Source organism: Fibrobacter sp. UWP2 (genome assembly GCF_900141705.1).
In the GTDB taxonomy this organism is placed as follows: domain Bacteria; phylum Fibrobacterota; class Fibrobacteria; order Fibrobacterales; family Fibrobacteraceae; genus Fibrobacter.
This window is the reverse complement of record NZ_FQYM01000002.1, coordinates 1-57,671: the sequence shown is the minus strand read 5'-3', so window position 1 is coordinate 57,671 and position 57,671 is coordinate 1. Positions and strand designations below refer to the sequence as shown.

The following is a 57,671-nucleotide window of genomic DNA, read 5'->3' as shown; positions in this document are numbered from 1 at the left end:
CCCTGGAATTCGGGAGCGAGAGCGCCCCCAGGGAACTGCAGACAAGCGAGTCCCTTTTGGGGCACCTCAAGGAGTCGTGGACCAGCAAAAGGCGGTTCGCCCCACGCGGAAACCTGAAAGACAGGGCGGACTTGACCTCGAACTGCACATACAGGGAATCCGCCAAAAAATCGTCCAGGCGAATCTCGACGAACTCGCCCTCCTCGTCCCCCACGTCAGTGGGATCCGGGAAAAATTCCACAAACATCGGGCACGCAAACGAACACGCCGCGAGGCACAGCACCAAAATGAAAAGCAAATTTCACCCCCTGGGGGTGTTCCCAAAACCACCGCCGGCAAAGCCGGTCGCCGCCCGATGGAGCAGCCCTGGGAATCAGTCGACCGAGTGGTCGCCTGGAAGCATATAGGCAAGGGGGTTCACCGGGTTGTTGCCGACCCAGACCTCGTAGTGGAGGTGCGGGCCCACAGAAAGGCCGGTATTACCCATATAACCGATAATCTGGTAACGGCGGACAAACTGGCCAGGCTGCACAAGCATCATCTGCATGTGGCCGTAGCGGGTCTTGATACCGTTGCCGTGATTCAGAGTGACAAAATTTCCGAAGGAGGAACTGAGCTGGGCCACCTCCACGGCGCCGTCGGCCGAGGCAAAGATGGGGGTCCAGCGGTCGTTCGCAATGTCCACACCCTGGTGCATTTTGCCAACTTCCCCCGTCACAGGGTGGATGCGCGGGCCAAACGACGAGGCGTAGCGGCCGCTCGTCGGCGAAATGGAGGGAATATAGCGCCACATTGCCTGGTTCTGGCCAATGTACTGGGTCAAGGAGTTGAAGGACTGGCTGTTATTGTCGAGCTTGCCGTGCATGCGGCTAGCCGTCTCGCGAAGGACGGCCATCTTTTCAAAGACCGGTGAAGAATTGTGCAAAAGGGCGGAATCGGGGGCCAAGGCGCCACCGGTCGCCAGTTCGCGGGATTCGGTATTCGGAATCGGGAGGCCGAACTTGGAGTGCAGGCGCTGTTCATCCCTCAGGAACTCGGCAGACGTCCCCGACAGGTAGTCGAGGGTGCCCTCAATTTGGGCAAGGTCCTTGGCCAAGCTCTTGCGTTCGTTAAGCACGTGGCCCAAAATGCCGTCGTAAACAGTCGTCGTCGAGAGTTGCACCAAAAGAAGGGCAAGCCCCACCACCACCAGGACCTTCAGAACGGGCCACGCCTTGAAGAGCAGGGCGGGCATGTGCAAAGTCATGGACTTTGACGAGTTCTGGAAGTGGATGGTAGTCTTGTAGAACTTCACGGGGAGGAAAGATAGCAAAAGGTCTCCGAAAAACCCCCGAAAAAATGGTGACCCCGGTCAAATAACAACTGACCGGATAAAAAACTGCCCCTTTCGTTTCAAAAAGGGCTTTTTCCAGTTTTCCCAGTAAGCAAAAAGTATTTTTACTTTCTATAAAAATTGCTCAAAATTGCAGTACATAGGGCACCAGGGATACCCTTCCAACCCAATGTCATAATCACTAAAGAGAGTCTTGTGTAGCATTGTCAAGAACGCCCTCAAAACGGCCTCCCGCAGGAAGTCCGGCAAATATGCATGCTCGTGTTCAACACCGAGCATGTCGGGGAACCTATACAGGGTTGTCGATATCCACGAATTTCGCGGGGATTCCGAGTTCGGCTTCGATTTTTGCCGCCAGGGCGCGTACGCCGAAGATTTCGGTGCGGTGGTGACCCGCCGAAATCAGGTTGAAACCCGCTTCCTCGACCGCGATGGGCACGTATTCCTTGATGTCGCCCGTGACAAAGACGTCGGCGCCCTTCGCGATGGCCTCCTCCATGCCGCTGGCACCGGAGCCGCTGCAAATGGCGACCTTCTTGATGGCGTCGGGGCCGTAAAAGAGTCGATTCTGTATCCCGTGCGGGAATACGTTCTCGGCGACGGCGACAAACTCCGCGAGCGAAAGCGCGCTCTTGAATTCTCCAATCCAGCCTACCGGTCGCTCCCCTTCGACCATGAAGCCCTCGAGGTTCTCGAGGCCAAAGGCCTTTGCAATGAGCGCGTTGTTGCCTATTTCAACGTGGCCGTCCAGCGGCAGGTGGAAACCATAGAGCGAGATTCCATGCTGCATCAGGCGGCGCATGCGCTCGCCGAACTTGCCCACGAGCACGCGGTCGTCATTTTTCCAAAAACCGTTCGGGTGGTGCACTATAATACAGTCCGCACCCTCCTCGATGGCGGCGTCTATCAGCCGGTCGCGGAAACTGACCCCGGTCACGATTTTCGTCACCTGGTCCGAGGCCTCCACGCAAAGTCCGTCCACGCAATAGTCCCGGAAAGCTCCTGGGCACAGGAGCTCGTTCAACCACAATGAGAATTCAGAAAGCTTCATTGAATTTCTGGAATGGACTATTCCTCTTCTTCTTCCTCTTCCTCGTCTTCTTCCTCAACCTCGGCTTTCTTCTTTTTCTTTGAAGATTTCTTTTTGCCAGAAGAAGATGATGACGAGCCCTTTTCGGCGCTCATATTGTAGGCAACAGCGATGCCGCGATAATTGCAGGATGTGCTAAACACGAACGCAGCAAATCCCATTTTCTTCTCGGTCATCACCACATCAACCAAGTTCGTATAGGTTCCATTCGTGTTATCGGCCACAAAGGCTTCCAAATCGCATTGGCCCGGTTTTTCATCTTCCACCTTTTTGAAAGACTTGATATTCTTTGATTCCGGATTGGTCATGGCGTTGGAAAACGTTTCACCAAGCGGAGCATGGGTACTAATCGTGGTGCAAGCCGTAAAGAGGGGCAACAGGAAAAGCGCCATTATTGCCATCGTTAGATTTTTTTTCATAATTAACATCTCCATAAAAAGTTTTTTTCAAATATAAAAAAGAATTGTAAAAAAAAAGACACGGAAATAAAAAAAAGCCTTTCACTTGTTTTATATCACTTGTCATGATTTATGCGTTTTTCTACATTTATGCATAGAATACGTTAAACATCAACACGGTTCTTCAAGTGTTGTGTTCGTGCGGTCCCCGCAAAAAACGGACATTTCGCGCTTGAAGCCTAAAAGGAATGCCACATGGCCCACTATCTCTTTACCTCCGAATCCGTGTCCAAGGGTCACCCGGACAAGGTCGCCGACCAGATTTCCGACTCCATCCTCGACGCCTGCCTCGCGCAGGACCCGAAGAGCCGCGTCGCCTGCGAAACGCTCGTGAACACGGGCCTCGTCGTTATTTCCGGCGAAATCACCACCAAGGCGAACGTCGATTTCCAGGAAGTCGCCCGCAACACCATCAAGAATATCGGCTACGTGAACCCCGACCTGCAGTTCGACTACAAGGGCTGCGCCGTGCTCGTCGCGATGGACAAGCAGTCCCCCGACATCGCGCAGGGCGTGGATGCCAAGGCCGCCGACGGCAAGAAGGACGACAAGCAGGGTGCCGGTGACCAGGGCATGATGTTCGGCTACGCCGTGAACGAGACGCCGGAACTGATGCCGCTCCCGATCAGCCTCGCCCACAAGCTCATGGAAGAAATCCAGAACCTCCGCGAAAAAGGCAAGATCAAGTGGCTCCGCCCCGACGCCAAGTCCCAGGTGACCGTGGAATACGACGAGAACGACAAGCCCGTACGCGTCGACACCGTCGTGATTTCTACCCAGCACGACGAGTTCGTGAACGGCAAGGAACTCAAGCACTCCGTGATCGAAAAGGAAATCATCGAAAAGCTCATCAAGAAGGTCATCCCGGCCAAGCTCTTGGACAAGAAGACCCGCTACCTCGTGAACCCGACCGGCAAGTTCGTTGTCGGCGGCCCGCACGGCGACTGCGGTCTCACCGGACGCAAGATTATCGTCGACACCTACGGCGGCATGGGCCGTCACGGCGGTGGCGCGTTCAGCGGCAAGGACCCCTCCAAGGTCGACCGCAGTGCAGCATACGCCGCCCGCTACGTAGCCAAGAACATCGTGGCTGCAGGCCTCGCCTACCGCTGCGAAGTGCAGCTCGCCTACGCCATCGGTTACAGCAAGCCCGTGTCCGTGCTCGTGAATACCTTCGGTACCGGCAAGATCGACGACCGCAAGATTGAAGAAATCGTCGCGAAGAACTTCGACCTCTCCCCGGCAGGCATCGAGAAGATGCTCGACCTGAGGAAGCCGGGCTACGTAGCGACCGCCGCGCTCGGCCACTTCGGCCGCACGGGCAAGCGCTTCACGTGGGAAAAGACGGACAAGGCCGCAGCATTGAAAAAAGCAGCGAAAGTTTAGCGACCGCTCGTTCGTCGTCTCGGGTGCGAAACCTCCGGTTCCTCACTCGCTCTCGCAACCGCCCCTAGTTAATACTAGGGGCTTTGTTGCTCACAGAAGCGACCGCTCGTTCGTCGCTTCGGCAAAAGATTGCAAAAATCCCCCGAACCTTCGGGGGATTTTTTTACTTGAAAATGCGATGCCGCGGTTACTTCACCGTAACCTTGTGGAGCCTTCCCGCAGCCTTCACTACGTAGGAGCCCGGGCGCATGCCGGCGAGGTCGACTTCGGAGCCAAAGCCCTTGGCCACCATGACCCCGTTTACGTCAAAAACGTTCCATGCCACGGACGCCGCCATGTGCGCACGGCGCTCGACTGCGGACCAGCGTATCGAAGTAGTTCCCGAGCTGGATGTTTCGGTGACGGAGCTGGAAGACGCCGGTGCAATCTCCTTCACGAGAGTCACGTCGAACTGGTCGATGTTCGGGCCGTCACTGCCGTCGAGCGTCGCGAATTTCACGCTGTTCTCGCCCGCCGTAAGCATGAGCGAGACTTCCTGCGTTTTCCAGGTGCTCCAGGCGCCCGTCTTCTCGAATACGCTCGTCGCCGTGTCGATAGCAGAAGAAATCACCAGGCTGCGGTCCTCGCTAGAACCGTTCGCGAAATCGATTTCGAACTTGTATTCGCCCGCCACGTCGACCTTCACGGGCACAATAACGCTTCCGCCCTTGTCAAAGTTCACGTAGGCATCGCCATGGTAACCCGCATTCGTAGTCTCGATAAAGCTGTTCGTCGCCGTACCCTTGTCGGCCTGATACTGCTTGTCCGGAGTCGGGGGCGGAGGTTCCACGTAGTTCGCGTCGCATTCCGTGGGGCTATTGAGGTTCGCACCGGCACCCGCGCGAACAGCAGCCTCCACCTGGTTCGCGGGAAGGGCGAAGGAATAGTCGTAGGGCGGAGTGAAGGACGTCCCCTGCCCCTTGGTATTACCCGAGCAGCGGGTAAAGATATTGTCGATGACTTCGTTGCCGCCGCTGCCGTCAGTATTGTTGCCGTTGTAAATCGGGTCGTTTTCGTCAATAAACACGTTCTTCTCGGTGCGCACGTGGCACTGGACGCCGGCGGAGACGCCGAGGACCGCTGTACCCGCGGTGATGGAGGAGTTGCCGGTGTAGAGGTTGTTGATCACGTGGACGTTGCCGTAGCGGCAGCGGGGCTTGCGCTGGTTGGCGGCCACCCACCAGTTGAACATGAAGGTGATGTTGAGTTTACCGACGCTCGCGGGTTCGTCGTCGGAACTCGCAATCAGGTTCGAAAGATTGTGGCTGCTCTTGCGGGTATAGCCGAACTTGCACCAAGTAAACGTTACATTGTCTGCACCCTTCACCACGTCGGCGTTACCGTCCTGACCGTCCCAGAATTCGCAGTGGTCCACCCAGATGTTCTTCGCGTTCTCGATGTTGAAATTGTCCCACGCCTGATCGGCGTTAGAGCCCGGGCCCTTGATGACGATGTTCCTGAGAATGATGTTGGACGCATTCTTGATGTAGACCACGGCCTTGAGTTCCGTACCCGGCCTTAGGCCAATGATGGTCTTGTTGCTACCGGTGATATCCACGCGGTCGCCGGATTTTCCGTTCCAGCCGCTACCCAGCGTGCCGTCGATGTAGATAACCCGCGGGGAAGAATCCTTGGCGTACTTTTGAAGGTCTGCCAAGGTAGTCACGGTGATAGGGGCCATGTTACCGCCGCCCGTCACCTCGAAAGCGGTCGACGTACGGCCCGAACGGGTCGCCCAGCCGATGGGCTTGCACTGGTCAACCGCGGCAGACGCGCATACCGCGAATCCAACCGCAAGCAAGGATATTTTCGATAGGATTTTCATTCCAAACGTCCCCAAAATGACGCCAGCCAACACGGCCGCAGTCCTGAATAAGAAAATACACTCTTTTTAAGACTTTTTCAACTCCGCTAAAGCACGAAAACGGCCAAAGCAACCGTCAATCCCGCAAAAACGAGGAAAACGGGCAAAAGCAGGAGCATGCACAAAAAGCCGATTTTCAGGTCGTAGAAGAACATTTTCCACCAGCCGCGGCGCGTCTTGCAGGTCTCGGCACGGCACTCGGGGCAAATGTTCCCTACCCTGTTACGGACGCGGATAGCGAGGTTACTCTGCAAGGGGGACATTCCCACCTTGTCGTTGAAGGGCTTATTACATCTGGAGCAGGTTGCTTGCATATTGGGAATATAGTAATTACTTTCCCTTTTTTATGGCGATAAGCACGGTAGAACCGAGAATCAGGACGATGCCCGCGACAAGCCTTCCCGTAAGGATTTCGCCGAACACGAGCACGCCTATCGCCACGGCCGTCACGGGTTCGAGCGCACCGAGAATTGCCGTGGGCGTCGACCCGATAATTTTCACGGCTTTCACCATGAATATGAGCGAAAGCACCGTCGGCACGAGGCCCAGCATAAAGCCCCAGCCCCAAGAACTCGCCTGCGTAAAGAGCGGCGGGAGCCCCGAGCCGAGAGTCACCGAATAGAGCAGCAGGAACACGAGGCAAAAACAGATGGCGTAGAACGTCATTTTCACCGCGCCCATCTGGAGGTTCACGCGGTTTGCCATCACCATGTAAATCGCATATGAAATCGAAGAAGCGAATACGAGCGCAAGGCCTGCCGTGCTGAGCGGCACTCCATTGCCACCGCGGTACAAAAGCGCCACGCCCGCCATCGAGATAGCAATAGAAACAATTGTCCACGCCTTGATTTTCTCCTTGAAGAAAATCGCCATAAGCACCGAGACTTCGAGCGGGTACAGGAACAGGAGCGTTGAAGCAAGCCCCGCATCCATGTACTTAAAGGATGCGTAATACGTAAGCGAGCTCACCGCAAAGAGGAACCCGAACGCGACAAGCGCGCCGAATTCGCGGAGTGAAATTTTAAAGTGCGAGCCCTTCGCAATGACAACAACAAAAAGGAGGAGCGCCGCCGTAAAGAATCGGTAAAAGAGGACGCTCTCGGGAGAATAGCCCTGCGCATACAGGTTCAAGGCACCGAGCGGGTTCGTGCCGTAACAGATGGCGGAAAGGGCCGCAAAGAGGAAACCCTTTAACGTTTTGAAATTACAAAGTAATAAACTAATTCTTTTTTCCATAATGGAATCTAGCGGTATTCCGTGAGCAACAAGCGCCTCATATTGCGATTGCATCGCATAAACTGGCGCCTCAACAATAGAAACAAATACATTTGTTTCTGCTGTATTCGGCTTAGGTTTATTTAATGAGGCGTGGTTGCGAGAGCGAGGACCAGCCCTGAACCTGACAGCCATTCTAGTCCGAGCGGTCTTCCGTGAGCATAAAGCGCCTCGTATCAACGAGGCGTGTATGCGAGAGCGAGGACCAGCCCTGAACCTGACAGCCATATTCTAGTCCGAGCGGTCTTATATCGCAAATTTGGTCGCGTCGGCAAGCTGCACGCTCGCGATGCGGGAAATACCCTTGATTTCCTGCGTCACGCCGTAGAGCATGTCGGCCTCGGCCATGGTACGCTTGTTATGCGTCACCACGATGAACAAGGTCTGCTTGCTGAATTCGCGGAGCAGCGCCATGAAGCGGCCCACGTTGGCGTCATCGAGCGGGCCATCGACTTCGTCCAGCACGCAGTACGGCGAGGGCTTTTCCATGTAGATGGCAAAGAGCAAGGCCGTCGCGGTAAGTGCGTGTTCACCGCCACTGAGCGCCTTGATGCCACGCATCTTCTTGCCGGTCGGGCGCACGTTGATTTCGATATCAGCATCCAAGACATCCACGGGCTTCCCGTTCTCGTCGACTTTTTCCACAAGATTCATCTTGGTTTCGCCGTTCAGGAACAGCTTGCTGAACACAAACTGGAAGTTCTTTTGGATGCGTTCAAAGGTCTCCAAGTAACGGGAACGGGCAATGTCGTCGAGCTTGGTGATGGTGCGGTCGAGCGAGGCACGTGCCAAATCCAGGTCGTCAAACTGCTTTTCGACTTCTTCCAAGCGCTTTTTCTCGCTTTCGTAGTTGTCCATCACATCGAGATTGATGGGACCGAGTTCCTTGATCTTGCCACGGAGATCGCGAAGTTCGCGGTCGGCCTCGGGCTGGCTGTATTCCACACGTTCCACGCCTTCGGGATTGCCGAGGTCCACGGAATACTCGTTGGTAATGCGTTCGTTCAAACGATCGAGATTGCTCTGGAGAGCCTCCTGACGGCGGCCCACCTCGTTCAATTCCTTCATCTTCTCAATCATGTCGTCACGAATACGGTCCAGTTCGTCGCGCCAGGCGTTCAAATCGCCGCTCACGACTTCGTAGCGTTCACGTGCAACATCACGACGCTCCTCCAGTTCACGGAGGGCGCGGTCCTGTTCCTCGACCTTGTTGGCGACCTCCCTGATGTCGCCCTCGGATTTTTCCATCGAGGCGGAATTGTTCTCGATTTCACCCTGACGGGCGCGGACCGTATTGTCCAAAAATTCTATCTGGTCGGCAATGTTGCGCAGGCGCTCGGTGTTCTGGGCGAGTTTCGCCGTTTTGTTCTGGGCACTGCGTTCCAGTTCACGAACATCCTCGTCCTTTTCGCGAAGCATCGTCTCTTGCTCAGAAAGTTCGTCGTTCACGCGGGTGTAACTGTCTTCGGCACGCTCCATGGCGGCCTTCGCCTCCGAGAGTTCGGCATCGCCGTCCATTGTATTCTGGGCTTCGGCAATACGCTGCTGAGCCGCATCGGCATCTGCTTGCAAACGCTGCAGGCGGGCATCGATACCTGCCAAGTTGTTCTTTTGGATTTGGACTCCGGCAGCACCAGCACGCAATGAATCGTTCTTTTCGCGAATATCGTCGGTAACGCTCGTAAGAATCTGGGAGTCTTCGTCGACCAGGTTCTGCAGACGGTCCAGTTCCGATTCCTTTTGACTGATTTCGGCAACGACGCCTTCCAAAAGCTTGGTCGCCTCGGCAATCTCGTTTTTGCGGCTGAGAGTCCCGCTGGCCGAGGCTCCGCTGCTAATGAGCCCGCTGGTGCGCACGACGGCGTTAGGGGCGACAAAGCACAAATCTTCGCTGCGGAACTCCTTGGCAAGCACAATCGCCGTCTCCAGGGAATTTACAACAAAATAACGACTCAAGATGCCGGAGACAAATTCCGCAATCTCGGGTTCGGCGGTCACGAACTGCCCGAGGCAACCGACAATGCCCGGACGGTTGATGGCCCCCGCATAACGGGAACCGGCGTCGTTCACAAGCGCAAGCAGCGCCTTGCCCACGTTCTCGCCATCGAGGGAATTCACAATTTCGGTAACGGCACCCTCGCTCGAAACCACGACAGCGTCGAGCAGGTCACCCAAGGCGGCTTCCACATGGGAAGCGTATTCCGGAGTTGCCTCAATGCGCTCAGAGAGGAGTCCTCCCACCAGATTCGCCTTGTTCTCCTTGAGCCAGCGGCTGGCATCGGTCCCTTCGTTCGCCACGCTCTGCAGCACGTCAATGCGAGACTGCAAACGGGCTTCTTCGTTCTTCAAATCCTGCAGGCTCTTTTGGACGTCGGCGAGGTCGGACTTTTCTTGTTCCAAACGTTCTTCGCGTGTGGCCTTTTGTTCTTCCAAATTCTCGAGTTCGCGGGTGGCCTCGTCCATGCCGCTCTGGATGTCGGCAACAGCCGATTCCGTATCGGCCTTTTGCGCACGCAGGGATTCCATTTCGGAATTCCACTTCTCCAGGTTCGCACGCAGCATATCGGCCTCGGCGTCCATGCGTTCAAAGCGGGAACCCAGGGCGTTCACCTTGTTGGCGGCCTCCAGGCGGGCGTTCGAGAGTTCGCGGGATTGCGTGCGCAGGTCGTCGACCTTGTCGCGCATCACCTGCAACGCCTCGCGTTCCCGTTCCAAAAGCGCGTTCATCTCGTTCACTTCGCTATCGTCGCCCAAGACCCGGTTTTCTTCTTCGAGACGGGCGCGTTCGCCCTCCAGTTCCTGGACCTTGGCCTGGCTGCGTTCAATATCTTCGCGAGCTTTGTCGTTAGCCGACTGCAACGCCGTGATGGAGTCGCGCAAACGCATAATGCCGTTGTTCAAGTCGTTCAAGGCAAGCGTCGCCGTCTGCACCTCCCTTTCGAGGTCGCGGTAGGCATTTTCGTCTTCGCTAATGGCGAGCTTTTTTTCTTCAATCTTGGTCTGGAGCTCCATGCCCTTGGACTTGGCAGTCTCGACCTCGTGGGTCATGCGGCGGTTCGTCGTGTCGAGGGTATCTAGGCTCTCCTTGTAATCTTCGTACTTGTCAAGGCTGACCGAGAGGTCCAGTTCACGCAGGCGACCGCTAAGGCGCTTGAACTCGTCGACCTTGGAAGCCTGGGTCTCGAACATGTGAACCGAGCGACGCACCGAGCGGAGGTTGTCCTCGACACGCAGCATGTCCTGTTGCACACGTTCGAGCTGGCGCACGGCCTCCTTGCGCTGCTGGCGGTACTTGCTCACGCCGGCGGCTTCTTCAAACAATATGCGGCGGTCGTCGGCCTTGTCGCTCAAAACCGCCTTAATCATGTCGGCGTTCATCTGCGAATACGTGCTGGAACCGAGGCCCGAGTCAAAAAGCAGGGCATGCACGTCGCGAAGGCGGCATTCCTGGTTGTTGATTAGGTACTCGCCCGAGCCGTCGCGGTGTACACGGCGGGTCACAATGACCTCGGAGTATTCCGACGCCAAGGCGCCATCGCTGTTGTCGATGACAATGGAAACTTCGGCAAGACTCATAGCGGCACGTTCTTCGGTACCGCTAAAAATCACGTCCTGCATTTTACCCATACGGAGGGCGGCAGCTTTTTGTTCGCCCAGCACCCAACGGATGGCATCGGTAATGTTCGACTTGCCACAACCGTTCGGTCCCACCACGGCGGTAAGGCCCTTCGTGGGGAAGTTGATTTCGGTCCTTTGCGCAAAGGACTTGAATCCAAATATCTTTAGCTTTGTAATCTGCACTTTGGTTTAAAGATAGTTTTAAAAAATCAACGGAACCGGTACGTCAGCAAATCCTTGTCGCCTTCCACCATCAAATAGAGGCTTCCACCTTCAATATCGAAGTCCTCCACGTCGGTATACAAGTCGCCAGAAGCGTCCGTAGACTTGGTATACTGGATGCGGAGTTTAAAGTCGCCCACCCAATCCGCTTCGACCACATGGCTGCGCTCGCCGGGGAGGATGGTTTCGCGTACCCAGGGCACAATCGTAGAACCGTCTTCGCTCACCACGTCAATTGCCGTGATGGAACAGTCCTCGGTGGCGTTTTCGACTTGCAAACGGGAGGTTGATTCCAAAAACCAGTGGCTACAACCCGAGAGCAGGGCCACGACCAGAGACATCAAGAAAATTTTAAAGCACTTCATTACTTGCCTCCTTCGGTCGCGCCAGAGGACTCGCGACGAACGCCCTTCGCCTCGATGGTCTTGGCATCGATGGTCCTCACGTTCTCGCCGTTCTTCGAGCCAAACAAACTATCATCCTTGGAGTTCTTCTTCTCGAGTTTCACAGTCTCCATGGGGGCCGTTTGCGCGGCACCGCGGCCAAACAGGAATCCGTCGATGGTCGCGAGGCTGAACTTGAGTTCGGCAATGACAGTTCCCTTGGCATGGAACAGGTGTTCGTACTCGTACGACGAGTTGTAGGCCAAGCGCAAGAAGAGCAAGTCTACGGCGCCGCCCCAAAGCAAGTCGGCAGAGCCGCTGCGCACGTGACGGCGAAGGCAAGTCGCCTCGAAACCAATCATGCGGGAGGGATCCGGGTAATACTTGAGCGCCGCCGAGTGAAATTCCCTGCTCGGGAAGTCAAACGATACTTCGCCATAAAGCCGCTGGGCAAACAGGTTCTGTTCCCAGCTCACGCGGACGGAGTCATCCCCGTTTTCGCCGCCGTTGTAGAGGCTCACGTCAAAATTCGGCAAGTAGGTCAGCGGTCCGCCTTTGCGGCCGCCATAAATGGCACGGGATTCCAAGTCCAACGAAATACGGAGGCTGCGCCAGTCGCTACGGTGGAAGCTTCCCTGCACGCTGGCATGGCCCCAACGCAAGTGCGCCCAGCTGTAGAGCAAAGAATCGTTCTCGTCGGGGTAAATGTCGCCAACGTATTCCACGTTCTGGTGCTGCATACCCGCCGCCGCCGTGAGGTCCAGCGTACGGTGCGTGTAGGTAAAGCCCCAAGTGGTCACGGAACGCACCGCCGAGAAGTCGTTGTATTGCGGGAGCAGCACAAAGTCCTCGCCGTCCCAGCCCGAGCGCTCGAACCACAGCAAAAAACCGAGGAAGTTGTCTTTTTTGACTTCCCCCGCCGCAAAGCCAGCCATGTGGTTGCGGAAGGCAAAGCCATTGTGCTCGCCGAACTGCGTCTTTAACGGAGTCTGCGTGACGCTCGGGATGAAGTTGAACCCGAAATCGATATAGCCACCGCGGCCGCCGCGAAGGATGTCGCGGATTTCGCCCAACTGGTTGTCGCGGACAAACGCCCCGCCAGAGGCAAGCGCTTCGGCCGACACCGCATCGGCAAAGGCGACGCCCGCCGTGAGCAAAAGCGAGCAAGCCATGATTTTTATTGAACTAACGCGCATACCGTAAATATACTCCCAATTCTAGAACACCACCAAGTCGTTCTTGTGGATAAGTTCATCGGGGACGTCCTTTCCCAAAATTTCGTGGACCTGCGGCGTCTTTTTGCGCAAAACGAGCTTCAGGGTCTCGCTGTCAAAGCCCGCCACACCGCGGGCGACCGGATTCTTTTGCTCGTCAAGCACCTCGATGAGGTCGCCCTTGTCAAAATGCTTTTGCACCGCGATTACGCCCACCGGGAGGAGGCTCGAGTGCTTTTCGCGGAGCGCCTTGCTGCCGCCCGCATCTACAATGACGCTTCCGCGCGGGGTCGTAATGAAGCTGAGCCAGCGCTGGCGGCTGTTGAGCTTTTTCTTGGAACCCGCAAAAAGCGTCCCTGTCGCATTCCCGAAAATCACCTGGTGCGGAAGCACCTTCATGCCGTTAGCGAGGAAGGCGTTGGAGCCGCTCTTGGTCACGTTGCGTATAGCCTCGAGCTTGCTGCGCATACCGCCGGTGCTCACCGCGGAGCCCGTCTCGCCAGGCTTGCCAGCCAATGCCAAAATGGCGGGCGTAATCTCGGGCACAAAACGGAGCAAGCGGGCGTTCGGATTCTTTTTAGGATTGTCGTCGAACAATCCGTCTTCGTCGGTAAAAATCAGGAGCAGGTCCGCATCGAGGAACAGCGCCACATCGCTACTGAGCTTGTCGTTGTCGCCCACCTTGATCTCGGCGACGGCGAGGCTGTCGTTCTCGTTGATGATAGGGACAATTTTACGGGCGAGCATCGCCTTGATGGTGTTCTGTAAGTTCTTGTAGCGTGCGCGGTCGCGGAAGTCATCGGCAGAGAGCAGAATCTGCCCTACGGAGAGGTCCACCCAGCGGAACATTTCGCGGTAGGCATACATGAGGTCGATTTGACCCACGGCGGCGCAGGCCTGCTTCTCTGCAATGACCGTCGGCTTTTGTTTGTAGCCGAGTTCCGCCATGCCGGTACCCACGGCACCGCTCGTCACAATGACCACTTCCTTGCCCGCTTCCATGAGGCGCGAAACGGAATCGGCGAGCTTTTGAATGTAACGGGTGCGGACACCGCCCTTCTCGGAGTCCACCAGAATGCGGGAACCGATCTTGACCACCACACGGCGGGCTTCGTCCAAAATATTCTTACGTAATTCACTCATCTCTGTTTACCTGCAAACCAAAAGTCTAATGGCGTCGAGCCTAAGCTGCGGATTCGCCACCACCTTGCGGCGGTCCTGGACGTTTTTGCGGAGTTGCTGCAGTTCGGCATTGCCGGCCGCCTTGCCGCGCATGGTCAACAAGTGGTTCATGCGCTGGTACTCCTGTTCCGAGCGAACTTCGACCAAGTCGGCTGCGCGCTCGGCGTACTCCTTGGCAGCACCCGACACAACCTGGCGAGCCTTGGCAAGTCCCTCTTTGGCAAAGAACCGAAGCGTGGCATCCACCGCCTTGTTACCTTGCGGCACGTTCACGTCGCGGAGAACCGCCTTCGAGAGCTTTTCGAGATTCACGCTCTGGTCGGCACCCGAGGCATCGACCAGCGCCGTCACGTAACGCGGCCCCACCAGGTCGCTCATGCCCCACTCTTCAGGCACGGGCAACTCCACAGCAAAACTGTACTGCATCATGAGACCCTTGAGTCCCGACTCCGGCCAAATGCAGCAAGCCACCACACCGTGGTTCGCGCTGGTCTCGTAGTCTATAACGCCCTGCGCCAACGGATGCTCCAAGCTCAAGAAGTCGACCTCGTCGTGGACCATCGCCACATTGCGGTCAAACGTCGCCGTAAGGCAAATGTTGCCGGCTTCCTGTTCGTCTTCCTCGTTCTGCACCGCCACCATGCCACGACTCGGCATGCCGGCAACGGTGCCCTCCTCAATTTGCGGGCCCTGCGTAATCACAAAGCACCCCGGGATGGAACTCTTGTCGATGTCGAGTCCACGGGCGTGGAGCGATTCCTGCAGCAATTCCTGCATTTCCTTTTCGCCGTCGACGCGCAGGATCTCGTCGGTGATTTCCTTCGCCTTCTCGGGATTGCGCGAATTAAATTCCAGCAGGCGGTCGCGACCCTTCTCGATGTTCTTGCGCATGGCCTCGCAATCTTTTTTGACCTGCGGGATCACTTCCTTCACAAAATTCTCGAGGCAGTGACGCGGGTCGGCAAGCGCCTCGATCAAGCTGTCGGTATACTTGAGGAATAGTTCACCACCGCTCATGAGTGGCGCCCCAAAGGCGTTGAGGCCCTCGTTGTACCAGCGGAACATCACCTCCTGCCCGCTCCCCTTCACATAGGGCACGTGCACAATAATGTCCTTGGTCTGGCCAATGCGGTCCAGGCGGCCAATGCGCTGTTCCACCAGCGCCGCATCCAGCGGCAGGTCGAACAAGACCAAATGGTGCGAGAACTGAAAGTTGCGGCCTTCTGAACCGATTTCGGAGGCGATGAGCAAATTGGCGCCGTTCGGCTTGCTGAAGTTCGCCGCCGCCTTGTCACGGGCCATAATGGTCATGTCTTCGTGGAACATCGAGAACGCGCCCTCGCCCAAAAAGTCCGTCAACAGGGACTCCAGCGCAAGCACCACCTCGATGGATTCGCAAATCAAAAGAATCTTGTCGTCCTTGTGTTCCTTCAAAAAGCCCTTGAGCCACACAAAGCGTTCGTCCTTTGCCCAGGCGTCGCTGTAGCGCGTGCAAAGCAGGCCATTCTCCTGGATGTCGGTCGAGGCTTCCAGGTCGCGTTCGGCGGCGACATCCACCATTTCGCGGTACACTTCATCGGGTTCCAGCGGGATCTCGTCCAGAACACGCTTGGGGAACCCGCCCACGCCCTTGCGGGTATTGCGGAACACCACCGAGCCCGTGCCCATGCCGTCGACAATGCGGCGCATCCACTCGCCCGCCGTCATCGACTTGGAGTTTTCCTGTTCCAACCACGGACGAATCTTGGAGTTCTTGGGCACGCATTCGTACAGATCGTCCCAGCTCATTTGGTGGTTCGGGTCGGTGGGCAGCTTGCTCAGGTCGTTCACCAGCTTGCGGTAGGCTTCCTGGTCCTTGATAAAGGCGTTGTAGTCGGCAAAGCGCGCGGGGTCCAACATTTTGAGGCGGTTGAACTGCGATTCAGGGTGCAACTGGAGCGGCGTACCCGTCAACAGCAGCACACCCCTCGACTTCGCAAGCACCGCGTTCGCGAGCATATACTCGTGGCTCGTAAAACCGTCCTCGCAAACCAGGTGGTGCGCTTCGTCAATGATAGTCATGTCCCAGGTGCACTTGAGCAAGTCCTCGATCAAAGCGGGCTGGCCCATTAAGAACTCGATTGACACAATAATGTCGTTGCTCTGCAAAAACGGGTTCGGCTTGGTCTCGTCGTTGGCGACACCCACAAAGAGCCCGCGAATGTAGCCCTCGTCCACCAGCGTGAACAAGTGGTTAAAGCGGCGCTTCATCTCGACCATCCACTGGTGCTTTAGCGTCTCGGGCACAATAATGAGCGTACGCTGCACACGGCCACGCGCCTTGAGGGCGTGCCAAATCATGCCCGCCTCGATGGTCTTGCCCAAGCCCACTTCGTCGCTGAGCATCAGGCGCGGCAACGCCGAAGTCGAGCAGGCGCGGTGACAAAGGTAATACTGGTGCGGGATCATGCTCACACGGGGGCCAATCATACCGCGGACCGGCGAGGACTGCCACTTGCAAGAGATCTCCATGGCGCGACGGCGGCGTTCAAACGCCTTTGCCGAGACATCCTTGCCGGGACTCGCGTTCGAGACGCCAATCTTGGTGAGTTCGCGGAAAAGGTCGCTCGGGCGCGCCATCTGCTTCGCCGTGAGGTCCGATTCCTTCATTTCTCGGCCACCGCGGCCCACGTAAATCACCAGGTCGTTCGCCTCACGGAGGGACTCAATGACAAAGGAGACCCCCTTCTCGTTCTTAGCCGTCTCGCCCGGCTGCAAAATAAAACGGTCCACCGGCGCGCTGTCGGTACGGTACATGCGGACCTGGCCCACCAGCGGGAAATTGAACTTGACTGTACGTCCTTGAACTTCGGCAACGACTCCGAGACCCAAATCGGGTTCTGACTGGCTAACAAAACGTTGGCCCGGCATAAAATTTCTCATAGTACTCCAATTTAGAAATTTTCGGGTTTTTATTTTTTCACAACACGCGCCTTTTTCTAAATTTTCCCCCGTATGAAATGGTTTTATATCGACGAGAGCATTACCGACGGAGAACGTAGGCAAGGCCCTTATACTATCGAAGAAATTCACGACTTTGTAAACCAGGGTAAAATCACCGACAGCACCCTGGTGTGGCACAGCGGCGAAGAAGGCTGGAAAACTTGGAAAGAGGCCCTAGAAACCGAGAAAAAGGCCGAAATGGAAGGGCTAGAATCCTCCCGCGACGAACTTTTGCAAAGCACCATCAACGAGCTCCTCAAGGAGCAAATCCGCGAATTCGAGAGCAAGCGCTTTGCGGGCTTTTTCGCACGAGCCCTCGCCTACACCATAGACAACGTTATTTTGGGCTTGGTGGGCGGGGTTATTTTATTCGCCCTCGGTTCCGGCGGCCTGGTTGACCTGGAGACCATCCAGGTGGCTGCCGCCAACTACGCCGGCGATCCGACCTCGGGTGAATCGCTGAACAAGCTCATCGAGGCACCGGGCATGAGCACCTTCCTCACCGTTTGGAGTATTGTCCAAACTATTTACTTTATCGTTTTCCACGCCATTTACTCGGCGACGCCCGGCAAAAAGCTGTTTCACATCCATGTGGAAACCGCCTACGGCGAAAAGCTGAACTGGCCAATTTCCATTGCGCGCTACCTGTGCAGCGTGCTCACGCAGTTCACCATGTTTTTTTACGGTCTCGGCTACCTCATTGTGCTGTTTGACCCCAAGCGCCGCGCCCTCCACGACTGGATTGCAAGGACATTCGTCGTGTACGACACGCCCAAGCAAACGAGTAACGGCAACAAAAAGGAGAATTAGTTTATATGTACCGCTTTGAAGTTCACCAGGTCAAAAAGCCGCTCGAAGGCGAAGTGCAGATTTCTGGCGCCAAGAACGCCGTGCTCGCCGTGATGGCGGCTGCGCTCCTCGCCGACGGCGTCTCCGAAATCACAAACGTGCCGCACCTCAAGGACATGAAGACGATGAGCGACGTGCTGCGCGTTATCGGCTGCCGTATCAGCGGAGAAGCACACCAGCTCAAGATTGACACGCGCGGCGCCGACCACCTGGAAGCGCCCTACGAGCTCGTGAAGACGATGCGCGCAAGCTTTTATGTTCTGGGCCCGCTTGTGGCGCGCTTCGGACGCTGCCGCGTCTCGCTCCCCGGCGGGTGCGCCTGGGGCCCCCGTCCCGTCGACCTCCATTTGAAGGGGCTCGAGGCGCTCGGCGCCAAAATCAACCTCACCCGCGGTTACGTGGAAGCCACCTGCGAAGGTCGCCTCCCCGGCGGTACGTTCCACTTCCCCATTTCGAGCGTCGGCGCCACCGTGAACGTGCTCATGGCGGCAACCCTTGCCAAGGGTACCAGCGTCCTGCAGAACGCGGCGCTGGAACCCGAAATCGACAACCTCGTCGATTACCTCGTCTCGATGGGCGCCAAAATCCAGGGCCGCGGTACCCGCACCCTCACGGTGCAGGGCGTCGAGAGCCTCCGCCCCGGCAAAGGGTTCACGATTCCCGACCGCATCGAAGCGGGGACATACCTCTGCGCCGCCGCCATCACCCGCGGACGCGTAAAAGTCACCAAAGTCATTCCCGACCACATCGCCTCTACCCTCGACGCCTTCCGCGACATGGGCTGCAAGGTAAGCGTCGGCGCGGACTGGGCCGAAGTCGACGCCCGCAACGTGGAACTCAAGCCCATCACCATCCAGACGCTTCCCTTCCCGGGATACCCCACCGACATGCAGGCGCCGCTCATGGCGACGCTCGTCTCGATTCCGGGAAACAGCGTCATACAGGATACCGTCTATAACGACCGCTTCAAGCACGTGGCCGAACTGCAGCGTCTCGGCGCCGACATCCAGGTCAACGGCAACACCGCGACCATCAAGGGCGGCTCCAAGCTCGAAGGCACCGAAATCATGGGCAGCGACCTCCGCGCCACCGCGGGGCTTGTGCTCGCCGCGTTCATCGCCGAAGGCGAAAGCACCGTGAGCCGCGTGTACCACTTGGACCGCGGTTACGAAGACTTCGAAAACAAGATGGCGAAAATCGGCGCGACCGTCATCCGCCACAGCGACGACGAAGAAGACGACAGCTTCTAAAATCCCGGAAAAAAGTCCGCCGATATAAAATCCGGGCATTATAAAAGCCCGCAGATCAAATCTGCGGGCTTCTTTTATTTTCCAAAGAGTGCTTTTTACTGTTGCGGAGCCTGCTGCTGTGCTTCGGAGCCTTCGGCTGCAGGAACCGGCGTGGGCGTATCCTTTTCAAGCAATTCCTGCAAGATTCCTGCGGCCTGCTCGAACTCCGCCGACGAGGCGCAATTCTTGCTGTTCAGGATTTTCTGCAGGTACTGCTTTTGCATGTCCACGTTGCCTTCAGTGCCATAGATGGAGGCGAGCTTGAACATGGTGATGCAAGCCTTTTGCCCTTCGGGGAACGCATCGGCCAGGCCCACGAACACCTTCTTGGCCTTGTCTATTTGATTGACGTCAATCAGGCAGAGTCCCATCCAGTAGAGGGAATTCTCGGCGAGTTCGCCCGTCTTCATCTGCTCGTACACCTGCTTGAAGCCGGAGTAAGCGAGCTTGTATTCGCCGCGATGGTAGTCGGAACGCGCGGTGTTGAACATGGCTTCGGCCTCCACGAGCTTCTCGGCTTCGCGCTCGAGGCTGTCCATGGACATGGGCGCCTGCGGGGCACCGCTCACCACGACCTTCTTCGCCAAGATCTTGTCGGACTTGCCGAGCAGCATGTCCAGGCGGTAGATGATTTCTTCCTGGCGGGAATCGTTACGTTCGGATTCGTCACCCATGCGGCGCGAAAGCATGGTGATTTCGGCCATCATGCGTTTTTGCAAGGCCATCTGCGACTTGATGGAATCCAGCTCGGCGCGCAGGGAATCGTTCTGTGCGCTCAGGTACTGGACGCTAGAATCGAGATTGCTGAGGACCGCCACCTGCACGTCGGTACCCACGGCCTTCATCTCCTGCGTACGGAGCATAGTGACCTGCGAGCAGCCGGCAAGGACAAGTGCCATCGATACTAATCCTAGAGCTAAATGTTTCATAGTCATTTCATGTTAGAAGTGGTTTCTTGTTGACAGAGCTTAGTTGGCAGAACTTAGTTCGCTTCTCCCCCAAGGGGATAACTCAACTATAAAACTAAAGTTATAAGTTTCGTATAGCTGCAGAGCTTAGAAATAGTTCCAAGCTCTAAGCTCTAAGTTCTAAATTCCAATTACTGCTTGATGTTCACGCGGAAGTTGGCACGGCGGTTCTGGGAGTAAGCTTCTTCAGTTTCGCCCTGTGCCTTCGGAGCTTCCTTACCGTAGCTCACAGATTCCATGCGTTCGCCTTCGATACCGTAAGCAGTGAGGAATTCCTTAACCTTCATGGCACGCTTGGCACCGAGCGTGAAGTTGTAATCTTCGGTACCGCGGGCATCGGTGTGGCCCTCGATCGTAATCGTGAAGCGCTTTTCCTTGATCAGGAGCTCGCCCACCTGGGCCAGGAGTTCCTTGGCCTTTTCCGTGAGTTCAAAGCGGTCAAAGTCGAAGTACACATCTTCACTCATAATCTGATTGATGAGCGCTTCCAAGCGGGCGCGTTCAGCTTCAAGGCGTTCGGCTTCGAGGCGAGCCTGTTCGGCAGCGAGGGAGTCGGCGTTCACCGCGGGCTCGGCCGGAGCGGCAGGGGCTTCGGCGACAGGAGCCGCTTCCGGAGTCGGTTCCGTCTTGGGCGGTTCTTTTTTGGAGCAGCCAGCCACAACGAGGCAAGCGGCTACAGAGATAATGGCGATCTTAACGATGTTTTTCATTTGGCACCTTCTTTGGTTGTTTGTTTTGAATTGTCCTCGTAGAACCACGACCACGTGGGGGCGGTATTCTCGCCACCCTGCGTAATGCGGGTCACGTTCGCGCCGTCAAAGCGCATAATGTAAATCTGGTAGCTCCCGCTGCGGTTGCTGCTAAAGGCAATGAGCTTGCCGTCGGGCGACCACGTGGGGTGTTCGTTGTTTCCAGCGTTGCTCGTGAGCTGCACAATGTCGCTCCCGTCGAGCGCGCAGGTATAGATGTTCATCTTGCCGTTGTCCATCGAGGTATAGACAATGCGGTCACCGTTCGGGGACCAACTCGCACGCTCGTTGTAACGGCCCATGAAGGTCACGCGGCGCATGTCGCTCCCGTCCTTGCCCATCACAAAAATTTGCGGTCCACCACCGCGGTCGCTAGTGAACAAAACCTCGGTCGCGTACGGGCTCCACGCGGGGCTCGTCTGGTTGCTCTTGAGGTAGGCGAACTTGCGGGCGGCACCGGTCTGCATATTGCCCAGGTAAAGGTCAGTCTTGCCGTCCTTGGTGCTCGAGAAAAGGAGTTCGCCCGTGCGCGGGTTCACCGCGGGGCTGTAAGTTTGGTCGAACTGCGTAAAGAGAGGCTGTTCCTTGCCACCCAGGCGCTTGGTATAGAGCCGCGGGCGGTTCGTCTTGAAATTCACGTACACAAGTCCCTTGTTGCCGAGCGTCCAAACGGGCATCATGCTGATGCTGGAATCGCGCGTCACCTGGCTGCGGTGGAATCCATCGTAATCCGAGACCACGACCTGCTTGACGCCGTCGATCTTGGAGACATACGCAAGGCGTGTGCTCGCCACACCGCGCTCGCCGCAAAGGCGTTTGGTCACATTGTCAAAGAACCCATGCATCGCGCGGCGCAAGTCGTTTTGCGAAACGGTGTAGCTCTCGCCCAAAAGCAGATCCTTGCTCTTGGAAACGTAGAGGTAGCAATCTACGCGCAAAAGTCCTCCCGCCTTGGGCTGCACCTTGCCCGTCACGTAGTACTCGGCACGGCTGCGGCTAAAAAGTGCCAGGTTGAACTTGTCGGAGGCGACCACGTCAAAACGTCCGGAGAGGTTCGCGTCGCGCGTCAAAATCTGGTGCGGTTTTTCTTCCACCCAGTCAATGCCCTTTTGCTCTTCAAAGGGCACAACACCAATGGGCATCGTCTTGAAAACAGAGATCCCCACATCGACCGCGATGGTATCGATAGACGCATAGGGCACCGACGGGCAAACCAAAACAAACAGCACGGACATCGCTAAGGCTAGGCGACGCGGCATCTTCAAAGTTTTTTCCATTTTCCTATTCATTCGGCGTAACTAGTTTGGAGTAAAGTTGAAATTCAGCACCAGGCTCGGGGCACGGTAGTTGGGCGGCAGCTCGGGCACCTTCGAAATCTGGATGGCTCGCACCGAGAGGTGATCCCATGCCTTGTTGCCCGAAGAGCGTTTGAGCAAAACTCCCGTGATGCCGCCAAAGCGGTCCACAGTGAACTGCACCGTCGTCTTCGCAGAGCGGTCCACCTTCAAATCCCTGGGCGGCTTGAAGTTGCCCATGATAATCTTCTTGAGCTGTTCCAGGTAGACCTGCATAAGCGGGTCCATGTCTACGGAGCCCACCGGGTCCAAGCTCGGCGCTTCCATCGCCACGGGCAAATCCATGTCGTCGACCGGGAAGTCGTCGACTGGCTCCTCTGGCGGCGGTTCCGGCTCCGGCGGAACCTCCTCGTGCACCTCCTCAGGCTTTTCCTTGGGCTCGGGCTTAATCTCGGGCGGGAGCTCCTTGTTCACCTTGGGCTTGGGCGGTTCCGGCTTGGGCTTGGGCGGAGGCGGCTGCGTCTTGGGCGGGGCCGGCGGTTGCGGTGTCGGCGGAATTTTCACCATCTCGAACACCGGGATCATCTCGGGCTCCGGTTTCAAATTTACGTAGTGGAAGGCGATGCAGGCTCCGACAACGAGCATATGGAAGACCACCGCCACAACGATAATCTTCAAAAGCGAGCTGTCGACGCTCGAAGCGAAATACTCTATTCTCTCTTCGTCCTGCTTCATTTACCTGGATTTTCTTTGGGGTTCATCGTCAAGAATCCCAGCTTGGTCACGCCCAGCTTTTGCACCTGCGAGACAACCTTCATCACCAAGCCATAATGCACGTCTTCGTCAGAGTTGATGACGACCGCCATGTCGCCATTCCAAAGGGACTTGAACACGTTGTTAAAGCTGCTGAAATCCACCTGCATGTCGGCGATGTAGATTTCCTCCTGCTTGGTGATGGAGACCTTCAGCATTTTCTCTTGTTCCATGGTGGGTGCTTCGGCCTTGGGCAAGTCCACCTTGACGCCCTGGCTCATCAACGGGGCAGAGATGATGAAAACGATCAGAATCGAGAACACGACGTCAATCATGTTCGTCAGGTTCATCTCCTGCTTCAGTTCTTTTCCACGGCTACGCTTCACTCAAGCCTCCTAGCCGGCCACTTCTTCCAAGGCAAGCAAGTCGCCGCGCTTGAACAAGCTCAACACCTGGGATCCAAAGTTGAAGTACGAAATCTCGTTTTGCCCGTTGCAGCTGGCAAAGTAGTTGTAGCCTGCCGAGGCGGGGATGGCAACCACGAGGCCGCCCACGGTAGTGATAAGCGCCATGGCGATACCCGGTGCCACCACAGAGAGGTCGGCGGAGCCATGCTGGCCTATTTCAAAGAACGCGATCATGATGCCCCAGACCGTACCTAAGAGGCCGAAGAACGGGGCGAGGTTCGAGCAACTCGCCAAAAAACCGAGATAGCGGTCTTCGGTAAGGCGGAGGCCCTCGATGGAGCGTTGGATGGTGTCCTCTAGCAGGGAGGCGCGGTGCTGGATGGAGTCGTAACTCACAAAATTACTGAACTTGGAGGCTTCCTTGAGCACTTCGGCGGTCAGGCGGCGGAGCGCACTGTCGTCGCCGGTCTCGCAAAGGCCCTGCAGTTGCACGAACTGCGTCACCGTACTGAACTTACGGTAGAACTCGGCGTTGGCGTGCTTGCTGTGGCGGTAAGCGATGTACTTCACAATAATGATGCCCCACGAACCCAGGGACATGACCGCCAAGATGCAAAGCACCACGATAGTGGCAATGTCGGATTGCATCACCATTTGAACGAGAGGTATAGAGCTGTTCAAGTGTTCCTCCTCAAAATGATTCAAACTAAAAATCGAACAACAGGAAACAATGTAGCAAACTTATTTTTTTGTGACCAAAAATTTTGGCTAAAAAAGCGAAATATTTGGGAATGCAGGTTTCCAGATTTATACAAACAAACGGAGAGTCAAATAAACCGCGGGCTCGCGCTAGAGGCCCTTGGGGTGGAAGCTCTTGCGGTGCGCCGGTGTAAAGCCGAGTTTACGGATTGCATCCAAATGAAACTTGGTGCCGTAACCAGCGTGCTTGTCAAAGCCGTAACCCGGGTATTTTTGCTCGAGAGCGTCCATGTAACGGTCACGAAAAACCTTCGCCAAAATGGAGGCCGCCGAGATGCTCGCCACAAGGCCATCGCCCTTCACCACCGGGATTTGCATGTCCTCCGGAACCCCGTGAATCTTGAGGTTTCCGTCTACCGCCACAAGCACATCGGGAGCCGGCGGGGTGAACAAGTCGACACAGGCACTATGGGCCTCGAATAGGGCGGCGCTCTCGGCAAGGGATCCCCTGCACTCCACGGGGATCTCGGGTGCGGGCGCATCCAGGCCGGGCATTCCCAACGCCGTCAAAGCACGGCGCATCGCCAAAAAATCCGCCTCCAAAATGTTCATCGTGTCGATTTCCTCGACGCTCGCGCTTGCGATGGCATAGCAAACGCAGGCATCCTTTACCGAATCGAACATCGCCTCGCGCTTGGGCCGCGAAAGCTTTTTGGAGTCATTAAGCGTGAGGAGCGCATCGGGCGCCTTGAGCACTGCGGCGCAAGCCACCACAGGGCCAGCCAAAGGTCCTCGGCCAACTTCATCGACCCCAACGACAATCTTGCCCTTGGCGTAATTGCGGAAGGCAGCCTCCCCCGCCACGGGCGTCGTGACGCCCTCCAAAAAAGCAGGCGCTTTAAACTTCATGGCTTACAGGACCTCGGCCGCGTAATCGCGGATAGTGCGCCAGTAAAGGTCGTGTTCTTGTTCCAGAACACGGGCCTGCAAAACCTCGGGAGTGTCGCCAGGGAGCACGGGCACCTTGCGCTGCGTCAAAATGCGCCCCGAGTCAATCTCCTTGGAGACCAAGTGCACCGTCGGGCCCGATTCCTTTTCGCCTGCGGCCAAAACCGCCTCGTGCACGTGGATTCCCCAAAAGCCCTTGCCGCCAAACTTGGGCAATAGCGACGGATGGATGTTCAAAATGCGGTTTTCCATACGTTCCACCAGCACGTCCGGAAGCGCCTTCATGTAGCCCGCCAAAATCAGAAGGTCCACCGGGCGTTCGTCCAAAACGGCGCACAGCGCACGCTCGTATTGATGTACGTCGGGGTGCGTCTTGCCCGAAATATGGTAAACCGGGATGCCGTACGACATGGCGTGTTCCACTGCCCCGCACGTTCCGTTGTTCGTAATCAAAAACTTGCACTGTGCTTCGAGGTCGCCCTCGCCGATATGGTCAATAATAGCTTTAAAATTGCTTCCGCCACCGGAAGCCATAACGCCGATTTTAATCATAGGGCACAATATAGTTTTTTTAGTGGTTGGTGCTAACCACTGTCTACTGTTTACTGATCACTTACTTGTAGCTTATTCCGGGGGGCGTTCTCAGGTAATAGATGACACATGGCACCACAACACATATCGCCCAAATGGCGACAGTCATCAGAGCAAACCACGGCGCAGAGGAAACCTCCACAGGGACACAGTAGGCGGTCACAAGCGAGAACACAAGGATCAGGAACCACCCGGGCAACATGTAGGCAAGCAATTTAGTCATATCCACAATTTAAACAATTTGAGCGCAACTGGACCACTCCGTACACCAAAGAAACCAATTTTTCGGGGTTTCGGGCTACCGCGGCGTCCATCTATATTCTATCTTATTCCCTGAAAAAATTTAACCCTCCTCAAAATGGACATACTATGAGCATCAAAGATTACCTCGCCGGCGCAAAACAGGCCGGTTCCGTCCAGAAGCTGATGACCCCGGGCCTCGCCGTGGAATTTATCCAGCCCTGGTACACCCCGCTTTCTACGACCCCTTCTACCACGGGTATTGCTGTCGGCGGTATCGGCTCGACATTCACCGCAACGCCTGCGGGCACCACTCCCGTGATGAACGTGATGCCGGGCGTGCAGGTCCGCACCGAAAAGCCCTCTGACCTCCGCTTCAACAACTTCTTCTTCAAGGAAGCGGTCTTAAGCGCAAAGGCTCCCCTTGTGATTGGCAACTTCGCCGCATTCAGCATCTACAACAACAACTTCCCGCTCCTCGATGCAAACGGTACACGCGTTTTCGGCGATGCCGACATGAAGGACCAGAAAAAAGCCGAAGCCAAGCTCAACAAGGTGCTCACCGACAAGGCTCTTTTTGCAACGAACAAGGCCGCCTTTGAACGCTGGCACATTCAGTTCAGCGACCGCACCCAGGCTTTGATCGCTGCAGGCAAGGACACCGCTGCTATCAACCGCGCCGTTCTCATTGACTTCTTTGACGGCATGATTGGCGAAAAGGCTGCCCGCGAAGGCGCCCTCACCGCCGCCTGGGCAAACGACTCCGAATTCCTCGGCCAGCCGGGCTACGACGCCGCCAAGATGAAATATACCGCCCTCTATCCGGTGAGCGAAACCGTTTACGAAGGCAAGGGTGTCGCTATCACCAAGACCCAGTCCAGCTACGTGACTCCGGGTGACGAACGCCTCTCCAGCCTCCCGGTGAACGCCACCGTGTTCACTCTCGAAAACAACACCAAGGAAACCCGCGAAGTGACGATTGTCCAGATTCAGGACAGCATCACGGGCTACATGGCCAAGAAGGACCGCCAGGGCGTTCAGGACTCCAGTTTTGTGCTGGTGCCGTCTGCTCGTTTCCCGAAGGGAGTGCAGTTCGACAAGGAACTCAAGGATGGCCGCTCTGTGCGCGGTATCGAATTTTACAACGAAAAAGCTCTCGCCGAAAGCGACTTCAACGGTTGCATGGGCGTGTCCGTCGCCTGGAACAAGAAGGATAACCTGAACGTTTCCGTGAAGCCCATGTTCTACCAGGACGATGCCGCCTCTGTGCTGAAGGGCGCTCTCCAGAGCGGTCGCGTTGCAGGCTCTTGGGTCAAGAACGTTTACAGCGGTCGTGAAACGATTGCAGGCGCCGTCGCCGTGACTGCCGTTTTGAAGCCGAAGCAGAAGGTCAGCTTCCAGTTCAACCTGGTGCTGGATTTCCCCGAAATCAAGCTGAACAAGCTTACGTCCGCCAAGAAGTACACCGCTTTCTTCCCAGAAGCATACGGCCGCGTGGGCGCCATTCTCGAAGAAGCTCTCGCCGCCGACAAGAACATGGACGCTCGCCTCAAGGCTTTCGAAGCCCTCGTACCGAAGAAGGCCGTAGCAAAGCTTTACAAGACCGCTGCCAAGCAGGCCGAATTCAAGAGCCTCGCCCTCAACACCCTCAGCTTCCTCGCCGAAGCCACCGTGTGGGACAAGGACGACCGTTTCTTGGTTCGCGAATGCGCCGACTATCCGTTCTTCAACTCCCTGGACGTTTACTTCTACGGAAGCTTCAGCCTCATGGCCCTGATGCCGCGTCTTGACGGCGTGGTGATGAAGCGCTTCGGCGATGCCATTCTCGCCGTGAACAATAACCGCCGCCGCCACCACGAATACGTGAACCTCCCCTACGCCGACCTGCCCGACCCGAAACTGGAAGGTCCCCGCGCCGTTCGTGGCGCCGTGATTCACGACCTCGGAAGCCCCTTCGATGCCGAACCCGATGCCTACGACTGGCACAACGTGAAGGAATGGAAGGATCTCGCTCCGAAGTATGTGCTGATGGTTCTCCGCCATTACGTGAAGACGCAGGACAAGCAGAACTTGCAGGATTGCAAGGAAGCCGTCTACGCCGCTATGCAGTACCTCGAGAAAATGGTGAACGAAGGCGAAAACTTCCCGCTCACCCACGGTACCGACGACACGTTCGACAACCTCTCCAGCCACGGCATTTCCGTGTACTGCGGTAGCCTCTGGATTGCAGGCCTCCGCGCCGCCGCCAAGATTGCCGAAATCCTCGGCGACAAGCTGCAGGCCGACACTTGGAACGCCAAGGCCGATGCCGCCAACAAGGAATTCGACGAAGCCCTGTGGGACGAAGCCGAAGGCTACTACCACTTCTTCGTGACCCCGATGGAAGCGAAGGACGTTGTGGCAGACAAGCTCCCGCAACTCGCCGACGCCATCAAGGAAACGCTCGTCATTGACGGCAACGATGTGAAGGCAGCCCTCAAGACCATCAACGAATGGCTGAACGCAGGCGAAATCCCGAGCGACGTGGAACTTTCCAAGAACGAACTCCGCGGCCTCAAGAAGGCTTGGCTCACCGCCCAGTGCAAGGACGCTTTCACCGCCAGCTGGAACGCAAAGATTGCCAACGACTGCGACGACGTGTTCGCTGACACGATGCTCGCCGACACCTACCTCCGTCTGCTCGGCCTCAAGCCGATTAGCGACGAGAAGAAGGCCAAGGCCAACCTGCTCCGCGTCTACAACACGAACTACAAGGCCAACAGCCCGCTCATCGGTGCCGCAAACCTTGTGCGTAAGGACGGCAGCCCGCTCGATGAATTCAACTTCCAGGCTCACGACGTGTGGATCGGCATCCAGTACAGCATCATGTGCGCCATGATGCACCATGGTCTCGAAAAGCAGGCTGCCGACATGGGCGATTCCATGATCCGCAACCTCTACGAAGAAGCTCGCATCCCGTTCGCCGCTCCGGAAGGATTCAACGGTTCCTGCCGCCTGCACCCGGAAGCTCTCGTGAAAGCATTCGGCCTCAGCGCTACCGCCGCCGAGAAGATGCACAAGGAACTCCTGAAGAAGGGCGCCCTGCTTGCAGATTCCCGCATCAGCCCGAAGCTCCCGCGCAACCTGCCCGCCTTTACGAAGGCATTCGGCAGCATCGCGAAGGCGAACAAGGTTGAAGCAAGCGCGCTGTTCATGCTGCTCCACAGCACGGCACTCAAGTACACCGCCGGTAAGTACTTCCGTCCCGGAATGGTGTTCGCTCTGCTGTACTAACGAGACCGTTTGCGCTAGAATCTAAGCATCAAGTTTAGGGCTGGCGCAAACTCTCGCAACCGCCCCAGTTTAATAACTGGGGCTTTGTTGCTCACGGAGACCGCTCGTGCTAGAATCTGTATAACAAGTACAGGGCTGGCACTCGCTCTCGCAACCGCCCCTGTTTAATAACAGGGGCTTTGTTGCTCACAACGGCAGGCAATCATTCTGGAGCGTCCGCAAAGGCGCGATAGAATAGTGGCAAGGCGAATCCAGCAAAAATATGCTAGCATATTTTTATTGGTGAGCTGCAGCCACGGACGGCAAAGCCGTCAATCCAAAACTTAAAGAGAACTGCTCACGCAGTTCTCTTTTTTTGAAAAAGCAACAAGAGGACATCTTTTCAAAATTACCGATACGCCAAATATACATCTTTTCAAGATTTTAAGCATTTTTCTCAAAAATCAACGCCAAATTTGCGTAGAATCGGCATGAACTAAAAGACTTTCTCCAAACTGCACAGTTCAGTCGAGGAGCGAACCGTTATGTATCTTCCAGTATCATTGCGACGCCCCCAACGTAGGGATGGCCTCGACGAAAAACCAAGATCGGTTCAAGTTCGCCAGCTTCCTTATTTCGCTAGGCACTGGGCGGCTTTCAGCGTGATGTCCATTTCCAGTTTCTTCTGGTCTTCGAAGGCCGTCTTGATCAGCGAATGGACCGTGTAGTCCTTCTTGACGGACTTGAGCATGCAGGTGCAGACTTGCTTGTCCAGGTCCTTCTGCTTCAGGCATTCCTTCACGAAGGCACCGTCCATCTCGGCTGGGAATTCCTTCGGGAGGCAAGGTTCCACCACGCCGTATCCCCACTTCGAGATATCGACGTTGCTTCCGTCGGCAGAAACGGACCCGAGAATCTTGGCCATGGCGTCCTTGTCGCCGATAAGCTTGTCGAAGGCGCACTGGCACGACTTATCGGCCTGGGCAGTACCGAGCCATTCGGCAGACTGGGCCGAGCACGACTGCACGAAATTGTCCTTGAATACGGGGCTCTGCAACAGGGCCATCAAGATGATCATCTCTTCGGGGGAAACCGAGAGTCCGGCCGACTTCTGTTCCTGCTTGGCAGGTGCCGCGGGTGCTGCGGCGGCCGAGGATTTCGGTGCCGGGGCGGCAAAACCGAGGGTTATGGCAATCATGGAAAAGAGGGCTATTTTCAATACTTTCATATTCTACCGTTTTTCACTAAAATAGCAAAAAAACGGAACGCAAATTTTCTATATTTACATGCACTATGAGTCTAAAATTTGAAACCCCCATTACCGAAGTTCCGCTGTTCCACCAGGGCAAAGTACGCGACATGTACGACCTGGGCGACAGCTTCCTGATGGTCGCCAGCGACCGTCTTTCCGCTTTTGACGTGGTGCTCCCCACCCCGATCCCTGGTAAGGGCAAAATCCTCAACCAGCTTTCGCTGTTCTGGTTCAAGCACCTCGGCATGAAGAACCACCTCATCACCGCCGACGTGAACGAATACCCGGAAGTGCTCAAGAAGCACGCCGACTACCTGCGCGGCCGTTCCATGATCGTGAAGAAGGCCAAGCGCCACTCCGTGGAATGCATCGTGCGCGGCTACATTGTGGGTTCCGGCTGGAAGGACTACCAGAAGACGGGCCGAATCTGCGGTCACGTGCTCCCCTCCAACCTGCAGCTCTGCCAGAAGCTCGAGACTCCGCTCTACACGCCGAGCACCAAGCCCGACGTCGGCCACGACGAGAACATCAGCTTTGAACAGACCTTCGACATCGTGGGCGAAAAGGTCGCCACCGAACTCAAGAGCATGTCCCTCGACATCTACACGAAGGCCCGCGACTACGCTGCCAGCAAGGGAATCATCCTCGCCGACACCAAGTTCGAATTCGGTGAAATCGACGGCGAAACCGTGCTCATCGACGAAGTGCTCACGCCGGATTCCAGCCGCTACTGGCCGGCCGACAAGTACCAGGTGGGCAAGAACCAGGAAAGCTTCGACAAGCAGTACGTCCGCGACTGGCTCGAAACGCTCGACTGGGGCAAAACCTACCCGGGTCCGGAAATCCCGGCCGAAGTCGTGAAGAACACGCTCGCGAAGTACGAAGAAATCTTCGTACGCCTCACCGGCAAGAAGCCTGAATTGTAAGGCGTTTCGCACGAACGCTCTCTGTGAGCGACAAGCGCCTAGTATTAACTAGGCGCGGTCGCGAGAGCGAGGGCCAGCCCTAAACTTGTTGTTTAGCTTCTAGCCCGAGCGGTCGCTATTTGGTCGTCGGCTCCAGGGCCTGCGACCTTTTTAAAAAAACTTTCATCCGAAGGATATGAAAATGAAATCTGTACCTATTACGCTGCTCACCGGTTACCTCGGAGCCGGAAAGACAACCCTCCTGAACTTTGTCCTCAACAACCAGCAGGGTTACCACGTCGCCGTCATCGTGAACGACATCGGCGAAGTGAACATCGACCAGACGCTCATCGAGAAGGGCGGGAACATCACGAAGGAAGATTCCGGAAAGGTGGTGCCGCTTTCCAACGGATGCATCTGCTGCAGCCTCAAGACCGACCTCCTGGAACAGATTGCCGAACTCCTCGAGATGAACAAGTTCGACTACATCCTCATCGAAGCAAGCGGTATCTGCGAACCCGTGCCTATCGCGCAGACCATCTGCATGGCGGGCAGCCAGCTGCAGAGCCGCGACGGGCGCCCCCTCGCCTGCCACCTCGACAACATCGTATCGGTGGTAGACGTCGCACGCCTCGCCGACGAATTCGCGGGCGGCCAGAAGTTGCTCGCGAACGACCTCGAAGAAGAAGACATCGCAAACCTCCTCATCCAGCAGATTGAATTCTGCAACACCATCATCATGAACAAGGTCGATTCCATCAGCAAGAACGACCTCGAGCACGTGAAGGCGGTGGTCCGCGCGCTGCAGCCCGAAGCCAAGATGATCGAGACGAACTACGGCAAGGTCGAGATGAAGGACATCCTCGACACCAAGCAGTTCGACTTCGAGAAGGTCGGGAACTCCGCCGCCTGGGCCAAGGAACTCATGAAGGAGACGAAGCCCGAAGACGAAGATGACGATGATGACGATGATGACCATGACGAGCACGAACATCACCATCATCACGATGATGACCACGACGAGCATGAACATCACCACCATCATGACGATGATGATGACCACGATCATGAAGATCACAGCCACTGCGACCACGAGCACGGCGTGTGCCACTGCGGCCACCACCACGACAAGGACCATCCGCATGGCGACGAGTACGGCATCAGCACGTTCGTGTACGAACGCCGCCGCCCGCTTGTCCGCGACAAGTTCGAAACGTTCCTTGACAACTACCCCACGAGTATCATCCGCACCAAGGGTCTCGTGTGGTTCGAGGACGAACGCAACAACAGCTACCTGTTCGAGCAGGCCGGCAAGCAGGCTTCCGCACAGAATTTCGGTCCCTGGTTCGCCAGCGAAAGCGAAGAGGAACAGAAGAGAATCTTGCGCGAGAACCCGGACCTCGTGAAGGTATGGGACGCCGAATACGGAGACCGCATCATCCGTCTCGTATTCATCGGCCAGCACATGGACAAAAAGAAGATTATTGCCGTACTCGACGATTGCCTCGGAGAATGATTTAGTTTATATTCCAGTATATAAACTGAATCCATTCTTCAACAAGTAGGTTCACAATGAACAAAATCTCTGTTACCGCAGTCATCGCCATAGGCGCAGCTTTCTCCATTGCCCAAGCCCAGGACTTCTGCCAAACGGCAGCGCACTCGGGCAACAAAGTGACGCTCTCCACCAACAAAGTCGGTTCGTTTGACAACGGCATTGGCTATGAGCTTTGGAACGAAGGCGGTAACGGAGGTTCCGCGACATTCTATGACGATGGTTCCTTCAGCTGCGACATGACCGGCGCAAAGGACTACCTTTGCCGTTCGGGGCTCTCCTTCAACAGCGACAAGACCCACACTGAAATCGGTCACATGCTGGCGGATTTCAAGCTGGTCAAGAGCAACCTCAATGGCATTGACTACTCTTACATCGGCATTTACGGCTGGACCCGCGAACCGCTCGTCGAATGGTACATCGTGGACAACACTGGTAGCCAGTACATGCCGGGCGACTGGGTAGCCCAGGGTTCCTCCGCCAAGAAGCACGGCACATTCACCATCGACGGTGCCGAATATACCGTTTACGAAGGCGACCGGACCTCGTACTCCATCGATGGCGACAACAAGTACTTCAAGCAGTACTTCAGCGTCCGCAAGAGCCCGCGCGACTGCGGCACCATCGACATCAGCGCCCATTTCAAAAAATGGGAAGAACTCGGTTTGAAAATGGGCAAGATGCACGAAGCCAAGATCCTTGGCGAAGCCGGCAGCACCAGTGGCGCAAACGCCAGAGGCTCCTACGACTTCCCCTACGCCAAAGTTTATATTGAATCCTCTGAACCTTTCGAAGGCATAGCCCAGATCCAGTCCGTGAACAGGGACAGGGCATACTCGGTATTCGACATGCAAGGTCGCTTCATGTGCACGCTCGAACAAAAAGCAGGCATGCCTCTTAACGACTTGGTCAAGGCTGGCGTCAAGAAAGCAGGTTCCTACATTGTCAAGGGTGGCGCCGGCACAAGCGTAGTCACCATCAAGTAAAACGAGCATAAATCTTTTTTCTATCTTTGCCCCCGAAATTTTAACGAGGTTATTATGCTTTTCAATTTCGACATGATCCAGGGCGTGTATGCCCGCATTCCCGCCCGCGTTGAAGCTGCCCGCAAGCAGCTGGGCCGTCCGCTCACCCTCGCCGAAAAGATTATCTACAGCCACCTGATCGATGGCGCCGAGAACAGGACCTACGAGCGCGGCAAGGATTTTGCCGAATTCCACCCCGACCGCGTGGCCATGCAGGACGCCACCGCCCAGATGGCCCTTTTGCAGTTCACCACCGCCGGTAAGGCCCGCGTGGCAGTGCCGAGCTCCGTGCACTGCGACCACCTGATTATCGCCCGCGAAGGTGTCGAAAAGGACCTCCCCCGCGCCAAGGAAGAAAGCAAGGAAGTTTACGATTTCCTCCAGTCCGTGTCTGCCAAGTACGGCATTGACTGCTGGCTCCCGGGTGCTGGCATCATCCACCAGGTGGTGCTCGAAAACTATGCCTTCCCGGGCGGAATGATGATCGGTACCGACTCCCACACGGTGAACGCCGGCGGCCTCGGCATGCTCGCGATTGGCGTGGGCGGTGCAGACGCCGTGGATGCCATGGTAGGCCTTCCGTGGGAACTCAAGTACCCGAAGATGATCGGCGTGAAGCTCACCGGCAAGCTCCAGGGCTTCGCTACCGCCAAGGACATCATCCTGAAGCTCGCAGGCATCTTGACCGTTAAGGGTGGCACCAACGCCATTATCGAATACTTTGGCGAAGGCGCTCGCAGCCTCTCCGCCACCGGCAAGGCAACGATTGCGAACATGGGTGCCGAAGTGGGCGCAACCTGCTCCACCTTCAGCTACGACGATTCCATGAGCCGCTACCTCAAGGTGACTGGCCGTGCCGACGTTGCCGCCGCCGCCGACAAGATTGCAGAACACCTCAAGGCCGACCCCGAAGTCGAAGCAAATCCGGAAAAATACTTTGACCGCGTTGTGGAAATTGACCTGAGCACGCTCGTGCCGCACTTCAACGGCCCGTTCAGCCCGGACCGCGCTTTTGCCGTGACCGACATGGCAGAATCCCTCAAGGCCACCGAAACCAAGCCGGAATCTACTCCGGTCGTAAGTGCAGCCCTCATCGGCAGCTGCACGAACTCCAGCTACGAAGACCTCTTCATGGCCGCGAACATGATCAAGCAGGCCCTCGCCAAGGGTCTTTCCCCGAAGTGCCCGCTCCTCATCAACCCGGGTTCCGAACAGGTGCGCTACACCGCCGAACGCGACGGTCTCATCGACCTGTTCAAGCAGTTCGGCGCCACCATCATGACGAACGCCTGCGGTCCTTGCATTGGCCGCTGGGACCGTGCCGGCGCCGACAAGAAGGAACTCAACACCATCGTTCACAGCTTTAACCGCAACTTCGCAAAGCGCGCCGACGGCAACCCGAACACGCATGCATTCGTCGCCTCCCCGCTCATGGCCGTGATTGCAGCCCTCAGCGGCGACATCCGCTTCAACCCGATGACCGACACCCTCGTGAACAACGAAGGTAAAGCAGTCAAGCTCGACCCGCCGGAACAGTGCGAACTGCCGCCGAAGGGTTTCGAAGTCAAGGACGCCGGCTACCAGGCTCCGGCAGAAGACGGCTCCAAGATTACCGTTTCCATCAACCCCGAAAGCAAGCGCCTCCAGGCTCTCGCTCCGTTCGCGGCCTGGGACGGCAAGGACATCGCCGGAGCCCCGCTCCTCATCAAGGCGAAGGGCAAGTGCACCACCGACCACATCTCCATGGCCGGTCCGTGGCTCAACTACCGCGGCCACCTCGAAAACATTTCAAACAACATGCTCATCGGCGCCGTGAACGCCTTCAACGGCGAAACGAACAAGGTCCTCTGCCAGTGCGGTGAATACAAGGAAGTTCCAGAACTTGCCAAGATTTACAAGGCCAAGGGAACGGGCTCCATCGTCATCGGTGACGAAAACTACGGTGAAGGCTCCAGCCGCGAACACGCTGCCATGGAACCGCGCTTCCTCGGCGTGAAGGCCGTAATCGTGAAGAGCTTCGCCCGCATCCACGAGACGAACCTCAAGAAGCAGGGCATGCTCGCCCTCACCTTCAAGAACGCTGCCGACTACGACAAGATCCAGGAACAGGACGTGTTCGACATCGTGGGCCTCACCAAGTTCGCCCCGGGTTCCGAGTTCACGCTCGTCGCCCACCACAAGGACGGCTCGGTCGATAACATCGCCCTGAGCCACACCTACAACGAACAGCAGTGGGCATGGTTCAAGGCGGGTTCCGCCCTCAACCTCATCCGCGCGAACAACAAGTAATCGCGACGCCGCATGTGTAGAAAGCGCTCCCTAAAAGGGAGCGCTTTCATATTTCATTTACTAAATTTCTTCATTAGAACACATTCTTTACATAATTTCAGGGAATCAGAAATGACAAACAATCGTGAAAACTGGGGTTCCAAGATAGGGGTCATCTTGGCAGTCGCTGGTTCGGCAGTCGGGCTCGGCAACTTCCTGAGATTCCCAGTACAGGCGGCCACCAACGGCGGCGGCGCCTTCATCATCCCCTACCTCATCGCATTCCTGCTCCTTGGCATTCCTCTCGCCTGGATGGAATGGACGCTCGGCCGCTATGCGGGCAGGCAGGGCTACGGCACCGCCCCGAGCACACTCCACATCATCTTCGGCAAGAAGAAGCCCTGGGCAAAGCACCTGGGATCCATCGGCCTCTTGCCGCCCATCTTCATCGTTTTCTACTACGTGTTCATCCAGTCGTGGATCCTCGCGTTCGCCTACTATTCCCTTACGGGCAAGCTCATAGAGGTGACAGCACAGGGTAGCGCCGCGGTGACGCAGTTCTTCGGCGACTTCATCATGCTCAAGACGTGCGTAGGTCCCGTACCTTCCGCCATCATATTCTTCCTCATCACGTTCGCCTGCAACATGGTCGTCCTCGCCTTCGGCGTACGCAAGGGCATCGAGCGCGTGAATAAGATCTGCATGCCAATACTTCTTATCCTCGGCATCATCCTCGTGGTGCGTGTGCTGACACTCCCGGATATCGGCAAGGGGCTTGCCTTCATGTGGAATCCGAACTTCAGCGAACTCGCCAATCCCAAGGTCTGGATGGCGGCCGCGGGCCAGGTGTTCTTCACCATGAGCCTCGGCATGGGCATCATCTGGTGCTACGCGAGCTACCTCAAGCCCAAGGAAGACTTGGTTCTCTCCTCCCTTACCGCCAGCGCCACGAACGGCTTTGCCGAAATCATCATCGGCGGCACGGTCGTCATCCCCATCGCAGTCATCATCGCGGGCGCGAACATCGAGGAATGCGCGAAACTCGGCACATTCGGGCTCGGCTTCCAGACCATGCCGTACGTGTTCGGAACGCTCCCGCTCGGCGGGGTCCTGCAGACGGTCTGGTTCGCCCTGCTCTTCTTCGCGGGCATCACCAGCGCCATTTCCATCATCCAGCCGCTCATCAGCTTCTGCGAAGACGACCTCAAGTTCAGCCGCAGAAAGTCGGTCACGACCATCAGCACCATCACGTTTATCGGCGGCCTCACCGCCATCTTCGGGCTTGCCGCCGGCACGGTCGACGAACTCGACTTCTGGGGCGGCACGTTCCTACTCGTGGTGTTCGGCGCCATCCAGGCGCTCGTGTTCTCGTTCATTCTCGGTCGCCAAAAGGTGAAAACCGACGACGGAGGCGAAGACAGCGAAGCATTCGCCTTGATGAACGAAGGTTCGCAGCTCAAGCTCCCCCACTTCTTCAGGCCCATCATCCAGTATGTGTGCCCGGCATACCTGATTATCCTGCTCGTGTCGTTCACGCTGACCGACGGGCTCCCGCTCATCACGCTCAGCAACATCCCTGCCGACGCGAAGGTCACCTTCCTCGGCACGGAATTCTCGCAGCTGTACTTCACGTGGGGTTTCCGCGGATTCCTGCTCTTGCTGGTCGTCTTGCTGAACATCGCCATCGCCTACGCCTGGCGCAAGGGCGGCACCGCAGAACGCGGACGCAACGCAGGTATCCAGAAGATGCCTATCGGCAATTCCGACGAAACCATGACTAAGGAGGCATAACATGGACGCAGAATTTACAACAGGCGGACTCATTTTTATGCTCACCTCGTGGGCAGCCATCATCGGGCTATGCATCTTCTGCTTTTCGAAGGTGTTTAAAAAGAAATAAGTTTAAACAAGAAGGAAATGAATATGGATATCAAGAAGAAAGTCGAAGAACTGAGCCTCACCCTGCCAGAGTGCCCCGTACCGCTCGCCGCCTACATCCCGGCAACGCGCTTTGGCGACACCATCGTCGTCTCGGGCCAGCTCCCATCTGTAAAAGGAGACTTTTCGACATACACGGGAACCGTCCCGACAGAACTTTCCGTCGAAAAGGCAACCGAAGCCGCCCGCATTTGCCTTTTAAATAACATCGCCGCCGCCATGGGACTTTTGGAGCACGGCGAGACGCTCCGTCTGGTGCAAATGCAGGGCTTTGTGCAGTCCGCCGCGGACTTCCACGAGCAACCCGCCGTACTGAACGGCGCCAGCGAACTCGCGGTCCAGATCCTTGGCGAAAACGGCAAGCACGCGCGCACAGCCGTGGGCGTCACCGCCCTCCCCAAGAACGCTGCCGTCGAAATCAGCTGCACGTTCCAGGCTGTAAAAGAAGAACTCCAGTTCACTGGACGCATGAACTGGATCGAATAGCGCTCATCGCCTTCCGTTAAAAGTGGAACTCGCGAATCCACTCCCGCATGTGAAAAACAGAAACGCCCGAGGTCAACGACTTGCGGGCGATTTTTGCGCCCCATTCTGTCGCCATCTTTTCGGGATTCAGCTTGAAGCCCACACGGCCCAGGTCCAGGCGGTCGGCATCAAAGCAGGTGTCTATGGTGGGGTCGCCCGTGCGCGGAACCTTCGTGTGCATTTGGCACGCCTTGTAGAGCTTGTCAAAGCGTTCGTCTTCCAGTCCAAATAGCTTTTGGTCACGGCAGAGTTTTGCAAACTCGGCTCCGCGCGGACCATGCTCGGCATCGTAGGCGTCGTCAAAGCGGCGGCTGTCGTGGAATATTGCAAACAAGCGGACCACGTCAACGTCGGCGCCGGTCTTAGGCACCAGCAAAAGTCCATTGAATTCCACCTGGTGCCAATGCTCAATGCCATGGACCTCGGACTCGTACAGCCGATTCTCGAAGGCATAAGACATTAAAGCGGTAAAATCAATCATCTTTCGTCCCTGGATCATTCGACTCCGCCCCGCGGGCTTCGCTCAGGATGACGTTCTTATATTATAGATTTGCCACATCACTTCCCGTAGGCTTGCTTCAAGTCCATCAGGCACTGGAGCGCCTGCATGGGGGTCATCTCCTCGGGCTTGAGCCGGCGAATTTCATCCTTCAGCAGCTGCGTATTCTCGTCGGGCGGCGCGAACAAATCCATTTGGGGCTTCGCCACAATCTTCTTGTGGGCGGCCTCGTCGCTCGGGTCAATCTGCTGCTTTTCAAGGCGCAAAAGAATCTTCCTCGCGCGGCGCACCACCGTATTCGGGAGGCCCGCCATCTCGGCCACATGGATACCGTAACTCGAGTCGCAGGCACCCGCCAGAATCTTGTGGAGGAATATGAGCTTGTCGCCCTTCTCTTGCACAGCCACCTGGAAGTTCCCAGCGTGTTCCAGGCTGTCGACCAGGCCGGTCAATTCGTGGTAGTGCGTCGCAAAAAGCGTAAGCGCCATGCGGGCGGGCTCGCCGTGCAGCGTCTCCACGATGGACCATGCAATCGAGAGCCCGTCAAACGTGCTGGTACCGCGGCCGATTTCATCGAGCAGCACCAAGCTGTGCGGGGTCGCATTGCGCAAGATGTTCGCCGTCTCGATCATCTCGACCATAAAGGTACTGAGACCGCGGCTCAGGCGGTCGCTCGCGCCCACGCGGGTGAATATGCGGTCCACCACGCCAATGCGAGCGCTCTCGGCAGGCACAAAGCATCCGATTTGCGCCATGAGCACAATGAGCCCGGTCTGGCGCAGGTACGTCGATTTACCTGCCATATTCGGCCCCGTAATGAGCATGAGGCGTGTGCCGTCGGGGCTCAGCGAAACGTCGTTCGGGATAAAGTCCAAATCAGGGTTCACGGCGACAATCACCGGGTGGAACCCTCCGCGAATTTCAATCCCCGTGCCATCGAACACCTCAGGGCAAACATAGTTGTACTTGCGTGCGGCGCGGGCAAAACTGTACAGGCTGTCGACGCGGGCAATGGCGTCGGCAATCTCCTGGAGTTCGGCGCGCCAGCTGTTCACGCGTTCGCGCAGTTCGCAAAAAAACTTGTATTCCAGCGCATGAATGTTTACTTCGGCGTTGCTGATGATGGACTCGCATTCCTTCATCTCGGGCGTGATGTAGCGTTCGCCGTTCACAGTCGTCTGCTTGCGGATGTATTCCTCGGGAATCGGCTGCGTCGCCTTCGCCATTTGCGCCTTGGTAATCTCGATGTAGTAACCGAACACGCGGTTGTAGCCCACCTTGAGGCTCGGGATCCCCAAGCGTTCGCGTTCGCGGACTTCGAGGGAGGCAATCCATTCCCTGCGTTCCTTGATGTCTGCATTCATCGCATCGAGCTCGGCATTGGCGCCGGGTCGAATCATGCCGCCCTCGCGTATGGTGAGCGGCAAGTCTTCGTTAAAATTCTGGAGCAGTTCCTCGCCGCGGCCCTTTGCACGCAAAAGTGTCTCGCGCAGGCCCTCGAACACAGGAGCACGCAGCCCCTCCAGCACGTCGGCCACCTTGGAGGCCTGGCTAAGCGAGCGTCCCATTCCCGCCAGGTCGCGCGCATTGGCACGCCCCGATCCGACGCGTCCCATCAGGCGTTCCATGTCGAGGATGCTCGTGAGCGAATCCTTGAGCTCGTCCAGGGCGACCGGATTTTGCACCAGTTCCGCCACCGCCTCCTCACGGCTGCGAATCTTCTCCACCGAAATTAGCGGGTGGCTCACCCAGTCCTTGAGCGTTCTGCCGCCCATCGCAGTCACGGTAAAATCCAAAACCGAGCAAAGCGTGCTGGAATAATCGTCGGCGTTGAGCGGACGCACCAGTTCCAAGTTGCGGAGCGTGCTCGGGTCGAGCGTCATGTAGTCGTCCAGGTTCAAAATCTCGAGCGACGTAAAGTGGCTCAGCTCGGATTTTTTCTGGTCCATCAGGTATTGCAGCAGGGCACCCGTCACCGCGGTCTCCGAAGTGCGACCGTCCAGGCCGAGTCCGTCCAGCGCCTCCACCTTAAAGTGGCTGAACAGCACCTCCCTCGCCTGTTCCTCGCCAAAGAGGAACGTCGGGAGCTCCGTCACCAAGACATTCTCCGCCTTGATCAGGTCCATGATACCCGCGGGAATATTGCAACCCTCGGGCACCACAATCTCCTTGGGCATGCGGCGGCTGAACTCGCATTCAAAAGACTGCTCGCTGCTGAGGCAGGCGGCCAAGTAACCCGTGGTCACGTCGGCAAAGGCAAAAGCCGCGCAGCACGAACCCGACTCCCCTGCCGGTCCCAGGTTCTGGCGGGCATTCGAGCCTGCAGCCGTTTCGACCGTCGCCGGGATGTAGGCGCAAAGGTAGTTCGCCTCTTTCGCGTTGAGGTTCGTCTCGTCCATCGCGGTACCGGCACTGATAATCTCGACGATATCGCGTTTGACGATTCCCTTGGCGAGCTTGGGGTCCTCGACTTGCTCGCAAATGGCAATGCGGTATCCGGCGGCCACCATCTTGGGCACGTAGCGGTCGGCAGCATGGTGCGGGAACCCGCACAAGGGCGTCGCCCCCGAGGCGCCGTTGTTACGGCTCGTGAGAGTAAGACCTAAAATTTTGGAGGCAATGACGGCGTCGTCCTCGAACAGTTCGAAGAAATCGCCCATGCGAAAAAAGAGGATGCAGCCGGGATTTTGCTTTTTGATCTCGTAGTACTGCTGCATTAACGGGGTCGCAGCCATTATGCATCCCCCATCGAAAGTTCAATCTGGTCCGGAGTCTCCTCGGGCGGCTTGGGCTCCTCGGGGGCGTTCTCGGGCTTCGCGTACTGCGGCACCAGTGCACCCGCTTCCAAAAGTTCGCTGAACTCGCGCAGGCGCGGCAGGTCCTCGGGAATACGGTTGATGCCAAAGTACTTCATGAACTCCTGGGTCGTCACATAAGTGTAGGGGTTCCCCACCGTATCGGCGCGGGCGCCCAAAGCCACGAATCCCTTGTCGAGCAAGTTGCGAATTGGGCCATCGACCGAAGACACTCCGCGAACCTGTTCAATGGCAGCCTTGGTGATGGGCTGCTGGTAGGCAATCACGGCGAGCGTCTCGAGGGCGGCCTGGCTCAGGCGGCGGGCGTTCGCCTCGGGGAACAGCTTGCGCACCCACGGGTAGTACTTGGCTCGCGTACGGAACCTGTAACCGCCCGCCTGTTCCACAATCTCAAAGGGGGACTGAATCTTGTTGAGTGAGTCGTTTGCCGTAATGAGGGCGTCGGCCACCGACCTCGCGTCCAAAAAGTCGCCTAGAATTTCGCGCAATTTTTTGAGCGTCACAATATCGGGCGACGCAAACACCAGGGCCTGGATAATGCGGGCCAAATCTTCACGGCTTTCTACTTTCGGGAGTTCCGCCGATTCTTCGGCGGCTTCATCCAAATTCTGAACATCTTCACTCATGTGAGTCAATGTAGTAAAAAACTAGAACTGGAAATACAAGAAGGGATTGTAGCTTTGGGTAAAGAGCGCCAGGGCCGCCAAAACGAACAAACCGAGCGCTACCAGGGCTCTTTTGACGCTCACGACGTTGCACCAGTCAAAACTGCGGAAGCGCCAGAACGAGAACAGGGCTGCCAAAGCCATGAACACCACGCACGTAGGCGTGAAGATTTCGGCCGTAAGGATGGCATCGGCGGCACTCACCGGCATAAGGCCGAGCATGGCCTTCCACATGCGCCAAGCCTCGCCAATGCTGTCGGCACGGAAAAGCACCCAGCCAAATAGCACCAGCACCTGCGTAATCAAGATTTGCACCAGACGCGGTGCCTTGTAGTAAAAGGCGTTCTTGTTGTTGGCGCGCTCCACGATCATAAAGAAAGCATGGTACAGGCCCCAGCAAACAAACGTCCAGTTGGCACCGTGCCACACGCCGCTCAAGAACATCACCATGAACAAATTAAAGTAAAGGCGCTTTTTGCCCACGCGGTTCCCGCCCAGCGCAATGTAGAGGTAGTCGCGGAACCAGCTGGTCAGCGAAATATGCCACTTTTTCCAAAAGTCAGTAATGCTCACCGAGCGGTAAGGGCCGTTGAAGTTGCGCGGGAAATGGAAGCCCAGCATGAGCCCAAGCCCAATCGCCATGTTGCTATACGCCGAGAAGTCAAAGTAAATCTGGAACATGTACGCGAGCGAGCCCCACCAGCAGTTGATTACGCCCGGAGCGTCGGCGGCAAAAACACGGTCGGCAATGATCCCCACCTGGTTCGCCAAAAAAATCTTTTCGGCAAAGCCAAAGCTAAAGAACAGGATGCCGCGCACAAAATTCTCGACGGTGTGCGTACGCGTCGCAAGTTCCTCCGCCACGGTATTGTAACGTACAATCGGACCCGCCACGAGCTGCGGGAACAACGCCACATAGCAGGCGAAGGTGGCAAAGTCCTTGACCGGGGGTGCCGTGCCACGCCAAACATCAATCGCATAACTCATCGACTGGAACGTATAGAACGAGATGCCCACCGGCAAAAGTACCGTCATCACCGAGAACGGTTCAAACCCGAGCCTCTCAATGACACTGTTGAATGCGCCCATGCCAAACATGTAGTATTTAAAGAATCCCAGCGCCCCAAGATTCACGACAATCGCCATGACCAACGCCCAGTTGCGCTGGCGCTTGCTTGCGCCCTCGGCCGAAATCAACCGGCCGCTAATGTACACCACGAGCGTCGAACCAAACATTAAAAAGACAAGCCAAGGTTCGAGCCAGCCGTAAAAGATGTAGCTAAAGACGGTGATGAAAAAATTCAGGCCAGAGTGCTTGACGCCCGCCTTCAAAAGCACAAAGTACCCGACCAAAAACGTCGGGAGAAAGTAGAACAGGAAAATCTGGGAAGAGAAAACCATAGGTTACTAAGGCGTCATTCTGAGCGAAGCCGTAGGCGTAGTCGAAGAATCTAATTCAGAGAAATCCTTCGATTTCGTGACTGCGCCACTACACTCAGGATGACACAACACGTTCTTACTCGTTCACCTCGATGGCGAGGTAGCGCGGGCTCTCATTATCAAAGTACTCGTCCTCGACAGCTCCGTCCCAGTTGCCCTCGAGCGGCACAAGCGTAAGCGTCTGTTTCGCCTTCGCCTTGAACTCGCCCACGTTGCCCTTGCTCTTGGCAGCCATCTTGTCCTTGACCTTGCCGCGGGCAATGAGCGGGTTGTAGACGCCCACCAAGATTTCCTTGGACTCGTAGTCGCCCGAGACCACCTTCTGCACCTTGTACTTAAAGACGTACACATAGCTGTAGAGGTCGTTGCTCGGCATCTTGCCCGGAATCTCAACCAGGCGGCCTTCAATAACGAGGGGTTCCGCAGCCAGCGCAAAGGCGGCCGCGGCGAAAATTGCAAACAAAAGCTTCTTGATCATGCCCACAATATAGCAAAACAAAGAACCCCGCTCTTTCGAACGGGGTTCTTAAGCTGCTTCACTTGGACTCGAACCAAGGACAACGCGATTAACAGTCGCGGGCTCTACCAACTGAGCTATGAAGCATCGTCTGTTAGACGGGGTCAAATATAGATATTACAACCGCTTTGTCAAGGGATTTCGCCAAAAATTTTGAAAATTTTGCGTTTTCTCTCTAAAAAACCGATTTTCAAAGCCTACACTAGAAGGCGTAGTTTACCGTGAGCATCCCGTAAATATCCTTGTACTGGTCCACCTTGTAGTCGGGGCGGTAGGCACAATAGGCACCCACGGTCCATTCCGAGGTCAGGTTGTCGGTATGCGTAAAGCGGAGCGTTCCAGAACCCGACACGTCGAGCTCGCTCTCTTCCAGGCGTTGCCCGTCCTCGTCGCGGTTCATGAACTCCTGCCTAAAGGAGCCCTCGAGCAACAAGTCCACAAAGTTCTTGGAAAGCGGGATGGTCATGTTGTCAGAAAGGATCCACTCAAAGTCATCCATGTTGTCGCGGTTGTAGACCTTGTACCGCGGCACCACCGAGAGCATGTTGCGGAAGCCCCCAACCACCGTCGTGAGCGAAACCGGGTAGCGCTGTTCAAAGTAGTCACCGCCATGGAAGTAATAGCCCAAAATGCCAAAGGTCTCGTCTTCAAAGTCAAAGTCCGTCAGCAGGTCATCCTGTTCAAAACGCGAGAGGTCCCTGCGGACGGTCCACACGCCGCCCACCTTGAGCACGTTCCTCGGCAGGTTGAACTTGAATTCCAAGTTGGCGGTATGCTTGACAATCCGTTCCTCGAATTGCGTCGCCAGGTATTCCTCGTCAGAGAGCGCATAGTAGGCGGCCCAACGCGCCGAGTCCACCTTCAAAGTATCTTCGCCGTTAATGACGTCGACCGTCGCCTTGCCCTTGCGGGCCGAGAACCAAGGGTCCCCGTAAACCCCCGAAGCCGCCATGTAGTCGGCATAGAGCCTCTGGTTCGTGCTGCGCGTGCGGTAGTTCATGTTGTAGCCTACCGAGAGTTCCATGAACTTTGTCACCTTGAATGTGTTGTTCAAGTTCGCCGTATGGTCGTATAGCGTTCGATTCTCGTCCTGCTCATGCTCCTCGAGCCAGCTACTCTCGGCACCAGGAATCAAGCCCACCGTGGACCCTTCCGCCAACCCGCAAATGTTGTAGTCTTCACCGTGGGCGGCATTTTCGACATCGATCTTGTAATTAAAATTGAGCTTCCAAAAATCAAAGAACTTCTGGTCCAGGTTTCCGTACGCCTCGCGGGAGTTCTGCAACAGGTCGGGGGAACCGGCACTATAGAAGTTTGCCCCCACAAAGCGCAAATGACCCGAAAGGATCGTGTTGCCCAGGTCCCAGCGCATGGAACCCATAAAGGCAAAGTTCTGCCCGTCCCAGTTCTTGAACTCGGCAGGGTCGTCACCCTTCTTTTCGTAGCCGTTCTTCAAGGACTTCGCCTGGCTCAAAAGTTTTTTCAATTTTGCCTGCATCTCGGTGCGGGACAACATGGAGTTGTCTCCAAAGAACTCCTCGAGTTCTGCCTCGGTCATGATATCCACGAGCGTCGGGTTGTTCATAAGACGGCGCAACTTCGCCAAGTTCGAGGCATCCAGGCCCGCGGTCACAAAGACCTCGTTAATCGCCCTCTGGAGCGAGGCATTCGCCGTGTCGGCGGCGCCCAAGGCAACCTGGCCGTTCAACTGGATGTCGCCCGGGAACACAAGCCAGTTCCCATCGGCAAAGAAAGTCTTGGACGACTGCATTGGCGAAGAGGTGTTCATGTCGCTACGGCCACCGCCATCGCGCAACAACGGATCTTCGAGGTAATCCTTGCTCCCAATAAAGCCGAGCGTCCCGTTAAAGCGACGATGCATGTTCCAACGGAGCTTGCCGCCCACCATCAGTTTTTGAGGTTCCGCCTCGCCGTCTTCAATGTAGTCCTTGTAAACGTCGAGATTCCGCTCGCCTACCAGCTTGGGCTCTTGGGATTCGCCACCAAACACGGAGACCACAAACAGGGGGTCACGCGCCGCATTGTGGAAGAGGTTCAAATCGTAAGAGCCCCCCAGCACGTTTAAACCCGAAAGGTAGGTTTCGCCAGCGGAGAGGTACACATCACCCACCGCCAAGCGCTGCATTTTGTCGGTGTAAACCGCAAGTACGTTCTGCGGGTCAAAATGGTTCCAGTCGTCGCCAGTCAAGTTCGCCGAGAACTCAAGGGAGCGTCCGTCCCTGGATTCAAAAAGCAGGTACGCGTTCAATTCCGAGAACAAGCCCGGCACTTGGAAAACGTTCTTGTCGTGCGCCATCACGTGATGGTAGCCCACCGTGGCACCGACCTTGCCGCTCTTGGTCCATTCGTTTTCGCCGCTAAAGTTTTCCTTTTTGGGAGTCCCCGCACGGAAGATCTCCGCATAAGGGTTCCTCGGCTCCTCGCGGAGCGTCGCCACAACGGCACCCACGCCCTGCGCCAGGTTCATCATGTTCTGCTGGGTCACCTTCTTCAAGTCATCGGAGGGCATGTCGTTCACCAGCAAGCCCACCTTGTTCTGCTCAATCTGGGAGCGGAGCTGGCGAACCTTATTGTTTTCCATGTCCACAAAGCCAAAGTCGTTATGGGCTATCTTGGAAGTCTGCATTGAAACTTGGGAGTTCTCCCCTGCCAACACACCCACGCGGTTGTTGAACAGGCGGGTCGCCTCCATGGTCACGTAGGCATCTGCCGCGGCCCATACCGCCACGCCGCTGTTAAAGCGGAAGGCGCTCCACTGCAAGTCCACCGAGGCGCCGCGGGCATAAAGGCCAACAGACTTCGAATACTCCACGCTCACGTTCTTCATCTCGAGCATGCCGTTTTCTACAGCCACGCCAATCTCGGCATTGCTAATGTCCACATTTTGCAACGAGGCGCTATGCGGACCTGTAATCGAGATGCCGTTCCAGGAGGCAAAACCCGGAGCCGCCTGCATCGAAACGGGCTTTTGAAGCTCGCCCACAATCGCCAAGGAACCGCCCTGAACATCCAATCCCGTACCGGAGTTGAACTCCATCACCACGCCCGCCTCGACCACAAGCGCCTTGCCCTCGGGCACTACAATCGTTTCGGTAATCAGGTACGGGGAGTTTTCCGCCTTCAAAAATCCAGAGACCTCGCCCGCCAACATTGTCCTGGCGACGAGATTGTTGGCCAACTGGGGTTCCTCGGGCGTGGACGCCTCGGCCTCAGGCTGTGCGGGTGGTTGCTCCACAGCTTGAGCCGCAGGCTGTTCTGCAGGCTGCGCGGGAACCGCCTCTGGCTGAGCCACATTAGTAGAATCCGTAGAAACAGAAGCTGCTGCTTCCGCAAAAACCAGCGGAGCAGCAGTCAAAATACATCCTACCAACCTCAAAAAGTTTGCCATCACCGGACCTCAAAGACCTTTTGCGCCTTAGCCTTGAAACCACTCTTATGGACAACCTCGATATCGAACCGGTTCTGGGCTCCACGAACCAAGTTTACCGGCACCTGGTAATCCAAAGATTGAATCTGCCCCAGCGTTTCCTGTAAAATAACTTTTCCGTTTTGCTTAATGGTCACCTTGTGCAAAAACACCGGATCATTTTCAGGGTTCTTGATCTTAAACTGCAATGTCTTGGTAATTCGATCCTGCATCCCCACCGGCGGAGGCGGCACCTTCACCTCCTCCTTCGCCTTGCCATATACATCAATGTTAAAGCGCTTCACCGAGTAGCAGCCAAACCGCTTCTCAAAAACGGCGTCGTTGCCCGCCTGGTCCTTCAAGGCGAAGGTGTAGACATGCTCACCGCTTGTGAGCTTGTATTTTTTTTGTTCGTTCTTTGTAACGGGTTCCTCCGCGACCGGGGTTCCATCTACCGACATGGTTAAAATACCGGCGTCGTCCTGCATGTTGGCAAACGACACATGCATGTTGCACGCAATGGAATCGTAAGAGAGGAACTTAATCGCAGGCGACACCTGGTTCACCTGGGCGCAGGTCTTGTTGACGTCCATCTCAATGGTCTGCGTCTCGGTATTCCCGGCAGCCTTGAACACGAACGTCACCTGATTCTCGGTCCACAGCTTGTTGGCGTCGTTCACGGAAACCTTCTGCGAGAAGGAGTGCTTTTTGCCGTCCGTGGCGCGAATCAGGTTGTCAGAGGTGTAGGACTTACCAATCATCATCACCAAGGACGCCTTGGGATCCGATGCCGTGTAGGAGCCGTCCACGGTAAGGCCTTCGTTGCAAACATTTGCCGGGGACTTGGTGGTGATGGCAAAATTGTTTTCGAGGAGCGCCTTCTGGTGGGCTTCATCGGCCTCCTTCACTTCCTTCATCATGGACTGCACGTTCTTGGCGTTCTTCTTTACAATGCCGGCAAGCTTTTTGGCAAAGCGCTTGTCGCCCGAGGACTTCAGCTTCATGGTCACCAGGGAGTCCGTACCGAACATGGTCTCGCCCGCCACCACGGGCATCACCGGACCGTCGTCCTTTTGCTGGATGTCAAACTTACCCGTGGCAAGGCTCGCATAAAACGCGCCATCCTCGCCGCCAATAAAGCCACTCGTACCGCGAATCGAGGCGGTCGCCGTGCCAGTCTTGAACTGGAAGGTGGATTCCTTGATGAGCTTCTTGACGTCAAAGTCCACAAAGCCCTTCTTGATGTTCAAGCGCGTGCGGTAGGCCCCCGTCCCAATTTCCTCGAACAGATTCGACATCTCAACCTCGGTATTTTCGCCGATGTTGATGGAGGTCCCGTCCGTAAAGTTGATGCCCACAACAGATTCGGCGCCTGTACGCACAAAGTCCGTCTGGAAAATTTTGCTGCCCACCTTGAGGGCAGACCAATCCTTTTGTTCAGCCTTTTGCCTCTGGACATCACCAATGGAGTGGCGAACCTTACCCACCGCCGAGGCGGCAAAAACCATACCCGGAATCAACAGGCAGACCGGGACAAAACGGACAAGAGAAAAAATGTGCTGCATAGGGCCTCTTTCAATGCAATCTTCCTCTTTAAAATAGTCCATTTTTTGCCCAAAAGGAAGGTTCTGCCGTCACAAAGTGATATAGAACAAACAAGCCCGCCTTGTGGCGGGCTTGTTGCCAAAAAACAGCGTTTTTGAGCAGTCAACTAGCGTTTTTCAGGTCGTTTGTAGCCGAACGGCTTCAGCAATTCGTCGGAGGACTTGCGTTTCATCCCCTTCTGCTGGTCGTTGTTGGGCTTTTTCGGGTACAGCGTACACTGCAAGGTGGAATTGATTTCGACCTCCGTCTTGTACACATAGGCTCCCGTCGAGTACAGGCGGCCGCTAATGGTGCGCACATCGCCGTTCTTGTCGGGCTTCATTTCAAAGTACATCTTGAGGAGGCCCGATTCATCCACAAAATCAGGATCGTCCAGGCTCTGCTTAAACGTGAAGTAGTCCACAAATCCGCCCAGGCTCGTGTAGATCCAGATTTTCACTTTGATGACCGTCTTGTAGAGACTATTCTTGCTAAAGTCCGAGTCATAGGAGTCGGCGAACTCCTCCGTGCAGTACTCATTGACATACTCGGCCACGGGCATCTTCTCGCCGGCTTCCACGTCTTCGAGGAACACCAGGCCATCGTCGTCAATCAGGTCGTCCAGGGTGGCGAGACCACCCACGGCACTAATGACCGGCAGTTTCACGTCAACACCAAGGGTCGGGCCCAAATGGGTTCCCAAGCCGGCATACGGTTCTTCGCCACTGCCTTCCTTGTTTTCAAAGGAGCCGCCAATCAGGGTTTCCTTCTCCTTCTGGGTCTTGACATTCAGCAAGCTTACAGCAAAGTTCTGGCCCTCTTTAGGCGGATTGTCGGCATAGTACTTCTGTACCGAGTCCGCATTGAGGATCGTAACAGGCTTTTCGATGCTGATCGCCACATCCTTGGCATTCTTCATCACCACAAAGATGGTATCGGCAGCAATGTTGCCGGCCTTGTCCTGGTAGTAGCGCACAATCACGTTCGCGCCCTTGTCCAGGCCCTGCAGGTTCAAGGAATCCTGTTCAACGCCGTTGACCGTCCACACCACGTTGATAAAGTTGGTGTAAACAATATCGCCATCCACCGGGGAAATGATCTCGACCTTCGGCCCGATCTGGTCCAGCACAATGAACACCGCACCAGTGGAGGCGTTGCCGTAAACGTTCACGTAGGTGTACGACACCGAGTAGCCCAGGTCGCCCGTGGCATTCTTCACAAGGTTACCCTTTTCGTTCACAACGTAGGCGACCTGCAAGGCGGTCCCGTCGCTTTCGGCTTCGTAGGTGACCGAGAACATGCCTGCATCCACCTTCTTGGAATTGGACTCGGCGGCAGAGGCGGTCATCAGGTTGCCCTCGGCATCCTTATACAGCGCCGCCCCCGTAATGGCGTCGGCCTGGTAAGAGACGGTCACCTTCTTGCCTCCAATAGTCATGTCGTAAGAGACTGTGATGACCTCGATGGAGTCCACCTGACCCTTGCTGTTTTCCACAGGAGTCTTGAGCACTTCGCCATCGTTGTCTGTCACGTAGTGTACCACCACCGATTTGCCGTTCACCTTTTCGGCATAATGCACCTTGACCACGTTGCCGTTATCGGGGACGCGGACCACCTTGGATTCAGGATCCAAATTCAAGGCGACACCACTCTCCGCAATCGAAGAAAGCGTCGAGTAGGTGTTGGACGGCACCGTAACCGTATCGGCAAGGTCGACTTTGATTACGAACGTCGTATCCGTCTTGGTCACAGGGTCCTTCACCGTGACCGTGACCTCGTTCTTGGTCTCGTTCACGTAAACGTTGGTATCGGCGGCATCCGTCTGTTCCACAATGGAGTAGATGTTCTTTGCCTTGATGGCGTCAACAGAGGCGCTGACCGTCACCGTCGGCGCAGAGTTGCTGTAATAAACAATCAGCGTATCGGCACCAGGCTTGTCCGTGGTCGGATCCTGGTAAGTCTTGATAATGACGTTCTTGCCCTCTTTGAGCGTAGAAGTCTCTTGCTGGACATTGCAGTTTTCCAGGCGCTTCTCGTTGGCGCACTCCCTCCAGAACACTTCCAGTTCGGTCTTGTTCGTGTAAATCGTATCGGGCTTCACCCAGCTCGTATCGCTGCTTTCTGCCTTCGTGATTTCAACATAGGAGCGTTCTACGACGTTCGTCACCTTGATGGTCACGTCAGCCGTATCGGTAAACTCGCCGTCGTTCACAGACACCTGGATGGTGTAAACCGGGGTCGTCTCGTAATCCAGTTCCCCAATCACCACAATAGAGCCGTCGGGTTTGACCTCGAACACATCGCTCTCGCCCACAAGTGCGTAAGTCAGCTTGCTGAACTCGGGATTGTTCACATCCGGGTCCTTCGCCTTGACCGTATCGACGACAGTTCCCTTGTCGGCGTCCTCGGCAACCTCGAACGTGGTGTTGTCCAGTTTCGGAGCCTCGTTCACGTCGGTAATCTTGATGGTCACGGTCCCCACCGATGCAGAGCCGTCCGGATCCTGGATGCGAACCTTGATGTCGAACGACTTTATGTTTTCAAAGTCAAAAAGCGTGCTATCCTTGACAAACACATCCCCGTTGGGTGCAACGTAGACGTAATCGGAGGAATCGGCCAGTTCATAAGAGAACACGGTGTAAGGGCCATCCAGATCCACGCCTTCCAACGTTCCAATCTTCGTCGAATCCTTGCTATTCTCAGGAACAGCGAGTTCCGTCGTAGTAAGGTGCGGCGGTTCGAACACGTTGTGCACATGGACAACCACTTCCGTAGTATCCTTGAGAGTCGGGTCCCTGCGGTCCGTGAGAGCAACAATCAAGGTAAACACCGTATCACGGCGGGTGTAATCCTTGGCGCCTTCCCAACCAAAGCCGAACCAAGTCGAGTCATCAACCCAGCCAATCTCGTAATCAAACTCATGCTTCGCCGAAATCGTACCGTCTTCTGCAATGGCGAATTCGGCCGAATCCCCGCCAATCACGCTGAACACGTTGTCGCGGAACTTTTCAACAAGGTCAATATCATCCCATTCCAGCTTCCCGAGAACCGTATCGCTCTTGGTATGTTCCAAAATCACGAATTCCTGCTTGTTCACAATCGGGTTCTCGTTCACGTCGTTGACCACAATCCTGCGGACCACGGAGTCCCGGCTGCCATCGGGGTCTTCCACCACAATGGTAAGGTCATGTAGGCGTTCCACCTTCTCGTAGTCGAGCTTGGCGCTGTCCTTGACCGAGACCACCACCTTGTAACGGTCGCCTTCCTTTTGGAGATCCACCGTAAAGAGGCTGTCGACACCCGTTTTCTTGTTGTCCACAATACTCGGGACCAACTGGGCGACGTCACCAGCATCCTCGTCCTCGACATAGTACGCAATGACCGGCGTTCCCGTGGGGACATTCTCGTTCACAGAGACCGTCAAGTTCTTGTCGCTGCCCGGAGTGCCCTTTTCGTCATCGCCATTATCGCAGTTGGCTACGCACTTGTCCTTTTCGTCGTCATCGCCGTCGTCGTCATCATCGGGGATAATCTTCGGAGTTTCGTTCACGTCGTTCAAATGGACCGTAACCGTAGCCGTATCAGAGTAGGTCTTGTCGGTCACGCGGACCTTCACCACAATGACAGAGTCCTCCTCGTAATTCAAATGCTTGTTGTCCTTGACGGCAACCTTGCCGTTCGAGTCAATGTCAAACCATTTCGAAGCACCCGGAGTCGTCGTGGGATCGTCGAAGAGGCTGTAATAAAGCGTACCGAAGGCAGCGTTCTTGACATCCGGATCGGAGGCGTCCACCTTGCCCACAGAATCGCCCACAGCCAGGTTCTCGTCAATCTTGAATTCAGCGTCGGCGACGGTCGGCTTTTCGTTCACGTCGACCACGTTGATCACGCAGACCAGGGAGTCCGCGCTTCCATCGGGATCCTTCACAATCACGGTCACGCTATGCGAAGGTTCCACATTTTCAAAGTTAAGCTTGGCGCTGTCCCTCACAAAAACCACCACCCTGCGGGAAGTGTCCGTGAGGTCCTCTATGACAACATCAAAGAGGGAATCAACGCCTGTCCCCTTGTTGTCCTTCAAAGTCGGTGTCAACTCGGCCAAGTCGCCGGCATCCACATCCTTGACAACGTAGGCGAACACAACCGTTTTGGTAGGCACGTTTTCCTTGATTTCGTACGTGGGGATCTTAGGATCGTCAGGATCCGTCGGCTTTTCGTCGCAATTCGCCACGCACTTCTTGTCGTCAGGCGGAATATCGGGGTCATCATCCGGGTCAATGAACGGAGGTTCGTTCACGTCGCTCAAATGGACCGTAACCGTAGCCGTATCAGAGTAGATCTTGTCGGTTACGCGGACCTTCACCACAATGACAGAATCTTCCTCGTAATTCAAGTGCGTGTTGTCCTTGACGGTCAGTTTGCCGTTCGAGTCAATGTCAAACCACTTCGAAGCGTTCGGGGTCGTCGCAGCGTCGTCAAAGAGGCTGTAGTAAAGCGTTCCGTAATCAGAATTCTTGACATCCGGATCAGAGGCTTGCACCACGCCCACGGAGTCTCCCACGGCCAGGTTTTCTTCAATCGTGAATTCGGCATCGGCGACAGTCGGTTCCTCGTTCACGTCAATTACGTTGATGATACGGATAATCGTGTCTGTGAGGCCACCCGCATCAATCACCGTGACAACCACCTCGTGAGCCGGGTTGACCTTTTCGTAATCCAGTTTCACGCTGTCCTTCACGACAATGGTCAAAATTCCACCTTCAAGAGTCACGCTAAACAAGCTGTCGGCACCGGTCGAGCCATTATCCTTAATGGACGCCGTAACCGACTCCAAGTCGCCGGCATCCACGTCACTAACAACAAATTCGTGTATCGGCGTCCCCGTCTTGCTGTTTTCGTTAACCTTGAAAGGTCCGTTGCAATTGGAGTCACCCGATTTGCAGCCGATTTCCGGTTTTTCGTTTATGTTCGAGATATTGATGGTCACTGTGCCGGCAGCTTTGAGATTTCCGCCATCCACAACTTGAACGCCGATCTTGATGGACGAATACTTTTCGAAATTCAACTGGGTGCTATCGGCAACGGTAATCGCGCCCGTGTTCCTGTTTATCTTGAAGCTGCTAGAAAGCCCGGCAAACCCGGCGGCATCAAACAGGCTATAGGTGAGCTTGCTATAAACCGCATTGTACGTATCGGGGTCCGTACCGGTGACGGTGCCCACCGAACTACCGACCTTCGGGTTTTCCTTAATGTTGAAGGTCTTGTTGGCAACGGCGGGTTTTTCGTTTTCGTCCTTCACCTTAATCTGGCGATCCAAGGTAAGGGTCTTGGCATCCGTAGCACCGGCATGGTTTGTCAAGGTCAAGGTCACATTGAATACAGTATCGATGGCTTCGTAGTTAAGTTTCGCCTGGTTGGTCACCGAGATAACCGTGTAGATTTTACCTGTACTTGTATCCTTGGCAACCGCAATTCCAAAGAGGTCCTGGGCACGAAGCCTGCCATCTGCCGTAGAAGTTTTTTTGTCGGCAAGAGTGGCAATAAACTGGTTCACGTCGGCCTTGTCAGAGGCATCTGGATCCACGATTTCAATCTTTGCAATGACGGTAGCATTGGCAGTATTTTCAAAGACCTCGTAAATATCCTTTCCGTCGTCCCATTGAGGTTTTTCGTTCAGGTCATTCAGGTCAATCGTAACGACTGCCGTCGCAGACTTGCCTCCACCATCAACAACCTTGACCGTAATATTAAAGGTCGGGCTCGTTTCGTAGTCCAACTTGGTAACATCCGAAACGGTAATAACACCCGTATTCGTGTTAATGGCAAAGGGCACGTCATTAGAAGTATTCGAGTCGTCGTTGACGGGAATAGAATAGGTCAGTTTGCCGAAGGAAACCGTAGAGCGGTCCGGGTCGGTTGCGACTACCGTACCCACGACCTTTCCGTTGGGAGAATTCTCATCAACCTTAAAGGTCTGCGGGTTAATAACGGGATTTTCGTTTTCATCAATGATTTTAATGGTCACGACAGATGTACCGGCAAGCTTTCCCACACCACCCGTAGTAGAAGCCTTATCCGTAACAATCACAGGAATCACAAGAACGCTATCGGTCGATTCGTAGTTCAGCGTCTTACCGCTCTTTACCGAAATCACACCCGTAGAACTGTTGATTGTATACAGGCTGTTCACCTTGGCATAGTTAGCATTCGTGGCATCAAACGAAAAGGTAAATTCCGTGTCATCGACATCGATGTTGTTTACCGGAATTACGCCTTTACGAGTTTTGCTGACTTCACCAAAGGTAATCGTGGTATCCCTTGCAACCGGGGCGTCGTTCACGGGAGCCACGTCGATTGTCGCCGTGTAAGCGTTATCGGACTTATACCCATTCCCGTCAATGACGCGGAACTTGAACGTGGCATACGCTTCGCCAAATTTATCTTGAGGTGCGCTATAAGCAAGGGTCGTCAATGATTCCGAAGATATTTCATCACCCTCAGCAACGGCAACGCCAGCAAGCGTCAAAGTCCCCTGGCCAGGCAATTTTTCGATTTTAACCTTGTAGCTTTCCAAAACCGCACCGCCGCTAGTAAGAGCCGGGAACTTTTCAAACAAGAATACATTGTCTTCAATCGCTTTGAATGTGGTATCTTTACTCTTCGGAGACCTGGGAACATCGTGGATAACCACATTCAAGTCACCCTGAAGTCCGGTCGTCCCATCGGGAAGCTCAACCACAGCGCCATCAATACTTAATACACGGAAGGTAAAGTATTCATCGTATTCGTCCACATTATCAAAGAGAATAGGAAGCATCACCTTGGTGCTCGGAGAAATAGCGCCTGCAGAAATGGACAGGGTTGCGCTGCCCGATCCGCACAGGGGAACACCCGTGGTATTTTCTAGATCTTCGACGCTTGCGCGATTTGCTTCGGCTTCAGTGGAATTCGTCCTGTTCTTGCTATTGTCGCCATCAAACACAAAGCAATAGTTCAAGTGGACATCAGAAATTGTCGTCTTGGACAACGTGATGGACATTTCCTGTTTGCCCTTGTTTTCCCACATTTCTCCCATACCCTTGGCGGTAACCTTGGACGGGTTAAAGGGAACGTAAATAAATTCGCCAGAAAATTCGGCGTCGATGTAAATATTTTCGGCAAGCAACTGCCCGGCCAAGTTCATGTGCTGCTTAATGCGGATTTCGTCAGCAGAGAGGAAGTTGCCCTGCAAGGTATCATTTTGTCCCAAAGCGTCAAAGACAATTTTATTGGGCGAATAGAACAATACGTTACCCGTATAGCTTTTGTTCGGAACAACCTTGTAAGAGCCATCCGCCTGCTTATAGCGGACTCTAATGGAGGACCCTGCCTGGAAGGTCTCAAAGTTATCTACGAAAATACGGGTAATGCGTCCTCCCGCAGGCATATCGATATAGAGGGTGCCGCCATTCACCAAGCGAATGCTCGACACGTGAATATCATAAACCGTTTTTCCTTCGGGAACGACAATGCTTTTCGGACCGGACTGATTCGCCTCTACGGCGCCAAGGGTTTGCGCATAGGAGCTACCAGAATAATTCGGAATGGTTAAATGCGTACCTACAGCGGGAACAGAGGGTGGACAGCTTCCATAGTTGTCTCCTGCATAATACCTGCTTTGATCTACATAATCGGTATATCCAGCAAACGTAGTTCCCTTAATGCACTGAGGCACACGTAGGTTATTGCTTTTATAGTTCTGAGGGTTCGTATTTTTGACGTTTCCCAATATACGTACGGGGCCTTTATATAAGGTATCGGAACCATCCGCAAACTTAACGTCATTTGCAATGAGGATTGGACCACCGATGCGGTGTTTAGTATTGTCCATAATCCAGTCGCCTGTGGCGGTACCCACGAACCCCACCGTATCGGACATGCGAACAATGCTCTTCATTTCGATGTTCTGATGGGCAAAGACCTTGTATCGCATCAGGTCGTTCCAATATCGAGCCTGAGCATCAGAAGACCCCGCTCCAGAGAAGGAGAAGCCTTTCATGGCTTCTTGTGTAGTAATTTCATTAGAGTCATCGTCCGGGTAGTGTCAAGGGTTTTTCGCAAAAATAGTTTGTTCCAACATCAGATTTAGGCTACATTTCCTTTCTTTCTGCTCTTTTCCAGTTCCCGTTT

At 55.7% G+C, this 57,671-nt stretch carries 40 protein-coding genes and 1 tRNA gene (1 of these 41 running past the window's edge); 10 read left to right on the top strand and 31 right to left on the bottom strand.

All coding sequences use genetic code 11. The annotated features are described in order from the left end of the window. The 4 genes from BUB55_RS02165 to BUB55_RS02150 all read right to left on the bottom strand — a co-directional run. Positions 1-298 carry the 5' portion of a lamin tail domain-containing protein gene (locus BUB55_RS02165; RefSeq protein ID WP_073187825.1) on the bottom strand. Its footprint begins 1,115 nt before the window's first position, so the window shows 298 of its 1,413 coding nt (coding positions 1-298); it begins with the start codon at positions 296-298; its stop codon lies beyond the left edge, outside the window. A 75-nt stretch (positions 299-373) separates the two neighbouring features. Next, on the bottom strand, positions 374-1,312 hold the full coding sequence (locus tag BUB55_RS02160; protein ID WP_234971762.1) for a M23 family metallopeptidase: 939 nt from the start codon (positions 1,310-1,312) through the stop codon (positions 374-376). A gap of 310 nt (positions 1,313-1,622) precedes the next feature. Then, positions 1,623-2,384, bottom strand: a complete 762-nt coding sequence (locus tag BUB55_RS02155; protein ID WP_073187823.1) for a Nif3-like dinuclear metal center hexameric protein — start codon at positions 2,382-2,384, stop codon at positions 1,623-1,625. 17 nt (positions 2,385-2,401) lie between these two features. Continuing rightward, positions 2,402-2,842: a hypothetical protein gene (locus BUB55_RS02150; protein ID WP_143152861.1), complete on the bottom strand. Its 441-nt coding sequence runs from the start codon at positions 2,840-2,842 to the stop codon at positions 2,402-2,404. Positions 2,843-3,076: 234 nt separating this feature from the next. Here BUB55_RS02150 and metK point away from each other — a divergent pair, with 234 nt between their 5' ends. Beyond that, positions 3,077-4,267 carry a methionine adenosyltransferase gene (metK, locus tag BUB55_RS02145; protein ID WP_073187819.1) on the top strand — a complete coding sequence of 397 codons (1,191 nt, stop codon included), beginning with the start codon at positions 3,077-3,079 and terminating at the stop codon, positions 4,265-4,267. A gap of 187 nt (positions 4,268-4,454) precedes the next feature. Here metK and BUB55_RS02140 read toward each other — a convergent pair whose 3' ends face one another. The 8 genes from BUB55_RS02140 to rapA form a co-directional block, all read right to left on the bottom strand. Beyond that, a complete protein-coding gene (locus tag BUB55_RS02140; RefSeq protein ID WP_083596836.1) occupies positions 4,455-6,131 on the bottom strand; it encodes a pectate lyase family protein in 1,677 nt (558 codons plus the stop codon). An 86-nt stretch (positions 6,132-6,217) separates the two neighbouring features. Next, positions 6,218-6,484 carry a hypothetical protein gene (locus BUB55_RS02135; RefSeq protein ID WP_073187818.1) on the bottom strand — a complete coding sequence of 89 codons (267 nt, stop codon included), beginning with the start codon at positions 6,482-6,484 and terminating at the stop codon, positions 6,218-6,220. A 16-nt stretch (positions 6,485-6,500) separates the two neighbouring features. Then, positions 6,501-7,406, bottom strand: a complete 906-nt coding sequence (locus tag BUB55_RS02130; RefSeq protein ID WP_073187816.1) for an EamA family transporter — start codon at positions 7,404-7,406, stop codon at positions 6,501-6,503. Positions 7,407-7,691: 285 nt separating this feature from the next. Next, positions 7,692-11,246 (bottom strand): chromosome segregation protein SMC, encoded by a 3,555-nt coding sequence (gene smc, locus BUB55_RS02125; RefSeq protein ID WP_073187814.1) that lies wholly within the window; start codon positions 11,244-11,246, stop codon positions 7,692-7,694. A 26-nt stretch (positions 11,247-11,272) separates the two neighbouring features. After that, a complete protein-coding gene (locus BUB55_RS02120; RefSeq protein WP_073187813.1) occupies positions 11,273-11,650 on the bottom strand; it encodes a hypothetical protein in 378 nt (125 codons plus the stop codon). After that, on the bottom strand, positions 11,650-12,864 hold the full coding sequence (locus BUB55_RS02115; protein WP_073187811.1) for a hypothetical protein: 1,215 nt from the start codon (positions 12,862-12,864) through the stop codon (positions 11,650-11,652). Before BUB55_RS02115 ends, BUB55_RS02120 begins: the two co-directional genes overlap by 1 nt. A 21-nt stretch (positions 12,865-12,885) precedes the next feature. After that, positions 12,886-14,025, bottom strand: a complete 1,140-nt coding sequence (gene proB, locus BUB55_RS02110) for a glutamate 5-kinase (protein WP_073187810.1) — start codon at positions 14,023-14,025, stop codon at positions 12,886-12,888. 6 nt (positions 14,026-14,031) lie between these two features. Then, the gene (gene rapA / locus BUB55_RS02105; protein WP_073187808.1) at positions 14,032-16,986 is read right to left on the bottom strand and encodes an RNA polymerase-associated protein RapA; all 2,955 of its coding nucleotides are present in this window, start codon (positions 16,984-16,986) and stop codon (positions 14,032-14,034) included. Between the two features lie 72 nt (positions 16,987-17,058). Here rapA and BUB55_RS02100 point away from each other — a divergent pair, with 72 nt between their 5' ends. After that, entirely contained in the window at positions 17,059-17,856 is a 798-nt protein-coding gene (locus BUB55_RS02100) for an RDD family protein (protein WP_073187806.1), read from the top strand. Positions 17,857-17,861: 5 nt separating this feature from the next. Continuing rightward, positions 17,862-19,145, top strand: coding sequence for a UDP-N-acetylglucosamine 1-carboxyvinyltransferase (gene murA, locus BUB55_RS02095; RefSeq protein WP_073187805.1), 1,284 nt, complete (start codon positions 17,862-17,864; stop codon positions 19,143-19,145). A gap of 95 nt (positions 19,146-19,240) precedes the next feature. Here murA and BUB55_RS02090 read toward each other — a convergent pair whose 3' ends face one another. The 9 genes from BUB55_RS02090 to BUB55_RS02050 form a co-directional block, all read right to left on the bottom strand. Then, positions 19,241-20,083, bottom strand: coding sequence for a tetratricopeptide repeat protein (locus BUB55_RS02090; RefSeq protein WP_073187803.1), 843 nt, complete (start codon positions 20,081-20,083; stop codon positions 19,241-19,243). 200 nt (positions 20,084-20,283) lie between these two features. After that, positions 20,284-20,862, bottom strand: coding sequence for an OmpA family protein (locus BUB55_RS02085; RefSeq protein WP_073187802.1), 579 nt, complete (start codon positions 20,860-20,862; stop codon positions 20,284-20,286). Then, positions 20,859-22,178 carry a translocation protein TolB gene (locus BUB55_RS02080; protein WP_234971761.1) on the bottom strand — a complete coding sequence of 440 codons (1,320 nt, stop codon included), beginning with the start codon at positions 22,176-22,178 and terminating at the stop codon, positions 20,859-20,861. The genes BUB55_RS02085 and BUB55_RS02080 overlap by 4 nt, the downstream gene beginning before the upstream one ends. 21 nt (positions 22,179-22,199) lie before the next feature. After that, entirely contained in the window at positions 22,200-22,931 is a 732-nt protein-coding gene (locus tag BUB55_RS02075) for an energy transducer TonB (protein WP_073187798.1), read from the bottom strand. Next, a complete protein-coding gene (locus BUB55_RS02070) occupies positions 22,928-23,335 on the bottom strand; it encodes an ExbD/TolR family protein (protein ID WP_073187796.1) in 408 nt (135 codons plus the stop codon). Before BUB55_RS02070 ends, BUB55_RS02075 begins: the two co-directional genes overlap by 4 nt. Positions 23,336-23,344: 9 nt before the next feature. Next, positions 23,345-24,037, bottom strand: coding sequence for a MotA/TolQ/ExbB proton channel family protein (locus tag BUB55_RS02065; protein ID WP_143152859.1), 693 nt, complete (start codon positions 24,035-24,037; stop codon positions 23,345-23,347). A 168-nt stretch (positions 24,038-24,205) separates the two neighbouring features. Continuing rightward, the gene (locus tag BUB55_RS02060) at positions 24,206-24,964 is read right to left on the bottom strand and encodes a ribonuclease HII (RefSeq protein ID WP_073187792.1); all 759 of its coding nucleotides are present in this window, start codon (positions 24,962-24,964) and stop codon (positions 24,206-24,208) included. A 3-nt stretch (positions 24,965-24,967) separates the two neighbouring features. Then, complete coding sequence (purN, locus tag BUB55_RS02055) at positions 24,968-25,555, bottom strand: phosphoribosylglycinamide formyltransferase (RefSeq protein ID WP_073187790.1); 588 nt, start codon at positions 25,553-25,555, stop codon at positions 24,968-24,970. Positions 25,556-25,616: 61 nt separating this feature from the next. Next, complete coding sequence (locus BUB55_RS02050; RefSeq protein ID WP_073187788.1) at positions 25,617-25,817, bottom strand: hypothetical protein; 201 nt, start codon at positions 25,815-25,817, stop codon at positions 25,617-25,619. Between the two features lie 146 nt (positions 25,818-25,963). Between BUB55_RS02050 and BUB55_RS02045 the strand changes: the two genes are divergently transcribed. After that, positions 25,964-29,107, top strand: a complete 3,144-nt coding sequence (locus tag BUB55_RS02045) for a GH116 family glycosyl hydrolase (protein WP_073187786.1) — start codon at positions 25,964-25,966, stop codon at positions 29,105-29,107. A 610-nt stretch (positions 29,108-29,717) separates the two neighbouring features. On the opposite strand, the gene BUB55_RS02040 is transcribed toward BUB55_RS02045, so the two are convergent. After that, positions 29,718-30,314, bottom strand: a complete 597-nt coding sequence (locus BUB55_RS02040; RefSeq protein ID WP_073187784.1) for a hypothetical protein — start codon at positions 30,312-30,314, stop codon at positions 29,718-29,720. A 65-nt stretch (positions 30,315-30,379) separates the two neighbouring features. On the opposite strand from BUB55_RS02040, the gene BUB55_RS02035 reads away from it, so the two are divergent. The 6 genes from BUB55_RS02035 (at position 30,380) to BUB55_RS02010 (ending at position 38,515) form a co-directional block, all read left to right on the top strand. Continuing rightward, positions 30,380-31,264, top strand: coding sequence for a phosphoribosylaminoimidazolesuccinocarboxamide synthase (locus tag BUB55_RS02035; RefSeq protein ID WP_073187783.1), 885 nt, complete (start codon positions 30,380-30,382; stop codon positions 31,262-31,264). A 181-nt stretch (positions 31,265-31,445) separates the two neighbouring features. Then, positions 31,446-32,759, top strand: a complete 1,314-nt coding sequence (locus tag BUB55_RS02030) for a CobW family GTP-binding protein (RefSeq protein WP_073187974.1) — start codon at positions 31,446-31,448, stop codon at positions 32,757-32,759. Positions 32,760-32,815: 56 nt separating this feature from the next. Continuing rightward, a complete protein-coding gene (locus BUB55_RS02025) occupies positions 32,816-33,784 on the top strand; it encodes a glycoside hydrolase family 11 protein (protein WP_073187781.1) in 969 nt (322 codons plus the stop codon). A 54-nt stretch (positions 33,785-33,838) separates the two neighbouring features. Beyond that, positions 33,839-36,112 (top strand): aconitate hydratase, encoded by a 2,274-nt coding sequence (locus BUB55_RS02020; RefSeq protein ID WP_073187780.1) that lies wholly within the window; start codon positions 33,839-33,841, stop codon positions 36,110-36,112. Positions 36,113-36,223: 111 nt separating this feature from the next. Further along, positions 36,224-37,882, top strand: a complete 1,659-nt coding sequence (locus BUB55_RS02015; protein WP_073187778.1) for a sodium-dependent transporter — start codon at positions 36,224-36,226, stop codon at positions 37,880-37,882. A 132-nt stretch (positions 37,883-38,014) separates the two neighbouring features. Further along, complete coding sequence (locus BUB55_RS02010) at positions 38,015-38,515, top strand: RidA family protein (protein WP_073187776.1); 501 nt, start codon at positions 38,015-38,017, stop codon at positions 38,513-38,515. Positions 38,516-38,531: 16 nt separating this feature from the next. Here BUB55_RS02010 and BUB55_RS02005 read toward each other — a convergent pair whose 3' ends face one another. The 9 genes from BUB55_RS02005 to BUB55_RS01965 form a co-directional block, all read right to left on the bottom strand. After that, entirely contained in the window at positions 38,532-39,035 is a 504-nt protein-coding gene (locus BUB55_RS02005) for an HD domain-containing protein (RefSeq protein WP_073187774.1), read from the bottom strand. A gap of 77 nt (positions 39,036-39,112) precedes the next feature. Next, entirely contained in the window at positions 39,113-41,788 is a 2,676-nt protein-coding gene (gene mutS / locus BUB55_RS02000) for a DNA mismatch repair protein MutS (RefSeq protein ID WP_073187773.1), read from the bottom strand. Beyond that, complete coding sequence (gene scpB / locus BUB55_RS01995; RefSeq protein WP_073187771.1) at positions 41,788-42,495, bottom strand: SMC-Scp complex subunit ScpB; 708 nt, start codon at positions 42,493-42,495, stop codon at positions 41,788-41,790. The genes mutS and scpB overlap by 1 nt, the downstream gene beginning before the upstream one ends. A gap of 21 nt (positions 42,496-42,516) precedes the next feature. After that, on the bottom strand, positions 42,517-43,935 hold the full coding sequence (locus tag BUB55_RS01990; protein ID WP_073187769.1) for an MBOAT family O-acyltransferase: 1,419 nt from the start codon (positions 43,933-43,935) through the stop codon (positions 42,517-42,519). A gap of 115 nt (positions 43,936-44,050) precedes the next feature. Further along, positions 44,051-44,452 (bottom strand): hypothetical protein, encoded by a 402-nt coding sequence (locus BUB55_RS01985; RefSeq protein WP_073187972.1) that lies wholly within the window; start codon positions 44,450-44,452, stop codon positions 44,051-44,053. A 53-nt stretch (positions 44,453-44,505) separates the two neighbouring features. After that, positions 44,506-44,578, bottom strand: a tRNA-Asn gene (locus BUB55_RS01980). A gap of 115 nt (positions 44,579-44,693) precedes the next feature. Next, positions 44,694-47,900: a right-handed parallel beta-helix repeat-containing protein gene (locus BUB55_RS01975; RefSeq protein WP_083596827.1), complete on the bottom strand. Its 3,207-nt coding sequence runs from the start codon at positions 47,898-47,900 to the stop codon at positions 44,694-44,696. Beyond that, complete coding sequence (locus BUB55_RS01970; RefSeq protein ID WP_159431917.1) at positions 47,900-49,483, bottom strand: FecR family protein; 1,584 nt, start codon at positions 49,481-49,483, stop codon at positions 47,900-47,902. The genes BUB55_RS01975 and BUB55_RS01970 overlap by 1 nt, the downstream gene beginning before the upstream one ends. A gap of 146 nt (positions 49,484-49,629) precedes the next feature. After that, positions 49,630-57,540 carry a cadherin domain-containing protein gene (locus BUB55_RS01965; protein ID WP_083596826.1) on the bottom strand — a complete coding sequence of 2,637 codons (7,911 nt, stop codon included), beginning with the start codon at positions 57,538-57,540 and terminating at the stop codon, positions 49,630-49,632. Positions 57,541-57,671: the final 131 nt, after the last annotated feature.

What these genes read in the sequence shown, in the direction of transcription:
- BUB55_RS02155 (WP_073187823.1), bottom strand. Translation starts at nt 2,384, where the DNA reads ATGAAGCTTTCTGAATTCTCATTGTGGTTGAACGAGCTCCTGTGCCCA.
- BUB55_RS02150 (WP_143152861.1), bottom strand. Translation starts at nt 2,842, where the DNA reads ATGAAAAAAAATCTAACGATGGCAATAATGGCGCTTTTCCTGTTGCCC.
- metK (WP_073187819.1), top strand. Translation starts at nt 3,077, where the DNA reads ATGGCCCACTATCTCTTTACCTCCGAATCCGTGTCCAAGGGTCACCCG.
- BUB55_RS02140 (WP_083596836.1), bottom strand. Translation starts at nt 6,131, where the DNA reads ATGAAAATCCTATCGAAAATATCCTTGCTTGCGGTTGGATTCGCGGTA.
- BUB55_RS02135 (WP_073187818.1), bottom strand. Translation starts at nt 6,484, where the DNA reads ATGCAAGCAACCTGCTCCAGATGTAATAAGCCCTTCAACGACAAGGTG.
- BUB55_RS02130 (WP_073187816.1), bottom strand. Translation starts at nt 7,406, where the DNA reads ATGGAAAAAAGAATTAGTTTATTACTTTGTAATTTCAAAACGTTAAAG.
- BUB55_RS02120 (WP_073187813.1), bottom strand. Translation starts at nt 11,650, where the DNA reads ATGAAGTGCTTTAAAATTTTCTTGATGTCTCTGGTCGTGGCCCTGCTC.
- BUB55_RS02115 (WP_073187811.1), bottom strand. Translation starts at nt 12,864, where the DNA reads ATGCGCGTTAGTTCAATAAAAATCATGGCTTGCTCGCTTTTGCTCACG.
- proB (WP_073187810.1), bottom strand. Translation starts at nt 14,025, where the DNA reads ATGAGTGAATTACGTAAGAATATTTTGGACGAAGCCCGCCGTGTGGTG.
- rapA (WP_073187808.1), bottom strand. Translation starts at nt 16,986, where the DNA reads ATGAGAAATTTTATGCCGGGCCAACGTTTTGTTAGCCAGTCAGAACCC.
- BUB55_RS02100 (WP_073187806.1), top strand. Translation starts at nt 17,059, where the DNA reads ATGAAATGGTTTTATATCGACGAGAGCATTACCGACGGAGAACGTAGG.
- murA (WP_073187805.1), top strand. Translation starts at nt 17,862, where the DNA reads ATGTACCGCTTTGAAGTTCACCAGGTCAAAAAGCCGCTCGAAGGCGAA.
- BUB55_RS02090 (WP_073187803.1), bottom strand. Translation starts at nt 20,083, where the DNA reads ATGGCACTTGTCCTTGCCGGCTGCTCGCAGGTCACTATGCTCCGTACG.
- BUB55_RS02085 (WP_073187802.1), bottom strand. Translation starts at nt 20,862, where the DNA reads ATGAAAAACATCGTTAAGATCGCCATTATCTCTGTAGCCGCTTGCCTC.
- BUB55_RS02080 (WP_234971761.1), bottom strand. Translation starts at nt 22,178, where the DNA reads ATGGAAAAAACTTTGAAGATGCCGCGTCGCCTAGCCTTAGCGATGTCC.
- BUB55_RS02075 (WP_073187798.1), bottom strand. Translation starts at nt 22,931, where the DNA reads ATGAAGCAGGACGAAGAGAGAATAGAGTATTTCGCTTCGAGCGTCGAC.
- BUB55_RS02060 (WP_073187792.1), bottom strand. Translation starts at nt 24,964, where the DNA reads ATGAAGTTTAAAGCGCCTGCTTTTTTGGAGGGCGTCACGACGCCCGTG.
- purN (WP_073187790.1), bottom strand. Translation starts at nt 25,555, where the DNA reads ATGATTAAAATCGGCGTTATGGCTTCCGGTGGCGGAAGCAATTTTAAA.
- BUB55_RS02050 (WP_073187788.1), bottom strand. Translation starts at nt 25,817, where the DNA reads ATGACTAAATTGCTTGCCTACATGTTGCCCGGGTGGTTCCTGATCCTT.
- BUB55_RS02045 (WP_073187786.1), top strand. Translation starts at nt 25,964, where the DNA reads ATGAGCATCAAAGATTACCTCGCCGGCGCAAAACAGGCCGGTTCCGTC.
- BUB55_RS02040 (WP_073187784.1), bottom strand. Translation starts at nt 30,314, where the DNA reads ATGAAAGTATTGAAAATAGCCCTCTTTTCCATGATTGCCATAACCCTC.
- BUB55_RS02035 (WP_073187783.1), top strand. Translation starts at nt 30,380, where the DNA reads ATGAGTCTAAAATTTGAAACCCCCATTACCGAAGTTCCGCTGTTCCAC.
- BUB55_RS02030 (WP_073187974.1), top strand. Translation starts at nt 31,446, where the DNA reads ATGAAATCTGTACCTATTACGCTGCTCACCGGTTACCTCGGAGCCGGA.
- BUB55_RS02025 (WP_073187781.1), top strand. Translation starts at nt 32,816, where the DNA reads ATGAACAAAATCTCTGTTACCGCAGTCATCGCCATAGGCGCAGCTTTC.
- BUB55_RS02020 (WP_073187780.1), top strand. Translation starts at nt 33,839, where the DNA reads ATGCTTTTCAATTTCGACATGATCCAGGGCGTGTATGCCCGCATTCCC.
- BUB55_RS02015 (WP_073187778.1), top strand. Translation starts at nt 36,224, where the DNA reads ATGACAAACAATCGTGAAAACTGGGGTTCCAAGATAGGGGTCATCTTG.
- BUB55_RS02010 (WP_073187776.1), top strand. Translation starts at nt 38,015, where the DNA reads ATGGATATCAAGAAGAAAGTCGAAGAACTGAGCCTCACCCTGCCAGAG.
- BUB55_RS02005 (WP_073187774.1), bottom strand. Translation starts at nt 39,035, where the DNA reads ATGATTGATTTTACCGCTTTAATGTCTTATGCCTTCGAGAATCGGCTG.
- mutS (WP_073187773.1), bottom strand. Translation starts at nt 41,788, where the DNA reads ATGGCTGCGACCCCGTTAATGCAGCAGTACTACGAGATCAAAAAGCAA.
- scpB (WP_073187771.1), bottom strand. Translation starts at nt 42,495, where the DNA reads ATGAGTGAAGATGTTCAGAATTTGGATGAAGCCGCCGAAGAATCGGCG.
- BUB55_RS01990 (WP_073187769.1), bottom strand. Translation starts at nt 43,935, where the DNA reads ATGGTTTTCTCTTCCCAGATTTTCCTGTTCTACTTTCTCCCGACGTTT.
- BUB55_RS01985 (WP_073187972.1), bottom strand. Translation starts at nt 44,452, where the DNA reads ATGATCAAGAAGCTTTTGTTTGCAATTTTCGCCGCGGCCGCCTTTGCG.
- BUB55_RS01975 (WP_083596827.1), bottom strand. Translation starts at nt 47,900, where the DNA reads ATGGCAAACTTTTTGAGGTTGGTAGGATGTATTTTGACTGCTGCTCCG.
- BUB55_RS01970 (WP_159431917.1), bottom strand. Translation starts at nt 49,483, where the DNA reads ATGCAGCACATTTTTTCTCTTGTCCGTTTTGTCCCGGTCTGCCTGTTG.
- BUB55_RS01965 (WP_083596826.1), bottom strand. Translation starts at nt 57,540, where the DNA reads ATGAAAGGCTTCTCCTTCTCTGGAGCGGGGTCTTCTGATGCTCAGGCT.